Below are 47,736 nucleotides of genomic sequence, written 5' to 3' on the forward strand. Positions count from 1 at the left end.
TCCCGCTACACGTCGGACGTGTAGCGGGAATCAACGCATCATGCGAGAGCGGGGCCCGGGGCCCTAGAAGCCAGCGACGGTGGCGATCCGGTCGGCGCCCAAGGTTGGGGTCAGCGAGCCCGTGAGAACCGCTGACTCGACCTCCTTGCGCACCGCGCGAACCTCGGGGTCCTCTTCGAGGCGGTTCAGCATGGCCTCGCGAACCATCGCCCACATCCAGTCCACCTGTTGCTGCGCGCGACGAGACTCGAACAAGCCGGCTGCGGTCAAGGTTTCGCGATGTTTCAGAATCGCTTCCCAGTACTCGTCAACGCCGGTGTTCTCGATGGCGCTCATGGTGAGGACAGGTGGGTGCCAGAGGGCGTCGTGCGGGTAAATCAAACCGAGCGCATTGCGCAGTTCGCGAGCGGCACCGCGAGCCTCGTTGATGTGCTTGCCGTCGGCCTTGTTGACGACGACGATCTCGGCGAGTTCCAGCACGCCCTTCTTGATGCCCTGCAACGAGTCGCCCGTGCGGGCCAGCGTCAGGAAGGTGAAGACGTCGACCATCCCGGCGACGCTCACCTCCGACTGCCCCACGCCCACCGTCTCGACGAGCACCACGTCGTAGCCAGCAGCTTCAACGAGGACGATGGTCTCGCGGGTGGCCTTCGTGACGCCGCCGAGCGTGCCTGAACTCGGCGACGGACGGACGTACGCATCCGCGGCGGCCGAGAGCTGCCCCATCCGCGTCTTATCGCCGAGAATGGAACCGCGAGTCCTCGTCGACGAGGGGTCCACCGCAAGCACTGCAACCCGATGACCGCGATCAATCAGGTGCATGCCGAGCGTCTCGATGGTCGTCGACTTGCCGACGCCCGGAACACCGGTAATCCCCACCCGGAACGACTTCCCGGCGTGCGGCGTCAAGTTCAGCAGCAACTGCTGGGCGGCCGCCCGATGGTCGGGTCGAACCGATTCCACCAGGGTGATGGCCCGAGCCAACTGCGACCGATTGCCGGACAGCACACCTTCGGTGAGCGCATCGACATCAATCGCGCGTCGACCCGGGCGATCCACGGAGGTCATTCCGCTGCGGGCGCCAGATCCAGGCCCAGTTGGTCGGCGAGCTTGCCGATCAGGTCGACTGCGCTGTCAGCGATGACGGTACCGGGCGGGAAGATCGCCGCAGCACCAGCCGCATACAGGTCGTCGAAGTCACCGGGCGGAATCACGCCGCCGACGACGATCATGATGTCTTCGCGTCCCACATCCGCCAGTGCCTGCTTGAGAGCGGGCACCAGGGTGAGGTGACCGGCTGCCAGCGACGAGACACCGACGACGTGCACGTCGTTGTCTGCCGCCTGAGCTGCCACCTCTTCGGGGGTCGCGAACAGCGGGCCCACGTCGACGTCGAATCCGAGATCGGCAAATGCTGTGGCGATCACCTTCTGGCCGCGGTCGTGCCCGTCCTGGCCCATCTTGGCAACCAGCACGCGAGGACGACGACCCTCAGCGTCAGCGAAGGCATCCACGACAGCCATGGCTTCGTCGATATTGCTCACGGAATCACCTGCTTCGTTGCGGTATACGCCGCTGATGGTGCGGATCTCCGCCTGATGACGGCCGTAGACCTTCTCCATGGCGTCGGAGATTTCGCCGCCGGTGGCACCGTGGCGTGCGGCCTCGATGGCCAGGGCCATCAGGTTGTTGTCGAGGTTCGACCCACCGGCCTCGCCCGCGGCGCGCGTTAGGTTGGCCAGTGCGGCATCGACCGCATCCTGGTCGCGTTCGGCGCGGAGCTTCTCGAGCTTGGCGAGCTGCTCGGCGCGGACCTTCGAGTTGTCGACCTTGAGGACTTCGATTTCCTCATCTTCGTCGACCCGGTACTTGTTGACACCGATCAACGGCTGAGTGCCCGAGTCGATACGAGCCTGGGTACGGGCCGCAGCCTCTTCGATACGGAGCTTTGGCAGACCTTCGTCGATGGCCTGGGTCATACCGCCAGCCTCTTCGACCTCCGCGATGTGCGCGCGAGCCTTGTTGGCGAGCTCATTGGTGAGCCATTCGACGTAGTTGGAGCCAGCCCACGGATCGATCGGCCGCGTGGTGCCCGACTCCTGCTGAAGCAGAAGCTGGGTGTTGCGGGCAATGCGCGCGGAGAAGTCTGTCGGGAGGGCGATCGCTTCGTCGAGGGCGTTGGTGTGCAGCGACTGGGTGTGGCCTTGCGTTGCCGCCATGGCCTCCACGCAGGTGCGAGCAACGTTGTTAAACACGTCCTGCGCGGTCAACGACCAACCTGAAGTCTGCGAGTGGGTACGCAGCGACAGACTCTTGGGGTTCTTTGGCTCAAACTTCGCGACGAGCTCACTCCACAGCAGGCGTGCGGCGCGGAGCTTGGCAACCTCCATGAAGAAGTTCATGCCGATACCCCAGAAGAACGACAGTCGCGGTGCGAACTGGTCGATATCGAGGCCTGCTTCCAACCCGGCGCGAATGTATTCGACGCCGTCGGCCAGGGTGTATGCGAGCTCCAGGTCGGCTGTCGCTCCGGCTTCCTGAATGTGGTAGCCGGAGATGGAGATGGAGTTGAACTTGGGCATCTTGGCGCTTGTGTAGGCGAAGATGTCCGAGATGATCCGCATGGACGGGGCCGGCGGATAGATGTAGGTGTTGCGGACCATGAACTCTTTGAGAATGTCGTTCTGAATGGTTCCAGCCAACTTCTCCGGGGGCACGCCCTGTTCTTCGGCGGCCACGACGTAGAGCGCCAGGATCGGCAGCACGGCACCGTTCATCGTCATCGACACGGACACGTTGCCGAGGTCAATGCCGTCGAACAGTTGGCGCATGTCGAGGATTGAATCGATCGCCACGCCAGCCATACCGACGTCGCCTGCGACGCGCGGGTGGTCGGAGTCGTAGCCGCGGTGGGTAGCGAGGTCGAAGGCGACCGACAGACCCTTCTGACCCGAGGCCAGGTTACGGCGGTAAAAGGCGTTCGACTCGGCGGCTGTCGAGAAACCTGCGTACTGGCGAATCGTCCACGGCTGGTTGACGTACATCGTCGGGTACGGGCCCCGGATGAACGGTGCGGTACCGGGGATGGAGTCGATCGGGTAGTCGCTGTCGGCCGCGGCTTCGTCGCGGTCGGCACGGGTGAAGACCGGCGGCACGTCGATCTGCTCGGGGGTCTTCCAGGTGACCTGCTCGACGGAGTAGCCATTGGCTGCCGCCAACTCTTCGGCCTGGGTGGCACCGGGTGCGGCAGGTTCGGGCTGCCTGTCCCCAGTCAGGGCGACGTCGGCGAAGCTTGGCACCGCGTCTGTTGAATTGCGCTCACTCATGCGGATGCACTCCCGCCTTCGGTCAGGTGATCGAGAAGTTCGGTCAGGGTCGCGATGGCATCGATTCCGACGCGGAGCGAACCGTCGACGCCGTCGGCGTCTGCGGGCCATTCGCGGTCGGGCCCGGCGAGCAGCACTCGGCTGATGCCTGCACTGCGTGCTGCGGCCAACGCGGCTGGGCCGCTTTCGGCGTACCGCTTGGCGGTGCCGCACAGTACGGCGACGCTGGTCGGATTGTCTGCGACCACTCCGGCGATCGATTCGGCATCGACGGTGCCGGGATTAATCGCCGCGATACCGCCGGCGGCCAGCAGGTTCGCGACGAAGGTGGTGCGGCCATTGTGTTCGGCGACGCTGCCGAGCGGCAGCATCAACACACTGGGACGACTGCCAGCCGCAGCGGCGGCGTCGGCGGCATCGCGCAAGGCCTCGAACTGGCGGCCAACGCGAGCCAACTTGGGGGTGGCGGTAGCGATGTCGACGGTGTTCGCGGTCCCGGCCGGGCGAGCCGTCTCGTCGAGATTCGGGAACTCGCTGACACCGGTCAGCGGTGCCTTGCGGTGTGCAACCTGGACGTCACGAGCCGCGAGGGACTCGGCGATCTGGCTGGCGATCCATCCTTCGGCGAGGGCCGGACGGTAACCGCCGCGAGCCTCGACCTCGGTGAAGACCTCCCAGGCTGCCGAAGCGAGGTCGGCAGTGAGAGATTCGACGAACCATGAACCACCGGCCGGGTCGAGCACGCGCCCCAGGTTGGATTCCTCAAGGAGGATCAGCTGGGTGTTGCGAGCCATGCGACGGGAGAACGACGTGCTCGACGACCGCTGGTCAGCGGGCAGTGCGGCGTCGTATCCGAGGACGGTGACCTGGTCGGCACCGCCGAGACCGGCACCGAATGCGGCGACGGTGGAGCGGAGCATGTTGACCCATGGATCGCGCTGAGTCAGCATCGCCAGGTCGGTCACCGCGTGGGTGATCGCCGCACCGGCTTCGGGCTCACCGAGAACATCGGCCACCCGCGACCAGACAGCGCGGAGGGCGCGAAGCTTGGCGATGCCGGCGAACTGGTCGTCGTCAACCGAGATGGCGAAGGTGATCTGGCCGAGGGCGTCGGCGCGGCTCATGCCGGCACCCACCAGGTCGCGCACGTGTGTAACGGCAGCAGCGACGGCGTAGCCGAGTTCTTGCGGATTGTTGGCGCCAGCCTGACTGAAGTCGGTGCCATCGACGCGGAATGTCCGCACGCCCGCGGGAGCTTCGGTGGCCACCGCGTTAGCTTCCTCAACTTCGACGGTTGCCCGTCCGGAGAAGGCAGCCGTATACGGCGACAGTCCGAGGCTTTGCACGTTGGCGGCTGTTGCGGGGGCAGCTTGCGGAGCTTCCGGTGCGGCGGCCCGAGCGGCGAGGTAGGCGCGGGCGGCGGCGATGCCATCGGCACCGGCGTCGAGCGTGACAGGCACCAGATCGAGGTAGACACCAGCCAGAACGGCCGCGACATCGTCGGCAGCAATGCTGCCACCGACGTTCAGCCACAATCCGCTGGTGCCATTGCCTGCGGCGTCCAAGATCTGCTCGTTGACCACCTCTGCGGACAGGCCGTCTTCGTCGCCGAAGCGTTCGGTGACTCGCCAACCGACGTTGACGTCGCGGACCGGGTCGGCACCGCGCACAAACGGGAACTGACCGGGCGCGCCCTGTTCGGCCGCCTCGTCTTTCCGCGTGTACAGCGGACGCACTACGGTGCCGTCACCGGTATGTGTCGACAGCAGAGCCTCGGGACTCTCAGGCAGTTCGTCGGCCGTCACTTTGCGCGAACGCGCCAAAACGGCGGCGGCCGCGGCGGACCAATCGTCGTACGCTGCCTGCAGGCCCTGCGCGCTGAGCGGACCGGCATTACTGGGCGGCTGTACGGGGTGCTCACTTGCCGTCATCGGCTCGCTTACCTCCATAGCTGGGCGAAGAATTTTCGTTAATTGAACGATAACCGATCAAACGCTCGGGCCGTCATGCGGGATGTGATCGAGCCCGTAATATTGGTACTCGTGCGTAACAATTCACCGCGATCGGCACCGTTGGCCGAAGAGCCGGTGGCCCTAGACGGAAGCACCTCGCAGCAACCCCTCTCCGACAAGGCCGCAGCAGGCAGTCGGAGCGTCACGAAGGCCGCGGTCATTCGCGGCATCGCCGTGATGGCCATCGTGGTGACCGTCCTGGTCGGCGCGTATTTTGTGCCACTCCCCTCTATCGCCACCGCACGCACCTGGTCGGATTCCCTTGGCCCGTGGTTCATTTGGTTGTTTTTTCTGGCCTACGCGATCGTCCCGGCGGCCCCGGTTCCGCGCACCGCGTTCACCTTGACCGCAGGAGTCCTCTTCCCGCCCGCCATTGCATTCGTCGGGGCGACGATCTCGTCCACGATCGCCGCGGTAATCGGTTTTCTGGTGGCCCGCAAGCTCGGCAGGCAACGAATTACCCGCTTCTTGAAGCACCCCTCGGTGGCGGCCTTGGATCATCGCTTGGCGCAGCGCGGGTGGCTGGCAGTCGGTTCGGTGCGCCTGATCGCCGTGTTCCCGTTCTCGATCGTCAACTACTTGGCGGGACTGTCGAGTATCCGTCTGATCCCCTTCATCGCAGCAACCATTATCGGTATGACGCCGGGCAATGCAGCCGTCATCTTCTTGGGTGACGCACTGACTGGGTCGGGCAGTCCGATCAGTTTGTTCTTCTCCGCGGCGCTATTCGCGGTAGGGGTCATCGGGCTGATCGTGGATACGCGCATGCCGATCAACCAACCATCAAGTAAATATACTTGATTTGAGCAATATCAAGTATCTAAACTTGAGGCAGTGGCTAGAGTTGTCGAAGGGTCCGACACGAGATGCGATGGACAGGAGACGGCAATGGACGGAAAACTGCGATGTATGTCCTGACTGCGGACCAACGCGGCAGCCGTACCGGACGGGACCTGGTGCCCGACATACTGGCCGACGGTAGCCCCTCCGGACTGCTTCGCCCGTTCGAGCGGACGGCAGGTGATGAAGTCCAAGCGGTCTTCGATTCGCCCACAGGGCTCGCTCTCGTCGCAATCGACCTTGCGTCATCGGGTGACTGGAGCGTCGGGATCGGCATCGGCGACATCGAAACACCGTTGCCCCCATCGACCCGGGCGGGGCGCGGAGCGGCATTCATCGACGCTCGCACTGCCGTCGAAGATGCCAAAAGAAACCGCTGGCACCTGTGCATCGTCGGAGAGTCCTCCTGGTGCGCCAGCGCGCAGACCGCCGCGCGACTGCTCCTCGACGTTCTCGCCGACCGCACCGACGCCGGCCACGAAGCCGTTTCGCTTGTCGCGCAAGGGCTTACCCAGTCAGCAGCGGCCACTAGACTCGGTATCAGCCCGCAGGCGATGTCGCTTCGGCTGCAGCACGCGCGCTGGGACATTGAGCCGAGTGCGCGTGAGTTGTTCACTGACTTGCTTACCGCCGCCAACATCGGAGTAGATGCATGACCGTCGTGGTTCTTTTTGCTCTGGCCATCGTGGTGGCGGCCGGTGCTGCTTTGGTTCGACGACACCTCGCTGCCGATTCCGCCAAGTCCGATGGCGCGGTGCTTGCCACCGACGTGATCGCGACGGTCGTGACGTTGGCCCTGTTGGTGCTGGCACTGATCCCGGTTACCCGCGACGGGCACTGGGACGGCGGGTGGCTCGTCGCCATCCAGGTTTTGGCGGTCATCGCTGCCGCAGTCACCGGCGCAAGCGCTGTCCGCCTCGTACTGGCTGCTGGCGGGATCCCCACCCGCGGTGACAATCACGACGACGAACCCGACGCTCCCCTGCGCGGCGGTCGGATCATCGGCATGCTGGAGCGCACGGCGGTCGTCGTGTCGTTGCTGCTGGCCTGGCCAGCGGGAATCGGTGTCGCGCTGGCGGTGAAGAGCCTCGCCCGATTCTCCGAGCTGCGCGCCCCACGGGCCAGCGAACAGTTCATCCTCGGGACCTTCGCGTCGGTGCTGTGGGCCGCCGCGTTCGCGGGTGTCGCGTATCTGGCAAGGATATAGCGACGAGCGCAAGAGATCTGAGCGGACTACCCAGTGGCCGCGCGACGGTACTCGGCGATCAGCGTATTCACCGCCGCTTGCCGGGCTCGGCGCGCCAGGTCCGACAGCCGCATCAGATTCGTATCGGCGGTGGCCAGTTGGGAACCGGAGTCGCCGAGCGTGCCACTGCCTGCAAGCGTGATGATCGCATCGATCTGCGCGGCGGCAGCAAGGACGCGGTCGACCCGCGGATTGTCGTGTGCGGGCAAGTCGATTCGATTGAACTCGGTGCGGGCGGCCAAGGCATCGCGCAGATCTGCGGGTGAACGGCGTCGTGCGCCGCTGAGGTCAGCGATCACGGTCGCCGCCTCGGCGACGGCAGCCTTGAGGTCGTATTCCACCTCACCGAGCGGTGCGTCGGATAGCAGTTGGTCGACGGCGATCTCCGCGTCGTAGCGCATGGCCTGCCAACGACACCGTTCCCTGGTTCCCATTGGAATCAAGGCGATCGGATGAGTTGGGCCCGCAGCACCGAGGTCCCGGTCGTCAACCAGAATCACTTCACCGACACTCATCGCGGCCTTGGTTACTTCGCTCGGAGGCAGTCCGGCCGCGTCGCCCGGAGCGGGCAGTCGTACCGCCATGTGTGCGGCGCCCGACACCGTCGCCAGCAGGTCCAAAATTCCCCCGCCAGGATCGAGTTCATGCACTTGGGCGTAGTCGTGCAGGGTGTGTAGCACGTCGTCGGCAGAGCATCGGCCCGCGTCGCGTGCCGCAGCCCACACGGCGAGAGCGCTCGCGGGCCACGAGCGCATCAGGGCTAGAGAAGAACTGGTCATCGCAAAGCACGATACCCGCGGTTTGCGCTCCACCGGAGCGTCGCAACCGGACCCACCGCCATCACTCGCTTAGGGTTGGCAACTGTGTCCGATGATCGCTATGGCCGCGACGTACTGTCCTCGCCCCGCAAAACCAAGCCCAAGGCCCCCGAGGTCGCCGCTGAACGCGACCTGGTGGTCGAAGACGCCGCGACGGGATTCTGCGGTGCCGTCGTGGGCCTCGAAAAGAGTTATGCGGGCGACCTGGTTCGCCTCGAGGATCGTCGCGGGCAAACACGCGTCTTCCTGATGTACCCGGCGGCCTTTTTGATTGACGGGAAGCCGGTCACTCTGACTCGCCCGCGCGGTCGCGGTGCGGTCGCGCAGGCGGAGGCCAAAACCGCCTCCGGCTCGCGGGCCGCACCGAAGCAGCGGGCACGCACCGCCCGCGCCAGCCGCATCTTTGTGGAGGGCGTGCACGACGCCACCCTCGTCGAACGTGTCTGGGGCGACGACCTCCGCGCCGAGGGCGTTGTGGTGATCAGCCTCGATGGCCTCGACAACTTGGACGAGGCACTCGCCGAGTTCGGCCCGGCACCGCATCGCCGCGCTGGCGTCCTGGTCGACCACCTGGTGTCTGGATCCAAAGAGGAAAAGCTCACCGCCGAAGTTGGTCCCAATGTCCTGGTAACCGGCCACCCCTACGTGGACGTGTGGCAGGCGGTGAAACCGGCTTCGGTCGGCATCGACGCGTGGCCGGTGATCCCGATGGGCACCGACTGGAAGACCGGCATCTGCGACGCCCTCGGCTGGGGTACCCCGCGTGACGGCTGGCGCCGGGTTCTCGCTGGCGTGTCGAACTTCCGCGACCTTGAGGTTCCGCTGCTCCGCAGCGTCGAGGAGCTGATCGACTTTGTCACCGTTGAGCCGCAGGGCTGACGGTGACCTAACCTCGCTGTGGCCGCCGAACGGGCAGGCAACAGTCCGGTCGGCACAGCGCACCGTTGTCGCCGCAGCCCATCGCAGTGATGTCGCCTGCACCGTCGACATAGCGTTCGACGAGGTCGGCGATCAGCGAGATAAAGACGGGGTCGGTCCCGACCGTGGGGACGCGCACGTAGTCCATGCCGAGTTCAGCGGCCACGTCGCGCGCCTCGGAATCGAGGTCCCAGACCACTTCCAGGTGGTCGGAGATGAAGCCGATCGGCACCACCGCCACCCGCGAAATTCCCTGCGCGGAGATTTCTCGGAGGTGATCGCAGATGTCCGGTTCAAGCCAAGGCACCTGCGGCGGTCCCGACCGTGATTGCCACACGACGTCGAACTCGTCGATCCCGAGCGATGATGCGACTGCTGCGGCAGCAGCACGTACCTGACTGGAATACAGATGGCCGCCGTCCGCGGCTGGCCCGGCATTCTTGTCCGCGGACTCCGGAATCGAATGTGCGGTGAAGACGACCCGCGGCGGTGGTCCCGATGCGAATTCATCCAATGCACGACGCAGCGCATTGCTGGCCGCCTCAATAAACTTCGGTTCACTCGCGAACTGCGGCAGTTTGCGGACCACCACATCGTCGACGTCGTTGACCGCCCCGGCGATGTCCTCGTGATACTGACGGCACCCGGAATATCCGCCCCAGGCAGACGTGGCGAACGCGAGTACCCGCCGGTGGCCATCGGCCCGAATTGACGCCACCGCATCGGCGATCAACGGATCCCAATTCCGGTTACCGAAATAGATCGGTAGGTCGCGACCGCGACCGTCAAGTTCCGCGCGCAACGCCGCAATCATCTCGAGGTTGAGCCCATTGATCGGTGAGACTCCCCCGAAATGCAAATAGTGTTCGACAACCTCGTCGAGTCGCTCCGGGGGCACCCCGCGGCCACGCGTCACATTCTCAAGGAATGGGCGCACATCCGCAGGCTTGTCGGGGCCGCCGAAAGAAAGAAACAGCAGTGCCTCGAAGGCACCGCTGTTTCCACCTGTGTCAGTCACGATCAGTTCAGGAAGTTCTCGGGGAACCAGGTGTTATGGCTGGCACCACCGTCAACGTAGATGATCGAGCCGGTCGTGCCGGGTAGGAAGTCCGACAGCACGGCGCAAACACTGGTGCCGACGACGCCCGGATCGTCGACGTTCCAGCCGATGGGCGACGCACCGTCCCAGTACTCGTTGAGCATGGTCAGTTTGCGGGCATCGTCGGTCGCGGTGCCCGAGATTGCCTTGGCCGCCAGCGTCTTGATCGGGCCGGCCGCGACGAGGTTGGAGCGAATCCGCTTGGCCTCGCCAACTTCGCGCGCCACATAGCGGTTCACCGATTCGAGGGCCGCCTTCGCGACGCCCATCCAGTTGTAGTCGGGCAGCGCGGTTCGCGGATCGAAGTCCATACCGACGATCGAGCCGCCTTCGTTCATGACCGGCAGTGCGGCACGAGCGAGCGAGGCGTAACTCCATGCGGAGATCTCGAACGACTTCGCGACGTCGGGTCCCGGACCCTCAAGGAACGGCACGGCGTCCGGACCCATCAGGGTCTTGGGTGCGAAAGCAATCGAGTGGACGAGGCCGTCGACGCCCTCGGGTGCCAACTCGCGAACCTTATCGGCGAGGGCCCCGAGGCTCTCCTCGTCGGTGACGTCGAGCGGAATCGCCGGCGGCACTTCCTGCGGCAGGCGACGCGCGATGCGGTCGATCAGTCGCAGACGCTCCGGGATGCCGGTGATGATGACCTTGGCACCCTGTTCCTGTGCCACCCGAGCGGTGTGGAATGCAATGGAGGCATCGGTGATGATGCCGGTTACGAGGATGGTCTTGCCTGCAAGAATTCCGCTCACAAAATACTCCTAATGCGGTGGGAGAAAGAAGAAAAAGAAGAACTAGTGGCCCATGCCCATGCCGCCGTCGACCGGGAGCACGGCGCCGGTGATGTAGCCGCCCTGGTCGGAGGCGAGGAAGCTGATGGCCGCGGCCACGTCTTCGGGCTGCCCTGTGCGGCCCAGTGGGATAGCCTGCTTGGCCATCTCGATGTAGCGGTCTTCCATCGCAGCGGTCATATCGGTTTCGATGAAACCGGGAGCGACGACGTTGGCGGTGATGTTGCGCGATCCGACCTCGCGGGCGATCGAACGAGCCAGACCGATGAGGCCAGCCTTCGATGCCGCGTAGTTGGCCTGGCCGGGGATACCCGACATGGCGACAACCGAGCCGAGGAAGATCATGCGGCCAAAACGGCCACGCTGCATGCCCTTGGTCGCAACCTTGGCGCAGCGGAAAGCACCGGTGAGGTTGGCGTCGATGACTTTCTCGAAGCTTTCTTCACTCAAGCGCATCAGCAGCATGTTGTCGGTGACGCCAGCGTTGGCGACGAGGACCTCGACGGGGCCCTGGTGTTCGGCAACCTCGGCGAAGGCGCGTTCAACCGAAGCATTGTCGGTCACGTCGCACTCCACGCCGAAGAGGCCTTCGGGAGCACCGGAACCGCGGTGGGTCACTGCAACCTTGTGTCCGTCAGCGGCGAGTCGCTGTGCGACGGCCAAGCCAATGCCGCGGTTGCCGCCGGTCACGAGGACCGAACGCGGGGTCTGGGCGGGAATCGGGGAATACTCTGCCATGGCGATCAACCTATCTCAGGGGAGGCGTCGGTTAAGGAACAGGGCGGCGAATGCGCCCAAGACAGCAAGAAGTGTGCCAGCAATGAGCCACGGACGAGAATTGTCGCCACGCTGACGCTCATAACCGATCTGTTTCTGCAGCGTCGAATACACCTTGTTGAGTTCGTCGAGACTCGATGCGGTGAAGAAGTCGCCGCCGGACAGATTGGCGATCTTCCGCAGTGACTCGTCGTCGACGGGCACTGGCACGGTTTCGACACCGCCACTGGGGGTTTCGAGTTGGACGGTGCCGTTCAGGGTGCCGAACGAGATCGTCGAGACCGGGATGCCGCGATCTTTGGCTTTGCGTGCGGCGGTGAAACCGCCACGGGGATCGTCGGGACTCTCCGGGACGGTCTGTTTACCGTCCGAAAGCAACACGATTCGTGCTGGCGGGGCACCTTCGGGACCACCGAGGACCGCGTTCAGCGTCTGAATCTGTTCGAGCGCCGCGAAGATGCCTTCGCCGGTCGCCGTCTTGTCGGCCAACTTCAGTCGATCAAGTGCATTCTTGGTCGCGCCGTGATCAGGGGTCGGCGACACGAGCGTCGACGGGGTGCCCGCGAACGAGATCAGACCCAGGTTGATCCCGTCGGTCAGATCATCGGCAAACCGCTTACCCGCCGCCTGTGCCGCCTTCAACCGGGACGGGGCGACATCGGTTGATTTCATCGAGTTCGACACGTCGACGACAAGCATCACCGTCGCACGGTTACGCGGCACGTTGCGGTCGGCCATGGGGCCAGCCATCGCAATGGTGAGCAAGGTCAACCCGGTCAGCAGAATCGCGACCGGCACATGCTTAAACCGGTCCTGGTTCTTCGGTGTCACCGACTTCAGCAAGTCGAGATTCGCGAACTCCAGCGACCTGGTGCGACGTTTGCGCATCACGTAGATGTAGGCGGCGATCAGCGCCACGACAAGCAGCGTCGACAGTAGCCACCATGGGTGGGCAAAAATATCGGTCATCAACGCGCTCCCGCGGCCATGCTGCGGCGTCGAGTGCCAATAAACCGCACGGTATCGGCGATCCAGTCGCGGTCGCTGCGCAGCGAGAGCACCGGCCCGCCCGCCGTGCGGAAGGTGCGCAGAACTTCGGTGCGGTGGGCCGCCGCAGCCTTGGCGTAGTCGGCCCGAACTTGCGCCGTGACGTCGATATCGACAATCTCGCCAGACTCAGCATCACGCAGGGTGACTGGTCCGACCAGCGGCAATTCGATATCCCGGGGATCCAAAACTTCCACACCCAAGAGCTCGTGATGCGCCCCGATCGCCCGCAATGATCGAGCCCAGTCGATTTCGCCGAGGAAGTCACCAATAACGACGGCTAGGCCTCGACGGCGTTGTGGTCGGCGCAATGCCTCCAAGCCGGCGTTGAGGTCACCGCGGACGCCGGGGGCGCTTCGCTTGGTGGTGGCTATAGCCTTCAGCAGAGCTTGATCGTGGGCTCTCCCGGCGCGAGCTGGAATCCGGACGACATCGTCGCCGGTCACGATGATCGCTCCGTGACGGTTGCCGCCGCCGGCCGTCAGATGCACAATTGCGGCGGCCGCCGCGACCGCGACATCACGTTTGGAGCGGCCGACCGTCCCGAAATCCAGACTTGCCGAGGCGTCGACGACGAACCACGTTTCCAATTCGCGGTCAGCAACCATCTGCCGCACGTGCGGAGTGCCCGTCCGTGCGGTGACCGACCACTCCATCCGACGGATGTCGTCGCCAGGCTGGTACTCCCGCGCCTCCCCCGGTTCCGAGCCCGGACCGGGGATGAGACCGAGGTGCTCACCCTGGAGGACGCCGTCTAGCTTGCGTCGGACCGTCAGTTCCAGCGACTTGAGCGCTGCGGTCAATTCGGGATCGTTGAGATTTCCCGCCGCAAACGACGGCAGGTCCCTATTGTCCGCCATTGCCCTGCGCGGCGTTGGGGGGTTGCTGCGTCGGTGCCTGCTGCACCGTGGCTGGCGGGAGCGGTGCCTGCTGGATCGTCGCCTGCGGAAGCGGTGCCTGCTGACCCGGCGCAACCGAGTTCGAGGCCGGTGCGTTCGGGGCTGGCATCTGCGGTGCCTGCGCGGCGGGCTGAACCTGAGCCTGGGTCGCGGACACCTGCGGCAAACCGATGGTCTGCAGGATTCGGGTGATGATGTGATCGGGCGTCACTTCGTCAGCGAGGGCGTCGTACGACAGCACGAGGCGGTGGCGGAGCACGTCCGGGATAACTTCCACGATGTCCTGGGGAATCACGTAGTCGCGACCGTGAATGAGCGCCAGTGCGCGGGCCGAGGCCACGATGCCGAGCGTGGCTCGCGGCGAAGCCCCGTACGACAGCCACTGGCCAACTTCGGTGAGTCCCACTTCGGCCGGTCGACGTGTCGCATTGATGACGCGGACGACGTAATCAACGAGCGCGTGGTGCACGAACACGTTCGCGGCCAGGTTCTGCAGGCGGATCGTCGCGGCGGGGTCCAGTACCGGTGACGCTTTCGGCGGCACATTACCCATCCGGTAGACGATCTCACGCTCTTCTTCCACCGACGGGTAGTCGACCAGCACCTTGAACAGGAAGCGGTCACGCTGCGCCTCGGGAAGCGGGTACACACCTTCGTTCTCAATCGGGTTCTGCGTCGCCATCACGAGGAACGGGTCGGGCATGTCGTAGGTGGTGCCACCGATCGACACGTGTCGCTCGGCCATAACTTCGAGGAGCGCCGATTGCACCTTGGCTGGCGCGCGGTTGATCTCGTCGGCGAGGACGAAGTTCGCGACCACCGGGCCCAGTTCGGTATCGAACTCTTCGCGCCCCTGGCGATAGATGCGGGTACCGATGAGGTCGGTCGGCACCAGGTCGGGGGTGAACTGGACGCGAGAGAAACTGCCACCAACGACGGTTGCAAAGGTCTCGACGGCCAGCGTTTTCGCCACACCTGGGACGCCTTCGAGCAAGATGTGTCCGCGCGCCAGCAGGCCGGTCAAGATCCGCTCTACTAGCTTGTCTTGTCCGACAATGACCCGCTTGACTTCGAACATTGCGCGCTCGATAAGTTTCGCGTCTTCCGGTGTGAAGGTCAGATTCTCGGTGTCGGTTTCCGTCGACGCCGCGCCGCTGCGGACCTGTCCGCTGCTGCTTGTGGAAGTCAAGCCGTTGCTCCTACCAATGTGAGGCGTGGTTTGTACCTTCCCCACACTAGCGGGGTGAGGTTGAACTCAGAGGAGCCGCACGACGTTCGGCATGGCACCGTCGGTACGAACCGGCGAAATCTTGACCACATCGCCGGACTGTGGCGCTTCGATCATGGTGCCGTCACCGAGGATCAATGCGACGTGGGCGCTGGCGTTGGGACCGAAGAAGATCATGTCGCCACGCTTCATTTCCGACAGCGGGAACTGGGGCCCCGAGGTGTACTGGTATCCGGTGTAGTGCGGCAGGTCAATGCCGACACCCGCGAAACCGTAGATCATCAGTCCGGAGCAGTCGAAGCCAACCTTTTGGTAGTCACCGTAGCTGTCGGCGACACCGCCGTCGCGGATACCGAGGGTGGGCCCGTTGGCATCGCCGCCTCCCCAGGCGTACGTGACGCCGAGTTCTGACTTCATGCGATTGATCACGAGTTCGATGGCTTCGGGTCCGCGGAGTCCTGGTCGTTGGACTCCCCCGTACGTTCCGCCGTTGCCGGAGAAAAGGTTGCCGAGCGAGCCGTTGCCGATGATGGCTCCGGGGTTCGTTGGATCGGCTCCGCCAATTCCGAGTTCGTCGAGCAACTTGGAGTGTGGGATCTGCTGCTGGCCGATCAGGCTGGCGAGCAGCGCCTGGCCGGTATCCGCGGCGAGCTTTGCCGCCGCTGCTGCCGCCTGCGCCAGCAGGTCATCGCCGGCGACCGGGTTGGTCGGGATTTGGTCGAGGACCTTGCCCGCGACGTCGGCGGGACTGCCCGGTGCCGGAGTATTCGGTGCCGGGGCTTGCGCGTCGACACCCTTCTTGCCGCGGAGCGCGTTCAACTTGGTCGCTAGCGAGTTTCGCTGGGTTATTAGGCTGTTGCGCTTGCCCTGTTGCGACCGGACGGCTTCTTGGGCTTCCTGGACTGCAGCGATGGCGTCGTTCCGACGGATCGTTGCATCCTGTGCGGCCACGGCCGTTTGCTGTCGGGTGGCTTCGGTAGCTGCAACCCTGTTGGCCTGCTGATTTCGCGCGACCTGAAGCTTACGGATCGTCGTCTGCTGCTGGCGGGTGATGCGGTCGATCGACGACATCTGAGCCAGAACCTTATCCGGATCGTCGGAGGCGACGTAACGAGTCATGGCACCGCGGTTGTTGCCCTCGCGGTACACCGTCCGCACAAAGGCGTCGAACTCTTTTTGCGCGGCCTCGACCTTGGTGCTGACTTCGTTCAGCGATCCCTTGGCGCTCTTACTGGCCGCGGCAGCGACCTGCTGGGCAGCCATCGCGTTCTGGAAGTCGACAAGCGTGCGGTTGACGTTCTCCCGCTTAGCAGCGACAGCGTTGCCGAGGTCGGTCAGGCTCTGGTCGACGTCAGCGATCTGGTTGATGAGCGACGCCACCGGGTTTGCCTTGTTTGGCTCGGCGAGTGCCGGGCCTGCACCGAGGACGCTGACGAGCATGACAGCACCCATGGTGGTACCTCGCGTCGTCCATCGCGCACCGTTAATAGCTGGCTTCAACTCTAGTACTCCCTCAACACTTCAAACCCCCGAGCACCGCTACGTGTCTTCTGCACCGTACGTCACAAGATTCACACATGCGACCTCATGGCCTGAATTACAAACGAGTGATTACCAGCGGAAATGCGCGTCAACAGCAAGAAGAGTGGAATCTAAGAATCCCGTTACAGTTGCGTAACACCCACAGGCGAAAGCAGACGGACCACTACCCGCGAGTAGTGGTCCGTTTGCATTATCTGAACGATTCAGCCGTCAGGCTCGAAGTATTAGCGCATTCCCGCGGTTAGCTCTGATCCCCGGAAACAGGTGCCGATTCCGCGTCATCGGTCGTGGCTGCCGCCTCAGCCGCGACGTCCCCGTCAACCGCGTTCGCGTCTTGCTTGCGTTTAGCATTCCAGCGGGCGATCACCGCGCCAATGATGACGACCAGAATCAGTCCAATCGTGACGCCAGTCCAGTTAACGTTCGGATCGATCGCCTGGTGATACATCTGGGTCGCCGCCTGTGTCGCCGTCGACCCATGGGTGACTTCGCTGGAGGCATCCTCCAGTTGGACTCGACTGAACTCACTGGAAGCGGTACCACTCCCCGACGGGCCAAAGACGAAAACGGTGCCACCGACCGACGACTGCAGTTCGGTCGCGATGTCCCGGTAAGCGGTGAATTTTGGATACGACTGGTCGAGCACCACGATGTGAAGGTCGTGACCGTCGGCGTCGGCTTGTTTCACCAACGCCTCGAGGCCAGCCTGCTGATCGGCCGGCGCCCAGGCGCCAGTCGCGTAGAGGGAACCCTCAATCGCTGACATGTCGAGGTTCGACCAGACGTCGGCGGGTACTTGCGTCACCGGTGCGGCTAGAACGAACTCTGCTGGGCCCGGACTCATCAGATAAGGCTCCTGAAACGGATCGGTGGGGCTGAGCAGTCGGGTGGACTGAACAGATCGGGGCAAGGATACGACAGTTTACGAGGAGTACCTGCGCCCAACCCGTGTCGAACGGTTCCGAGGATGCGACAATTCACCCCGCGAACTGCTCAATCGGCGGGCCGAAGGCATCTTTCACGTGAATTCGACACGACTCGGCGACCGTAACCAACAACCAGTACGCCCGTACTGCTATGATGGTTCTGTGGCATTGCGGCCCAAGCCCGTTGCACTGCCGCGACGCTTATGACGGACTCCCGTCGACGCAGCCCGTCGGCGGAAATTGCACGAAACGAGTGGAGCACACGTGAGCATCAATTCCTTTGATTCCCGCGGCACGCTTGAGGTCGGTGAGAACTCGTACGAGATCTACCGCCTCAATGCAGTACCCGGTACCGAAAAACTGCCGTACGCCCTGAAGGTTCTTGCCGAGAACCTCCTGCGCACCGAAGACGGCGCCAATATCACCTCTGATCACATCAATGCGCTGGCCACCTGGGATCCCGCGGCCGAACCGAGCATCGAAATCCAGTTCACCCCGGCCCGCGTCCTCATGCAGGACTTCACCGGTGTGCCTTGCATCGTCGACCTCGCCACCATGCGTGAGGCCATCACGGCCCTCGGCGGCGACCCCAACAAGGTCAACCCGCTATCGCCCGCCGAGATGGTCATCGACCACTCGGTGATCCTGGACGTCTTCGGCCGCGCCGACGCCTTCGAGCGCAACGTGGAACTCGAGTACCAGCGCAATGGCGAGCGTTACCAGTTCCTCCGTTGGGGCCAGGGCGCCTTCGACGACTTCAAGGTCGTCCCGCCGGGCACCGGCATTGTCCACCAGGTCAACATCGAGTACCTGGCCCGCACGGTCATGGTGCGCGATGGCAAGGCCTACCCCGACACCTGTGTCGGCACCGACTCGCACACCACCATGCAGAACGGCCTCGGAGTCCTGGGCTGGGGTGTCGGCGGCATTGAGGCCGAAGCAGCCATGCTCGGCCAGCCGGTCTCCATGCTGATCCCGCGCGTCGTCGGCTTCAAGCTGACCGGTGAGATCAAGCCCGGCGTCACCGCAACCGACGTCGTGCTGACCGTCACCGACATGCTCCGCCAGCACGGCGTTGTCGGCAAGTTCGTCGAGTTCTACGGCAAGGGCGTCGCCGAGGTTCCGCTCGCAAACCGCGCCACCCTGGGCAACATGAGCCCCGAATTCGGTTCTACCTGTGCGATCTTCCCGATCGACGAAGAGACGATCAACTACCTGCGCCTGACCGGCCGCGACGACGATCAGCTTGCGCTCGTCGAGGCTTACGCCAAGGAACAGGGCATGTGGCACAACCCGGACCACGAGCCTGCCTACTCCGAATACCTGGAGCTGGACCTGGGCACCGTGCTTCCGTCGATCGCCGGCCCGAAGCGTCCGCAGGACCGCATCTTGCTGTCGGAGTCGAAGGTGGCCTTCCGCAAGGACATCCACAACTACGTCGAAGAAGGCCTCACCACGGCGCACTCGCAGCTCGACGAAGCCGTTGAAGAGTCCTTCCCGGCCTCGGATCCGGCCGCACTCTCGTTCGCCGATGACGGTGCTGTGAATGTGCAGTCTGCCGCCAATGGGGCCGAAGGCCGTCCTACCAAGCCGATCAAGGTCAGCACCCCCGAGCAGGGCGAGTTCGTCCTGGATCACGGTGCCGTGGCAGTCGCTGGCATCACCTCGTGCACCAACACCTCGAACCCGTCGGTCATGATCGGCGCAGGCCTGCTAGCCCGCAACGCCGTGGAGAAGGGCCTGGCTTCCAAGCCTTGGGTCAAGACCAACATGGCACCCGGCTCGCAGGTCGTCACCGACTACTACGAGAAGGCAGGCCTGTGGCCGTACCTGGAGAAGCTCGGCTTCTACCTCGGTGGCTACGGCTGCACCACGTGCATCGGTAACACCGGCCCGCTGCCGGAGGAGATCAGCAAGGCCGTCAACGACAACGACCTGTCGGTCACCGCCGTCCTTTCGGGCAACCGCAACTTCGAGGGACGCATCTCCCCCGACGTGAAGATGAACTACCTGGCTTCGCCGCCGCTGGTCATCGCGTACGCTCTCGCAGGCACCATGGACTTCGACTTCGAGACCGAGGCCCTGGGACGGGACACCGATGGCAACGACGTGTTCCTGAAGGACATCTGGCCTTCCGCACAGGAAATTGACGACACCATCAAGTCGGCTATCAGCCAGGACATGTTCCGCGATTCGTACGCCGACGTGTTCAGCGGCGACGACCGGTGGAAGGCACTGCAGACGCCGGAGGGTGACACCTTCGAGTGGGCAGAGGACTCCACCTACGTCCGCAAGGCACCGTACTTCGACGGTATGACCCTCGAACCGCAGCCGGTGGAAGACATCAAGGGTGCACGCGTCCTGGCGCTGTTGGGCGATTCGGTCACGACCGACCACATCAGCCCGGCGGGCCCGATTAAGCCCGGCACCCCCGCCGCGCAGTACCTCGACGCCAACGGTGTGGCCCGCAAGGACTACAACTCGCTGGGCAGCCGTCGCGGTAACCACGAGGTCATGATTCGCGGCACCTTCGCGAACATCCGCCTGCAGAACCAGTTGCTCGACGGTGTTTCGGGTGGCTACACCCGCGACTTCACGCAGGAGGGCGGCCCGCAGTCGTTCATCTACGATGCGTCGATCAACTACAAGGAAGCTGGCATTCCGCTCGTCGTCATCGGCGGCAAGGAATACGGCTCCGGTTCATCGCGCGACTGGGCAGCCAAGGGCACCGTCCTGCTCGGCGTGAAGGCCGTCATCACCGAGTCGTTCGAGCGTATCCACCGCTCCAACCTCATCGGTATGGGCGTTGTTCCGCTGCAGTTCCCGGAGGGTGAGTCGGCCAAGACTCTCGGCCTGGACGGTACCGAGACCTTCGATATCGAAGGCATCACGGAGCTGAACAAGGGCATCACCCCGAGCACCATGAAGGTCACCGCCACCAAGGAGAACGGCAACAAGGTCTCCTTCGACGCCGTGGTCCGCATCGATACCCCCGGTGAGGCCGATTACTATCGCAACGGTGGCATTCTGCAGTACGTGCTGCGGAACATGATCAAGAGCTAGCCCGAGGCACAGGGAATAGATGCCACGGGTCAGCGATGACCGCCTTGCCGCGCGTCGTCGAGAAATCCTCGACGGCGCGCGGCATTGCTTCGCCGCCTACGGGTACGACGGCGCGACGGTCAGACGCCTCGAAGAAGCCACAGGACTGTCGCGGGGCGCGATCTTCCATCACTTCAAAGACAAAGAAGCCTTGTTTTTGGCGTTAGCCAGGGAAGACGCGGAGCGCATGGCCGACGTCGCTTCGCAAGAAGGCCTCGTCCAGGTGATGCGGGACATTTTGGCGCGCCCGAAAGATTTCGACTGGTTGAGTACTCGGTTGGAAATCGTCCGCAAGATCCGGACCGATCCCGGATTCCGCGAAGCGTGGGAGTCTCAATCCGCCGACCGCGAAGCGGCCACGTTGGCCCGCCTGGAACGAAAGCGCCGGGCGGGTAGCCTCCGCAAGGATGTACCACCGGAAGTTCTCGTAACCTATCTGGACGTTATCTTGGACGGCATCGTCACGCGGTTGGCCTCGGGCCAGTCGACTGACGATTTGCATGCCGTTCTCGATCTTGTGGAAGCCTCGGTCCGGATCCCCGCCGCGCCCGAATAAGACGTTCTGCACGATTCCTATACCGCAGTTTGCGCCCCAACAGGGCGCAAACTGCGGCATAACTTTTGTTATCCCGTAGATCCGTTTGAACGACACGGAATGCACTGCCTCACAAGCACACCCAAAGCATGACGGTCATCGCCAGCGCGCTATCCTATCGGGCAATTACTCCCCTCCCGAACGAAACGAGCAGTCAGCCATGGGCCAACACCGAACAACCGCGCGGCCCGAGTCCGGACCGGCAGCAGGCAGCGGCAGACTGTTCGCCAGCACCAAATTCCGGGTGGGTCTCTCACTGGTGCTCGCCGCCGTTTTGGTTGGTGGTATCTGGGTGGCCTGGGACAGCGGCCGCGAAGACTGCACCGAGATCCGAAAAGTGTCGGTCGTCGTCGATTGGGGTGCCAGCGATTACGTCAAGGCCCTGGCACAGCAGACACAAACCCACAGTTGTTTTACCTACGCCGTCGAAGCGGTCGCGCCGAGCCACACAGACGAGCGCCTCTCTCGGAAGAACAAACCGCAGATCTGGGTCGCCGAATCGCAGGCACGCGTACGTCAGGTCGGCGACACGCTTCAGCAGACATGGTCGGACATGGGGCCGTCACTTGGGACCACTCCGGTAATCGTGGCAACAAAGAACACCCCACCCCCGACCACTTGGACCAGTGTCCTCACGATGCCGACAATCCACGTCGATGCGCCAGCGCGCAGTGACGTCAGCAACGCGGCGGTTGTGGGTGCGCTCGCCGAAGTATCGTCCGGCGCGTTGACCCACCGCGACCTTGTCGAACACCTCACGAAACGGGCCCTGCTCATGAACGATGAGGACGGCACTGCAGACCTGGCGCAGGTAGCCGCCAGCAAAACCCCGTCGGGCATCGTTACCACCGAGAGCGACTTCACGCGGTTTGCTCGCAAAAACCCAGAGTCCGGAATCAACATTTCCGTCCCGGACACCGGCACCGTCAGCGTCGACTACCGCGTGGCCAACGTCGCTCAGCCCAACGATGAACGTTGGACCAACGACGCCATCGGCGCCCTGGTAGAAACCCTGCAAACCGACGAAGGCCGTGAAATTCGGGAACGCTTTGCGCTCCGAAATGTGGACCTCGAACCCCTCGCTGGTGAGGAAGGCGCTGGTGCGATTACGGTCGTCAAGCCTCCGGCCCGCGAACTCGTCGACAACATCCTGCGCAAGTGGACCGCCCTCACGCAACCGATCCGCGCGTTGGTCGTGCAGGACGTTTCCGGTTCCATGTCGAGGAAGGTTGGCAGCCGTTCCCGAGCAGACCTGCTGCGTGATGCATCGCTGTTCGGCCTCAAGCAGTTTCCGCGCAACACCGCTCTCGGCTATTGGGAATTCAGCATCGATCGCGGCGGCAAGGGCACCGACTACCGGGAGGTGATGCCAATCGCACCGATCTCGGACATTGTCGATGGCAAGCCAGTCCGGGATCAGTTGGCGGTGGCGATCCGAAACACGCTCGCCAACACTCATGGCGGAACCGGTCTGTACGACACGACGCTCGCCGCATACAAGGCCGTGTACGACTCGTATGATCCCGCGTACTCGAACAGTGTGATCATCATGACCGATGGCCGAAACGAAGACCGCGATTCCATTACGCTGCAGAATCTGGTGTCGGAGTTGAACATCATGAAGAACCCGGGTCGACGTATTCCGATCATCGCCGTCGGCATCTCCGAGGACGCCGACGCAGCGGCCCTGAAGAAGATCGCGGAGGCCACCGGCGGCAGTTCCTTCATCGCCTTGGACCCTCAGGACGTTGGGGCAATGCTGTGGAAAGCAGTTTCGTACCGCGTTGAGGCAGCTTAAGCGAAACCCCTGTCTAAGCGAGCGTTCACTAAGTAGGTTCGTGGGTGAGACGACCATCACCCCACGTTCTTCTTAGAAATAATGGAGCCGCACGTGTACCCAGGAACTTTCGTAGCGACCACGCCCGATAAGGCAGCCCTCATTCGGCCGTCAACCGGCGAACAAGTCACCTACCGGGAACTCTTCGACAACTCGACCCGAATCGCCAACTACCTGCGCGACCTCGGGATGGGTGAGGGCGATACGGTCGCGATCGTCTCCGACAACAATCTGCACATTTTCGATGTCTACTGGGCCGCGGTGCGTAGCGGAATGTACGTGACTGCGGTGAATAACCACCTGACCGCGCCGGAGGTCAACTACATCCTGAACGACTGCGGGGCCCAGGCGGTTTTCGTCTCAGCCAACGTTGCCCCGGCCGTCGAGCAGGCGAAGGAAATAGCGGCGCTCGCCGATCCGGCGCGGCGCGTGGTGTGGGACGGCGACCTCGCCGACTACCTCAGTTACGACACCGTTCTGGCTAACGCGTCCGACGCTCCGCTGGCCTCCCAGCCGCGCGGCGGCGACATGCTGTACTCGTCGGGTACCACCGGCCGCCCCAAGGGGATTCGTCCGCCGCTCTCCGGCACGCAGGTCGACGAAGACCCCGGGATGATGGTCCAGGTGTTCGGCAAGCTGTACAACTTCACCGAGAACACCGTTTACCTGTCGCCGGCGCCCCTCTACCACGCCGCTCCCCTGCGCTACTGTGCGATGACCACGGCACTCGGCGGCACCGTCATCGTCATGGATCACTTCGATCCGGAGGAATCACTCAAGCTGATCGAGCAATACTCGGCGACCCACAGCCAATGGGTGCCGACCATGTTTGTCCGGATGCTGAAACTTCCCGAAGAAGTCCGCGCCAAGTACGACGTCTCGAGCATGCAGGTCGCGGTGCACGCCGCCGCACCGTGCCCCGCAGAGGTCAAGCGCAAGATGATCGAGTGGTGGGGTCCGGTCATCACCGAGTACTACGCCGCCACCGAAGCTGCGGGCGTGACGCTGATCGGCTCCGAAGATTCACTGACCCACCCGGGCTCAGTGGGTCGAGCCGTGTTGGGCATCTTGCGGATCTGCGGCCCCGACGGCTCGGTGCTGCCAACGGGAGAAGTGGGCACCGTCTACTTCGAGCGCGACGAGGTGGCGTTCGTCTATCACAATGATCCCGTGAAGACCGCAGAGTCCCAGCACCCCGAGCACGAGACTTGGGGAACCACCGGAGACCTTGGCTATGTGGACGAGGAAGGTTTCCTGTATCTGACCGACCGCAAGGCGTTCATGATTATTTCCGGCGGCGTCAACATCTACCCCCAAGAATCAGAGAACATCTTGATCAACCATCCAGCGGTGTACGACGTCGGTGTCATTGGCCTGCCCGACGATGATCTCGGCGAGCGCCCCGTCGGTTTTGTGCAGTTGGTCGATGACGTTGAGCCCTCCGATGACCTGGCTGCGGAACTGATCGAGTTCGCGAAGTCCGAGTTGGCGTCGTTCAAGGTGCCCAAAGAGGTGCGTTTTGTCGATGACCTGCCCCGCACGCCAACCGGAAAGCTCGTCAAGGGCGAACTCCGCAAGCAAGTCCTGGGCGTCTAACGACCACTCCGTCCGCACCCGGTACAGATTCAGCCCGGATTCCCACGGTTAGGGGAATTCGGGCGGGGTTAGCGGCGGGTGAGGGCTGGGAGGACGTAGGCGGCGATGTGGCCTTCGAGGGCGTCGACGTCGTCGGGGTCGACGGTCTCGCTGTACATGGTGCCGAGGCTGATGACGTTTCGTGCCACCCACTCGCTGGCTTCCGCCATATCCAATTTGTCGGAAATCTCGCCGGAGGCGGCAGCTTCATCGAGGTACTGTCGCCAAAAGTGCGCCAGGTCGGGCACTACATTTTGCATGCCGGCACCGACCGATGCCGCATACTCTGCAGGCTCCTGGGTGCGCAGTCGCATCAGGGTGGCACCGGGATCGTCGTATGTGCGACGACCAATCTGCACGCCGACGGCCAGTCGCCTCGCCAGTGTCGGAATCGCGGCGAGTTCACTGTGCGCCTGGCTCCACGACTCTTCGACGAGTCGCATCACCACGGCACCGACGAGAGCCGACTTGTCCGGGTACAGACGGTACAACCAAGCACGTGAGACGCCCGCGCGGGTCGCCACCGCTCGCATCGTTGTGGCGCGGATACCGGACTCCGTCAGCAGGCCTGTCGCGGCGTCGAGAATCCTTGTGCCGGAGGCATTCTCATCGTCGATGTCGTCTTGCGCGGAGATGTCGACGGTTTCTGGTCGCACATTGGTCATGACACAAAACTACCAATCGGACCGATACCGGTAGACACATTTCCCAAAGTGTGTACCCTTCAATGTATGGCATATCCCACAACAGCCGTCATCGGCGCAGGCATCAGTGGCCTGACATCGTCAAAGATGTTGACCGACTACGGGGTCCCGCATACGGTTTTCGAATCCTCCGACCGCATCGGCGGCAACTGGGCGTTCGGCAATCCCAACGGGCACTCGAGCGCCTATCGCTCCCTCCACATCGACACTTCAAAGCACCGCTTGTCGTTCCGCGACTTCCCGATGCCCATGGACTACCCCGACTTCCCGCACCACACTCAGGTCAAGCAGTACCTCGACGACTACGTCGCCGCGTTCGGGCTCGACCAGAACATCGAATTCACCAACGGTATCGAGCACGCCGAGCGACTGCCCGACGGTGGTTGGGAACTGACAACACAGCGCGGTGAGACCCGGCATTTCGACCTCCTGGTGGTCGCGAACGGCCACCATTGGGATCCGCGATGGCCGAACTTCCCGGGCAAGTTTGACGGCATCGAAATGCACGCCCACCACTACATCGACCCGCAGACGCCGCATTCGTTCACCGGTAAGAAGATCGTCGTCGTCGGCCTCGGCAACAGTGCGGCCGATATCGCCGTCGAACTCTCCTCGAAGGCGCTCGACAACGAGCTGTACCTGTCGACGCGTTCGGGCGCCTGGATTGTGCCCAAGTACCTGGCTGGGCAGCCAGCCGACAAGTACTTCAAGACCAACCCGCATATCCCGGCGTCCTGGCAGCGCAAAGTGGCTCAGTTGGCCCAGCCGGTGATGTCCGGTCGTCCGGAGAACCTCGGACTACCGACGCCGAACCACAAGTTTTTTGAGGCTCATCCGACCCAGTCGGTGGAGTTGCCCTTGCGCTTGGGTTCCGGTGACGTCCTACCGAAGCCGAACATCCGCGAACTTGACGGTCACACAGTTCATTTCGATGACGGCACCAGCATCGACGACGTCGCCATCCTGATCTACGCGACGGGCTACAACATCACGTTCCCGTTCTTCGATCCCGATTTCATCAGTGCCCCCGACAACCACATTGATCTGTACAAGCGGATGCTGTACCCGGGCATCGACGATGTGGTCTTCGCTGGCTTTGCGCAGGCCACCCCCACGCTCTTCCCCTTTGTGGAGAGTCAAGCCCGATTGGTCGGCGCTTATGCCGCAGGCATGTATCGGCCGCCGAACCAGGAAGAGATGAGGCGGGTGATCGCCGAGGACACACATAAGTACACCGGGCACATGCTCAACCGTCCGCGCCACACCCAGCAACTCGACTACTTCCTGTACGAGCACGACATGCGGACCAAGGAATTGCCAGAAGGCGCCAAGCGCGCCCGCCGCGAAGGCGGCGTCACATGGGCTCAAGTGAGCGGAGCAGCATCATGACCAGAACCGATCTGATCTTCACCAGCGGTGGCACCCCCATGTCTGGCTGGTTCTACCCGGCAGCTTCCGCCGCGGATGCCCTTGCGCCGGTCGTCGTGATGGCACACGGGCTGGGCGGAACCAAGGATTCCGGGCTGGAACCGTTCGCCGAACGGTTCGCCGCAGCCGGCTTGAACGTCCTCCTCTTCGACTACCGCGGTTTTGGCGCTTCCGAGGGTGTGCCGCGCCAGCGGGTGTCACTCGACGGTCAGGTTGAGGACTACCGCGCCGCGTGTGTGGCCGCAACCGCCCAGCCAGGCGTAGATCCCAATCGCATTGTGCTGTGGGGCGTTTCGCAGTCCGGCGGACACGTCATCAAGGTTGCCGCCGATCGTGACGATGTAGCGGCAGTGATCGCCGTGGTTCCGATGGTTAACGGAATGGCTGCAGCGCGTCACGCCTTGCCACTGCATAAGCCGAGTGCCCTGCTGCGGTCGACGGCCACCGGTCTGCTCAGTTCGGTACGACAGTTGGCTGGCGGTGCCCCTTCAATGATTCCGCTGGTCGGGCAGCCCGGCGAGTTGGCCGCCTTGAGCGCCGACGGCTACGAGGAAGCCTACCGGGCAGTTGCCGGCCCCACTTGGCGCAACGAAGTCGATGCTTCAATCGGCAGTGAGCTCGGGCGCTATCGCGCCGATAAAGTCGCCTCGCGGATCAAGGCGCCGGCCCTGTTCCAGATTGCCGACTTTGACCAGGCCGCTCCCCCGCACGCTGCAGCGAAGGCAGCGTTCGACGCCCGCGCCGAAGTGCGCCACTACCCGTGCGATCACTTCGACATCTTTGAAGGCCGCGATTGGTTCGAGGCGGCCGTCGACCACCAGTTGTTCTTCCTGAAGAATCATGGCCTGCTCGGCCGGGTCATTCAGTCGAACGACGTACCAGCGACTTCCTAGTAACACCGGGCGGCCCCGACCGATTTACCCCATAGCAAGTCAATTGCTATCGGGTAGACGGTCGGGGTCGCCTTGTTGCAAGGAGTCGACAATGAAACAGGCACCATCGGTCCGCAGGACTGCGATCACCATCCTCACGACGATCGCCGCCGTTCTCACGCTGGTTATGGTCAGCGGATGCCAGTCCGGTTCGAGTTCGCCGCCCGACCGCTCCGATGCGCAGGCCAGCATGCCCGCACCGGTAGCGGCGCGTTCGGATGAACCCTCAACGCCGACGACGCTCCGCATCGGTGACAGTTCGGCACCCACCGATCCGGTAGCCACCGACGCGGCCGGCGTGCTGTTGCCCCCGCAGAACATTGCTCGTCTCGGCTGGTGGGCCGACTCGGCCCTCCCCGGATCCGGCGCAGGCACCGTGGTGGTGACCGGGCACGTGGACGATGTGAGCCAGGGTCGCGGCTATGCCGCCAAATTTGCCTCCCTCAAGGTTGGGGACGCGATTGTGCTGACCACCGTCGATGGTCAGCAGCACACCTATCGCGTCACCAAAAATAACCTGACGCTCAAAGGCGACGACGGTCAGCCGGGAGCTCTTCCCGTCGAGGAACTCAATCGACTCACCGGCCCGGAGACCCTCGCACTGGTCACCTGCGGTGGCCCGTTTGTGGGCCCGCCCCTCGGCTACCGTGACAACGTGGTGGTGTTTGCCGTGCCAGCCTAGAACAACGTGTGCGACCCCATTTCTTCTTTCTTTCCGAGCTGGGCCCGGAGCGTCATCGCTCACCGTCGGGGCGGCCACCGAATCACCGGAGGTCCCAATCATGATCACCACTCTTCGCCGCGCACTGTTGCTGTTCGCCAGCATCATCGGCGTCCTCATATTGACCGGTTCCCTCGTTTTGGCACCCTCAGCGGCTCAGACGCCCGCGCCCAATGCACCCGCGACGACAACACCGGCCGACTCCACGCCATCCGATTCGACGCCTGCCGATACCACGGCACCACCGCCAAACACCCCATCACAGCCACCAACGGCACCCCCGCCGGGTTCGGCACCACCCAGCAGCAGCACTCCCGGCGGCAGTGCCCCGGCCACTACTTCTCCGGTACCTTCCGTGCCGTCGGTGAAGACCACTTTGACGGTCACTGCGACCGATATTGAGAACGGTCAATCCATTGCCGGCCTCGTCGTTGGAGTCGCGCCGCAAGGCACGGATGTTCCCGACGGCATCGAATACGGCAATATCACGACCCCTGGAACAACGCCGGTGGCGGCTGGCGGCTACCTACTGACTGTGATTTCGGTCCCGGACGCCTACCGACTGGCGCAGTCCGGCGCACAGTCCGGTACCGCGATTGCCGGGGAAGACAACACGGTGAACATCTCGCTCGTACGCCGCACTTCCCCCAATATCGGCATCACCATCTACAACCTGGACCGCCTTACCAACAGTCCGCTGGTGGGAGCCCAATTCACCGTGCACACCTGCGAGGGTGGCACCCTCGTCGGAACAGTCACCACAACCGCAAATGACGGCAGCGGCGACATCGGGTTGGTGCGCGGCTGCTACACGATTATTCAGACTAAAGCTGCTGCGGGATACCTCGTCGATCCGGTTTCCCAACACGTTGAGGTCCGCGAAAAGACCGGGTACTCCCCAGTCGTTTTCACGAACCTGCCCGCCGACTACGTGATGCCGCGCAACCCCGAAGGTCGTGTCCCGATCAAGTCGATTCCGTCCGGCCGCATCTACTAGGCCGGTTTCAACGGTGACAGCAGGTCAGGCGAGTTCGATAATCTCCTGATACTCGTCCGACCAGTGATCCTCCGTGCCGTCCGGCAGGAGGATCACGCGCTGCGGATCCAACGCCGCGGCGGCACCGGGGTCGTGGGTCACCAAGACTACGGCCCCGGTATAGCTGCGCAATGCTTCCAGCACCTGTTCGCGCGAGATCGGGTCAAGGTTGTTGGTCGGTTCGTCGAGCAGGAGCACGTTCGCCGCCGAAGACACCAGCCCGGCCAACGCCAAACGGGTCTTCTCACCACCCGATAACGTGCCCGCGGGCTGCTCCAGTTGCGGACCCGTGAACATGAACGCTCCGAGCAGGCCCCGAAGGTCCTGTTCGCCAGCATCTGGGGCGGCGTGCCGAATGTTCTCCCACACGGACGCATTGTCATCGAGCGTGTCGTGTTCCTGGGCAAAGTAGCCGAGCTTGAGTCCATAACCGGGGATCACTTCACCCAGGTCCGGCTTCTCCGTCCCCGCCAGCAGCCGCAGGAGGGTCGTCTTGCCTGCACCGTTGAGGCCCAGAACAACCACCCGCGAACCCTTGTCGATTGCCAGGTCGACGCCGGTGAAAATTTCGAGCGAACCGTAGACCTTCGTCAGGTCCTTCGCGGTCAGCGGCGTGCGGCCGCATGCTGCTGGCTCGGGGAATCGGATGTGCGCAGTCTTGTCGGAGACTCGCTCGTCGTCGAGGTTTTCGATCATTCGCTCGGCACGCTTGAGCATCTGCTGCGCGGCCGTCGCCTTGGTGGCCTTGGCGCCGAGCTTGGCGGCCTGGACGCGCAGGGCGCCTGCCTTCTTTTCGGCGTTGGCGCGCTCGCGCTTGCGCCGCTGTTCATCGGTGGCGCGCGCATCAAGGTAGCGCTTCCAGCCCATGTTGTAGATGTCGGCTTCGCCGCGGACAGCGTCAAGGAACCACACCCGGTTCACGACGTCGGCGAGCAGTTCCACGTCGTGGCTGATCACGATGACGCCGCCCTCGTGGTTCTGCAGAAAGCTCCGCAGCCAGGTGATCGAGTCAGCGTCGAGGTGGTTGGTTGGCTCGTCGAGCAGCAACGTGGTGTCCGACTTTCCGGAACCGTCCGACGCTCCGAAAAGAATGCGCGCCAACTCAATGCGACGGCGCTGGCCACCGGAGAGGGTCTTCATGGGCTGCGCGAGCACCCGATCGGGAAGGCCGAGGCTGTTACAGATGCGAGCGGCGTCGGCTTCCGCGACATAACCGCCAAGGGTGCCGAATCGCTCTTCCAGGCGTGCGTATTTGTTGATAGCGCGGTCGCGGAACTTGTCGTCCGTGGCCTTCTCCATCAAATCCTGTTGCTTGGCCATAGCGGCAAGGATCTCGTCCAAGCCTCGCGCCGACAGCACGCGGTCCTTCGCCAGGACCTCCAGGTCACCCTCCTTGGGATCCTGCGGCAGGTAGCCGATTGGGCCCGAGGTACGAATCGACCCCGCATACGGCTGGGTCTCGCCAGCCAGGATTCGCAAGGTGGTCGTTTTGCCCGCACCATTGCGGCCAACCAGCCCAATGCGGTCGCCGGGCGCCACGCGCAATGCGTCGCCGGGCGCCAAAAGGAGAGTCCTCGCGCCCGCTCGTACTTCCAGGTCGGTCGCGGTAATCACGGCGTTACTCTACCGATTCTCCCGCGACGAACCCGAATCCTTTGCCGCGAGAGCGTGCGGGGTCACACTTACTGCTCGCTGCTCGCCGATATCGCCGGCGGGATACGTTGGATGCATGACTGATTCGACGCCGAAGAACTTGTCCGGCCGCAGCGCTCTCGTAACCGGTGGCAGCCGCGGAATTGGCTTTGCGATCGCGAAGGAACTCGCCAGTCGCGGGGCCTCCGTTGTGATCACCGGCCGCAAACCCGAGCCCCTCGCGGAGGCCGCAAGCGCCCTACGTGCCGAAGTCCCCGGTGCCGTCATCACCCCTGTCGCGGGGAACACCGGCGACGAGGCCCACCGCGCCGAAGCGGTCGCGGCAGCCGTTGCCAACGGCGGCATCGACATTCTCATCAACAACACCGGGATCAACCCGACGGCCGGACCGCTCATGGATGCCGACCTGGGCGCCATCCGCAAGACATTCGACACCAATGTCGTCGCCGCCATCGGTTACGTCCAGGAGGCCTACCGAGCCGGTATGAAGGATTCGGGTGGTGCCGTCGTCAACATCGCCTCAATCGCCGGCCTGCGGCCCACCGGACTAATCGCCGCCTACGGTGCGTCCAAGGCCGCCCTCATTCATCTGACACAGGAACTTGCGTGGCAACTTGGTCCCAATATTCGCGTCAACGCCATTGCTCCCGGCATTGTGAAGACCAAGTTCGCGGATGTGCTGCTCGCGTCCGGCGAAGACACGGTCGGCAACAGTTACCCGCTCAAGCGGGTTGGCGTGCCCGAAGACATCGCGGCCGCCGTCGCGTACCTGGTGGGCGACGAGTCATCGTGGGTGACCGGCGAAACGCTGCGCGTGGACGGCGGTAAGCTCGCCACCGGCAGCATGTAGCTGGAGGACTCGGGACTTCATGGTGAAGCGAGCCGTGAGCGATCTGACGGTGGTCGGGGCGGGACCAGCAGGCCGTGCCGTGGCCCATCGGGCAGCGGCCGCGGGCCTGTCGGTGACGCTGGTCGATCCAGATCCCTCGCGCCCGTGGCAGGCCACGTACGGCATGTACAGCGACGACGCGCCCACCTGGCTTGATGAGTCAGCTGTCGCATTTCGGAGCGGTTCTTTCACCGTCTTCACGCCGGGACGTCGGGTGATCAATCGCGGATACCTGGTGCTGGACCCGGTGAAGTTTCAGCAGTCGCTCACTCTGCACGGTGTGGACGTGGTGACCGAACGCGTTAGGTCGCTGACCGCAAACTCGGTGATCCTGCCGAACGGTACTGAACTCACCTCGCGTCACGTGATCGATGCACGTGGAACGGTCGGGACCAATCCCAACCGGCCACGACAGACAGCCTTCGGGGTCTTCCTCGACCCGCCCCACAACACCGACTGTGAGCGCGGCGACCCGGAGACAGTGCTGATGGATTGGCGTCCGGCAGAAGCCGGACTCGAGTCGATGACTCCCCCGTCGTTCAGCTATCGAATTCAAACCGCGAATGGTCGACTAGAGCAGGAGACGTGCCTCGCCGGACGGCCCGCGATTGGCATTGACGAATTGGAACGGCGGGCCCGTCTCCGCAATCCAGCAGCTTCCGAAGACGCTGTCGTTGAGGTCGTCGACTTCCCTCTCTACGGCGACCCGCGACCCTGGAAGCGAGTAAGTACCGGTCCGGTCCGGTTCGGCGCTACCGGTGGACTAATGAATCCGGCGACCGGATACAGCGTCGCACAATCGCTGGGTGCCGCCGACCTGATAGTGAAAGCACTACTGGCACAAGAAGATCCCTCCGGCCACCTGTGGAACCGCCAGGCCCGACTCACCTATCGACTACGGCTGATCGGGTTGATGGTCTTGCTGACCCTCAGGCCCGACGACCTCGTGACATTTTTTGACGCCTTCTTCACGCTCTCGGCGCAGACCCAACGCGCCTACCTCAGCGCGCACGACGACGTCGGCGGGGTTCTCCGAGCGATGGCAGGCGTCTTCTGGCGCTGCCCGACTAAGCTCAAAGCGACGATCACAATCGCGTCGGCGCGGGCCACAATCAGAGCTTCTTGACCAGGACGTACTCGGCAGCGGTCTTCTGCTGTACCTCGAGCAGTTTGTCGCCGGTCACCTGAACCACGTACTTTCCAATGGCAATCACGCACGTCGCGGACCCACCTCCGGATTTACTGGTGATGCATTTCGCGGTGGACAGGTCGCGGGGACTCGGTGCTTTGCGCGCGGTTGAATCGTCGGAAGCCTCGGCTATGTCGGCAGCCAGGTCGGCGGCCTGTTTGTCGCTGCCCGTGGCGAACAGTAGTGCCCCGCCAACGGCAACTTCGGTGACGCCCGCCTTTTGGAAAGTTGCGTAGGCCTTCGCCGAGTTTCCGGAGAACTGCGAGATCGTTCGAGGCCCAACTACCTGACCGGAGATCCTCACCGCCGAGTCACTGGACGCCGGGATAACCGCGCGAAGGAGTCCGTGTGGATCGATCTGTTTGTCGTCGCTGATCGGCGGCATGGCTGCCAGCAGCGCCTTCTGCTTCTCGTAGGACACACGGACAGCGGTTCGGGTCCATTCCGCGTTTGGCGCGTCGGCCCAGGTGTAGATCACGGTGCCACCCACGGGGGTCAACGTGAGAGTGGCAGTGGTCTTGTTGCCCGCTGTCATTTGCGTGAGAGCGACCGTCTCCGCGGGCATCCCCGCGACGGTCGTACTTTTTGCGGGAGTGCCGATCTTGGGTTTGCGGAGAAGTCCCGACAGTTCACTGACGGCGGCATTGGCAGTCGCGGCGTCGGGGTAGACGAACACGCCGTGGTTGTAGCCCTTGCTGTCGGGCTGGTCGGTATCCGCCGAACCCGCCGTACTGAATCCGTAGAGAAGTTTCGAGGTGGTAGGTAGGTCCTTCGCATCGGAGAAGACGCCCCGCAAGCCGTCCGACGTCGACAGCGGATAGGTCGGCATCCCGAAGGTAGTGAGTGCGGGATCAACCTCGTCGCGGAAGACAATTTGTTCCCCCAGTCGGATCGCTTTGAGCAAGCTGACTTGGTTTTCAGTGTCGGCACTGCCTGCTGGCGCGTTGAGTTCTGTCGAAAATCGACCGGTATCAAGGTCGATCGGCCCGCGAATGGCGGTTCCGTCGACAGTGCATGCGGCCAGAACCGTCACGGTCAGGAAAGCTCCAGCGGTGGCAGCAGCGCGCTTGAAATTCATGTGCCGATCCTAGGACGACGGCCAAGCGCATGACGAACTCAGAGTCATTTAGTTGATTGGTCTTGCTAGTCAATTGACCCGGCAAGCTGATTTGACCCCATTCATCGTCGGGTCGCGAATGTGCCTATGACATCGGAATGACAACGACCTCGACATTGGCTACGCCGCCATCACCCAAGAGTTTGCGTGCGGCGTCGCCAGCCCGCTGCTCGGCGAAAACCATACGGACGGGCTTGTCACCGGCGGCTTTGCGCGCATTGCGACCCAATTCAAGGATCTCGTTGGTCCCGGGCCATGCGGGGTCGAAGACGCCGTTCGGGAGCACATGTGCGTCGTATCCGGGCGACATCACCAGCAGGAGCGTGCCGTCAACTTCGCGTGCGTCGAATAGCATGTCCCCAACCTTGACCGCATAGCTTGAGGACGTCCCGGCAATTGCGCGGTTGTAATTGCGTGCAGAAGCCAGTTGTTTCGGCGCCACCGGTACCCATTCGGAGACCAAGACCGACCGCTCCCGGCCCGTCGTGACCATCTGCTGCACGTGCGCGACATCGAGGCGGCCGCGCGTCGTCAACGCAAACTTGCTCGTCGAATTGAAGTTGATGTCGATATTCGACGGCGCATTGATCCGAATCGAACACACAATCCGGGTACCACCGTTGATCGGCATTGTCGCCTGGGACGTGCACTTGCCGGCAGCGCTACCGTTCATCTTCAACTCGGCGTCCTGTTTAATCGTGACTTCACCACCGGTGAGCCCGCTTGCCGAGTTTCGGAAATTGTAAGTGAGCGTGCAATTGGCCAGGGTGCAGTCGAGACCGCCAGTCGGGTCCGGGATAGCAATGCTCGGAACCTGCACCTCGGTGAACTCGCCCGTCGAGGACGAGATCGACTCGTAGAAGCTGGTCGTCTCCTGGACCGACTTGCTGGCGATCTTGAGATTGGCCCGCAGGTTCGCCTGATCGCCGAAGAACCCACTGCCCATCGGACCAGCGAAACCGACGAGGGCGCCGTCATCGTTCAACGTGCTTGTTACATCACCGGCCCGTATCTGGCGGGTGCCATTGAATTCTTCCGCCGTCACCGGGTCATCGAGTTCGCGAACATCGACCGGATCGATCCCCGTGTTCACGCGACGGTCAGGGGTCTGCGCGATCGTCGGAGATGCGTCTGCACCCGTGATGTCGCTGCCGCCGATTCGCTTGTCCGACTGCGACAGTGAGGTGGCCAGGCGGTTCGGGCGGAGCGCGGCACGCAGATCGACACCGAGAATATTCGGATCGGCAACCGCCCACTTACCGTTGGGATCGTCAGCGAGGGTGACCCCGGGAGGTAGCGTCCGATGACGATCGCGCCAGAATTCGGCATCCCCCTTCACCAACACCACATCGCCAACCATCAGAACTTCGGCATTGCCGCCGCCGGACGAGACCTTTCCCCGGAGATCACCGGCCGCCGTCACCGTGACATTGTCGAGCTGCAGACTCAACGCGTCATCACCGTTCAAGGTGCCGGTGTACGTGGCCGCTGGCGCTGAGGCAACGCCCGTCAACGCCGCACTGAGATCGTTTGCCGCTCGTGTCACCGCGTTAGGTTGGGCAATGCCAGCCGTCGTCGGCGTTAAAATCCCGGCCATCGCCGCGATCCCGAGGCCGATAATGGCCACGATCACGCCGAATAGAAAAATCCAGGATTTGCGCACGAATTTGGTCCCCTCAGTTTCAGGTCTGCGTCGAGTATCGGCGCCGACCATTCGTCTCCGTTAAATCTAAGGGAGGCACTCTGAAGGCAAGAAACCGCCACCCGGTGTGTCGGTCACATGACACACACGGGCGGCGGTAAACGTTCCGCTAGGGTGCGGAGGCCTTAGGCTTGTCCGCTCTCTTTCAATGCCTTTTCGACATCGAGTTCCTTGAGCTGGTCGATCAGGCTGTCGAGAGCCTGTGGCGGCAGGGCACCAGCCTCGTTAAACACCAGGCGCCCCTGTTTGAACGCCATGATGGTCGGGATCGACTGGATGCTCGCTGCGGCGGCAAGTTCCTGCTCGGCCTCGGTATCGACCTTCGCGAACACCACATCGGGATGCTTTTCGGACGCCGCCTTAAACGTCGGAGCGAACTGCCGGCACGGGCCACACCAACTGGCCCAGAAATCCACGAGGACAATCTCGTTGTCGACGATGGTCGGTTCGAATTCGGTACCCGTCAAATCAATTGTTGCCATACTTGTATTAAACCGGAGAAGGGCCCGAGGTATTCCGACCTCGAGCCCTTGCCTGGTAAACCAGGCTTCGCGCCTGGTAAATGATGTCTACCGCTGTCGCGGCGTCTGTCGCTAGACGGTGAATCCGAGCGCGCGCAACTGCTCGCGGCCATCGTCGGTGATCTTGTCCGGACCCCATGCGGGAATCCAAGTCCAATTGATCTCCAGGTCCGTGCAGAGGCCGCTCGTGACGAGCACACTGCGGGTCTGGTCTTCGATCACGTCTTGCAGCGGGCAGGCGGGCGATGTCAACGTCATATCGAGCTTGATCGAGGCGTCATCGGCGATGTCCATGCCGTACACCAGGCCGAGGTCAACGACGTTGATGCCCAACTCGGGGTCAACAACGTCACGCATGGCCTCTTCGACATCGTCGACGGACGGCAGCGAGGTGTTCGGGGTCTCGGTGGTCATGGGAGTGCTCCTGTTGGGATCTGTCCTGAACCAGTCAGGCCTGTTGTGGGGGCTGCGGTGGAGTCGGTGGCCGTACCAGCGTCGGTGCGGCCTGCATCTGCTGCGGTGACGCTCTGCAGCAAGGCGTCCTTGAACGCCATCCAGCCGAGTAATGCACATTTCACGCGGGCCGGATACTTGCTGACACCGGCGAACGCGATGCCGTCGCCAATGACTTCTTCATCGCCGGTGTTGGTGCCGCGGGAGGTCATCATCGTGGCGAACTCGCCGACCGTGCTCATCGCATCGTCAATACTGAGTCCGACGACTTGATCGAAGAGCACCGACGTCGATGCCTGCGAGATGGAACAACCTTGGGCGTCGTAAGAGATATCGGCTATTTTTTCGTCGGCCACCGATACGCGGAGGGTCACCTCATCGCCACAGGAAGTGTTGACGTGATGGACTTCGGCGTCGAACCCCTCGCGCAGTCCCCGACCATGCGGATGCTTGTAGTGGTCCAGGATCACTTCCTGGTACATCTGTTCCATTCTCATGCCTGTCCTCCTCTCAAGTCAGGTCCTGCTACCGAAGAACCGTTGCGCCACACCGATCGCATCGGCGAGGGCATCGACTTCGTCGAGCGTGTTGTACACCGCGAACGATGCCCGTGCGCTGGCCTGGACGCCGAAGGTTCGGTGCAGTGGCCAGGCGCAATGGTGGCCGACGCGGATGGCGACGCCTTCATCGTCGAGCACTTGACCGAGGTCGTGGGCATGAATGCCAGCGACGTCGAAGGCGATCGCGCCACCGCGCATGTCGCTGTCCGCGGGGCCAACAATGCGCAGTCCATCGATGGCACCGAGTCGCTCGAGCGCCCGAACCACGAGTTCATGCTCGTGGGCGGCAACCGCGTCCATCCCGATCTTCTCGAGATAGTTCACAGCAGCACCGAGGCCGACCACCTGTGAGGTCATCGGGACACCGGCTTCAAACCGCTGCGGCGGAAGCGCGTACGTCGACGACTCCATGGTGACCGTCTCGATCATCGAACCGCCGGTGAGGAACGGTGGTAGTGCGGTCAACAGTTCAGCACGCCCGTACAGCACGCCAACGCCGGACGGTCCAAGCATCTTGTGCCCGGAGAACGCCGCAAAGTCGACGCCAAGTGCTGCGAAGTCGACCGGCATATGCGGTACTGACTGGCACGCGTCCAGAACGACAAAAGCGCCGACTGCCTTGGCTCGCCGCACCATTTCCGGCACGTCGGCGACGGCGCCGGTCACATTCGACTGATGGGTGAACGCGACAATCTTGACAGTGTCGTCGAGTTCGAGCGAGTCCATGTCGATACGACCGTCGGCGGTCACGCCGTACCAACGCAGCGTCGCGCCGGTGCGACGGCACAGTTCTTGCCACGGCACCAAGTTGGCGTGATGCTCCAGTTCGGTCACGACGACGGTGTCGCCGGGGCCCAGTGCCTTACCGCCGAACAGTCCCGCAGCACGGTCGTCGCCCAGTGTGTACGCGACAACGTTCAGCGACTCGGTGGCGTTCTTGGTGAACACCACCTCATCGACGGCGGCACCGACGAAGCCAGCAATCGCGGCCCGCGCATATTCGTACGCGTCGGTCGCTTCTTCGGCTAACTGGTGCGCACCGCGGTGCACGGCAGCGTTGTGGTTCAGCAGGAAGTCACGCTCGGCGTCGAGTACCTGCAGCGGTCGCTGCGAGGTGGCACCCGAGTCGAGGTAGACCAGCGGCTTGTCGTCGCGGACCGTGCGGGAAAGGATCGGAAAATCCGCCCGCAGGGCCGTGACATCGAGAGCGGCTGCGGTGGTCATTGCACTACTCCTTCGTCACGAACGGTCAAACGGTGGCTGCAGCCAGTGTTGCTACTTGGCGGCAGCGGCAGTGAACCGCTCGTAGCCGTTCTCTTCGAGTTCGTCGGCCAGTTCCGGGCCTGCCGATTCGACGATCCGGCCGTCAACGAAGACGTGAACAAAGTCCGGCTTGATGTATCGCAGGATGCGCGTGTAGTGCGTGATCAGCAACAGGCCGCCGTTTTCGCGCTCCTTGTAGGTGTTGACACCCTCGGAGACGATGCGCAAGGCATCCACGTCAAGGCCGGAGTCAGTCTCGTCAAGGATCGCAACCTTGGGCTTGAGCAGGCCGAGCTGCAGGATCTCGTGACGCTTCTTCTCGCCGCCCGAGAAACCTTCGTTGACGCTGCGCTCGCCGAACGCGGGGTCGATTTCCAGTTCTGCCATCGCCTGCTTGGTCTCCTTGACCCAGTGGCGAAGCTTGGGTGCCTCGCCGCGGACCGCGGTGGCCGCGCTGCGCAGGAAGTTCGACATCGAGACGCCGGGCACCTCGACCGGATACTGCATGGCCAGGAACAGGCCGGCGCGGGCGCGCTCGTCGACGCTCATCGCGAGGACGTCTTCGCCATCGAGGGTGATGGTGCCCGAGACGATCTCGTACTTCGGGTGGCCTGCGATGGCGTACGACAGGGTCGACTTACCGGAGCCGTTAGGGCCCATGATCGCGTGGGTCTCGCCCGAACGGACCGTGAGGTCCACACCCTTGAGGATGTGAATCGGTTCAGCGTCCGGATCGGACTGTGCGACGTCTACGTGCAGGTCGCGGATTTCCAAGGTGGTCATCAGAGAAAGTTCCTTTAGGTAAGTGGTAGGCGGCTCAGGCGCCTGCGATAGCGAGTTCGGCTTCGATAGCGGCTTCGAGGCGCTCACGGAGTTCAGGCACGGCGATCTTCGCCAAGACTTCGTGGAAGAATCCGCGAACAACCAGGCGGCGCGCCTGATCCTCCGGAATACCGCGCGCCTGCAGGTAAAACAGCTGCTCGTCGTCGAAGCGGCCGGTGGCACTCGCGTGTCCGGCGCCAATGATCTCGCCGGTCTCGATCTCCAAGTTCGGCACCGAGTCGGCGCGCGCATTGTCGGTCAGGACCAAGTTGCGGTTCAACTCGTAGGTGTCGGTGTTGTCGGCCGCCGGGCGGATCAGCACGTCGCCGATCCATACGGTGTGCGCTTCCTTGCGCTTGTCGCCATCCAGTCCGCCCTGCAGGGCCCCCTTGTAGACGACGTACGACCGGCAATTGGGCTGCGAGTGATCAATGAGAAGTCGCTGTTCCAGATGCTGTCCGCCGTCCGCGAAATACAGTCCCCACAGTTCGGCGTCGCCGCCGGGAGCGGTGTACTGCACGTGCGGCGAGATGCGAACCGTGTGACCGCCCAAGCTGATCGAGAAGTGCTTGACGACGCTGTGCCGTCCCACCGAAACGTGGTGGGTGGCCAGGTGGGTGGCGTCGTCTTCCCAATCCTGCACGTTGACCACGGTGATGTGGGCTTCATCGCCAGCGATCACCTCGACGTTTTCGCCAATGACACCGCTACCGCGTTGGTCGATGACGACCGTAGCCTTGGAGAAGGCTTCCGCGCGGATCTGAAGGTGCGAATACGCGACGGCGTCGACCCCGGGTCCGGTCACGGTGATCGTTACCGGATCAGCAACCTGAGCCTCCTTGGCAATGGTCACCACGGTTGCCGACTCGAACGACGAGTACGCCTGCGCCGACACCCGGTCGAACGGGACACCGCCTTCGCCGAGACGCTTGTCGTCGCGGCCGACAGTCTCAACCGAGACACCCTCGCCAGCACCGGTGACCTCGACGGTCGTGCTGCCGGACGCGGGTGCGGTGCCGTCGTGCAGACCATGCAGGCGACGGAACGGGGTAAAGCGCCACGACTCTTCGCGCTGCGCCGGGACCTCGAAGGCCTCGACGTCGTACGAGGTGAAAAGCTCACCCTTGTTGACCACCACCGGTGAATTGGTGGTGGGAGCGGAGTCCGCCATCAGCCGACCGATCCTTCCATCTGCAGTTCAATGAGCCGGTTCAGCTCGAGTGCGTACTCCATGGGGAGTTCCTTGGCGATCGGTTCCACGAAGCCACGGACCACCATGGCCATTGCTTCCTCTTCGGTGAGGCCACGGCTGCGCAAGTAGAACAACTGATCGTCGTTGACCTTCGACACTGTGGCCTCATGGCCCATCGTGACGTCGTCCTCGCGGATATCGACGTACGGGTAGGTATCGCTGCGGCTGATCTTGTCGACCAGCAGGGCGTCACACTGCACGGTGGAACGACTGCCGTGCGCGCCCGGGTTGATCTTGATGAGGCCGCGGTACGACGACCGTCCGCCACCGCGCGCCACCGACTTGGAGACGATATTGCTCGACGTGTTCGGTGCCAGATGGACCATCTTGGATCCGGTGTCCTGGTGCTGTCCCTCGCCCGCGAAAGCGACCGAGAGGACCTCGCCCTTGGCGTACTCGCCGGTGAGCCAGACAGCCGGGTACTTCATGGTGACCTTGGAGCCGATGTTGCCGTCGACCCACTCCATGGTGGCGCCGGCTTCCGCCTTGGCGCGCTTGGTCACCAGGTTGTAGACGTTGTTCGACCAGTTCTGGATGGTCGTGTAGCGGCAGCGGCCACCCTTCTTGACGACGATCTCCACGACCGCCGAGTGAAGCGAATCCGACTTGTAGATCGGTGCCGTGCAGCCTTCGACGTAGTGCACGTACGCACCTTCGTCGACGATGATCAGCGTGCGCTCGAACTGACCCATGTTCTCCGTGTTGATACGGAAGTAGGCCTGCAGCGGGATGTCGACGTGAACACCCTTGGGCACGTAGATAAACGAGCCGCCCGACCAGACTGCGGTGTTCAGCGCGGAGAACTTGTTGTCGCCCGCGGGAATCACACTGCCGAAGTACTCCTCGAACAGTTCCGGGTAGTCGCGCAGACCCGAGTCGGTGTCGACAAAAATGACACCCTTCTCTTCCAAGTCCTCGCGAATCTGGTGGTAGACCACCTCAGACTCGTACTGCGCGGCCACGCCGCCGACCAGTCGCTGCTTCTCCGCTTCCGGGATGCCGAGTCGGTCGTAGGTGTTGCGGATGTCGTCGGGGAGGTCTTCCCACGACTGCGCCTGCTTCTCCGTCGACCGGACGAAGTACTTGATGTTGTCGAAGTCGATTCCGTCGAGGTCGCCGCCCCAGCTGGGCATGGGCTTGCGGTCGAAGATCCGGAGTGCCTTCAGTCGCGCCTCGAGCATCCACTCGGGTTCGCTCTTCTTGTCGGAGATGTCGCGGACGACGGCCTCGGACAAGCCGCGTTTTGCGGACTCACCTGCGGCGTCGCTGTCGGACCAGCCGTAACCGTAGCGATCGAAGGAAGCAATTGTTTCTTCCTGCGTCATTGGGGTGGCCGGATCGGTGACCGTCATCGGAGAACCTTTCCATCGGAGGTTTCGGAAGCTGCGGGCTGCGCGGCTTCCTTCGGCATGACATGCACGGGAACGTGCGTCGTACACACGCAGTCGCCGTTGGCGATAGTCGCCAACCGCTGAACGTGTGTACCGAGGAGCTCGGTGAACATGGCCGTTTCGGCCTCACAGAGTTCCGGGAACTCGGACGCCACGTGGGCGACCGGGCAATGATGCTGACAGATTTGCACTCCGGCACCCACCTCACGGGTGTTCGCCGAGTATCCGCCTGCAGTGAGAGCGTCAGTAATTTGATCGACCGTGGCGATCACTGAACCAGATTCGCTGACGGGTTGCACGTCAGCGACGAGGCCAGCGATGCGCTCCTTCGCGAACTCGTCGACGGCCTGCTGACCGGCGACATCGCGAAGTTTGCGCATCACCGCGCCTGCGAGATCGTCGTAGGCGTGGCGAAGTTTTCCGCGTCCGGCGGGAGTCAGCTGGAACCATTTAGCCGGGCGACCCCGACTACCTGCGCCGGGTGCGGACTTACGAAAACCGGACGGTGCTACTTCGATGTCACCGTCGGTGGTCAAGATTTCCAGGTGTCGCCGGACCCCGGCGGGTGAAATGCCGAGTTGTTGGGCAATGTCACCAGCGGTCATCGGACCTACGTCGACCAGCAGCGAAACGACGGCAGCGCGGGTCTGGCCGTCAGGGCCGGTCCCGTCTGCATGCTGCCGTAAGGGCAGCTGATCGTTAGCGCTCATGCTTTCCACAACAATATTGTTACCTAAATACTTCCCCCGAACCAGCAAGGGTCGCCTAAATCATGGTTTTCGCCCGGAAATACTGGTTTCGGGACTGATTTGCTGGTTTTCCGGTCGGGAACGAGCCGCGGGGCGGCGGAAACACGACACGCACCGGCCACCGGTTAGAGTTCTCGTTGTGCCAGCACTCCCCGCCCTGCGAAGGACACTCGACTACATCGGGCTCAGCAAGCCCGCCGTCGACCACGACGTCGACCGTATCGGCGACTTTGGCACCACCGTGGCTCGGATGCACGACGACGAACAGGAAGTCGGGCCACTCAATCGCCTAGAAACCCTCCGGATGCGGCGCATCCGGTTGTTCGGCACCACCGGTTCAATGCTGATCCTCATTGGATCACTCGGAACCGGCATGCTTCCCGTCCTGCAGAACCCCATTGTCGGCATGCGCATTCTTTCGCTGCCTTCGCGGATGTATTCAACTGCGCTGACCATTTCTATCGGCGGCTTCATCATGCTGGTCGTCGCCTGGGTGATGCTCGGCAGATACGCCATCGGCCGCTATCGCGTCGAAGTCGCCGAAGGCCGCAGTCCCGCCCGCCGGATGACCCGCGGCCAAACCGACCGCACCCTTCTGATGTGGGTCGCTCCCCTCATCGTGGCCCCGCCACTGCTCAGCAAAGACGTCTACTCCTATCTGGCGCAGAGTGCGATCGCCTACCGGGGGATGGACCCGTACACCTACAGTCCGATGCGCGGACTTGGCGTTGACCACGCGCTAACCCTCTCGGTACCGAACCTGTGGAAGGACACACCCGCTCCTTACGGGCCGCTCTTCCTCTGGATCGGCGAACGGATCACCGCCGTCACCGGGGAAAACATCACCGCAGCGGTACTCCTCCACCGTTTAGTCGCGATCTGCGGCGTCCTCATGATTGTGTGGGCGCTCCCCCGCCTGGCACGGCGCTGTGGAGTCTCTTCCGTCGCTGCGCTCTGGCTGGGCGCCCTGAACCCGCTCGTGATCCTGCACCTGGTCGGCGGCATCCACAACGAGGCGCTCATGATCGGCATGATGCTCGTGGGCCTCGAATGGTGCTTCCAAGCAATTTACGGCGACGACCGGCTGCGAATAGCGGATAAACCCTGGCTGTCGAAGGCCGGTTGGCTGCTCGTTGCCGGTGTCGCGGTCATCGCGGCGTCGTCGATGATCAAGGTGACCTCGATGCTGGCGCTGGGCTTCGTCGGCATCGTGCTGGCACGACGCTGGGGCGCGACGTTGCCCGCGCTGAGACATGCGCCGGTCCGACAATGGTGGGATCGATCCAAAAAGTCCATTGGGGCCCTCACCGCCAGCGCTAGCGCGATGGTCGTGATTGCTGGCCTCGTGATCGTCGGGATCTGCCTCGGCACGGGCCTCGGATTCGGCTGGACCGGCACCCTGAGTACCGGCGGTATTGTCCGGTCGTGGATGTCAATGCCGACACTGCTGTCCGTGGTTTCCGGTCGCGTTGGCCTCTGGCTGGGCCTTGGCGAACAAACCCAAGCCATCCTTGACGTCGCGCGCCCCATCGGCCAACTCCTGGCTGCCGTCCTTGTCGTTCGGTGGCTCCTGGCGTGCTTGGCCGGACGAATTCACCCACTCGGGGGCCTCGGCATCGCCATGGCCAGCGTGGTGATCTTCTTCCCGTTCGTCCAAGCCTGGTACCTGCTGTGGGCCATCATTCCGCTGGCCGCATGGGCCACCACCCGCTGGTTCCGCGTGGGCACGGTCATCATCTCCAGCATCATCGCCATCGTGGTGATGCCAACCAGCTCCGACACCAGCCCCCTGGTGGTGGCCCAAGGTTTGGCGACCGGCCTGCTCATGGTGGCCATCGCGGGCATGGCCTTCTTCATCGATAGTCCGATCCGAAACTGGATCCGCGCTCGCCGCGACCAAAAGGCCCGGTAAGGGTGCGATTCCGGCACAACCGGCCAGACAGCGTTAGTCTCACCACCCGCAGGCCGGTGACCTGCATCTCTAGCCTAGGCTGGTAGTCGTGCCTCAACCTTTTTTGCCCGGCAGCGAGCCGTCGCCCCAACCGGGCTCCGACAACGCCGCACTGCAGGTCAGCGGGCTCGTCAAAAAGTTCGGCGACAAGACGGCCGTAAACAATCTGGACCTCCTGCTGCCGCGCGGTGAACTACTCGCCCTGCTCGGCCCCAACGGCGCAGGTAAAACGACCACCGTCGAGATCTGCGAAGGCTTCACCAAGCCCGACGCCGGAACTGTCCGAGTCCTGGGCCTCGACCCCATCAACGACAACGACGCGCTCCGAGCCCGCATCGGTGTCATGCTGCAGGGTGGTGGCGCCTACCCCGGTGCCAAAGCCGCCGAAATGCTCCGCCTGTGCGCTTCCTACAGTGCTAATCCGCTCGATCCCGAGTGGCTCCTGACCGTACTGGGTCTCAACGACGTCGCAAGCACCAGCTTCCGTCGCCTGTCCGGCGGCCAGCAACAGCGACTGTCGTTGGCGTGCGCGCTGGTCGGCCGTCCAGAGCTCGTCTTCCTGGACGAGCCAACCGCCGGCCTGGATGCGCACGCGCGGATAATGGTGTGGGAGTTGATTTCTCGTCTCCGCGCCGACGGTGTGTCGATTCTGCTGACCACACACCTGCTCGACGAAGCCGAGGAGCTTGCCGACCAGATCGTCATCATCGACTCCGGTCGGGTGGTTGCTGCGGGGACGCCAGCCGAACTCGTTCGCCATGACGCCGAAGGCCAACTGCGGTTCACCGTCGGGGGAACCGGTGCCGCCGACATCACCACGTCTGCGCTGCAGGAAGTGCTGCCCGCGGGTTGCCACGCCACGATCAGTCCGACTGGCGAGCACCTTGTCGGCGGCGACATCACGCCCGAGACGATCGAGCAGATCGCGCGACTGTGCACTGCTCGCGGCGCCCTCATCGAATCGCTTAACGTCGCCAGCAACAGCCTGCAAGATGTCTTCCTCAATCTCACCGGACGGGAGGTGCGGGCGTGAGTACCGATTCAAACGCCACCGTCGTACCCGAAACGAACCGGTTCCCCAGCGGAACTTTTACCCCCAACCCGCAACCCGCACCGCTCCTTCGGATGTTGGCCGCGCAGACACGCCTCGAGCTGCTACTGCTGCTCCGCAATGGCGAACAACTGCTGCTCACCATGTTCATTCCGGTCACGATGTTGATCGGCTTGAGCCTGCTGCCGCTAACGACCAGCGCTGGCGACACGCCAGCCGCCCGGGCCAGCACCTTCGTGCCCGCGGTCCTCGCGGTCGCGATCATGTCAACGGCGTTTACCGGCCAGGCCATCGCTGTCGGCTTCGACCGCCGCTACGGAGCCCTCAAACGTCTAGGGGCAACACCCATCCCGCGGTGGGGCATCATTGCCGGGAAATCCCTTGCCGTGCTGATCGTCGTCGCCCTTCAGTCGGCCATCATCGGCGGCATCGGCTTGGCCTTTGGTTGGCGCCCCTCCATCGCGGGCTTGGCCCTCGGTGCGATTGCAATCGTTGTCGGCACTGTCGCGTTCGCCGCACTCGGCCTGCTCCTCGGTGGAACGCTTAAAGCCGAAGTGGTGTTGGCGCTCGGCAACCTGATTTGGTTTGTCCTTTTGGCCCTGGCCGGTCTCGTTGTGCTCGACGAGCACGTCCCCGGCCTGGTCCATACGATCGCCCGACTCTCCCCGTCGGGTGCACTCACCGAGGCGCTCACGCAAGCCTTAGCCTCGTCGTTCGATGTATTCGGTTTCTGCGTCCTGATTGCCTGGGCTGCAATCGGCAGCGCCCTGGCAGTTAGGTGGTTCCGCTTCCAATGATCGATTCCTGGTTCGGCTTTAAGCGGCCCACGGCCAAGTTCCTCTACTACTGGGCCATCGCCAACCTCGCCGCCAACGTGATGCTGGTAGTCACCGGCGGTGCGGTACGCGTGACCGACTCAGGCCTCGGCTGCCCCACGTGGCCGCAATGCACCGCGGGATCGGTGACTCCGCATGCCGCGATGGGCATTCACGGCATCATTGAGTTCGGCAATCGCATGCTGACCTGGGTACTCGTGATCATCGCGGTGGCGACCTGGGTCGCCGCGATGCGCCGCGTCCCGGTGGACCGACTGTCGCGCAGGCTCGCGACTGGCGTTGCGATGGGTGTGCCGTTGCAGGCGGTCATCGGTGGCATCACGGTGCTGACGAACCTCAACCCGTGGATTGTCTCGCTGCATTTCCTCGCAACGATGGTGATCATTTCACTTGCCACCTGGATGGTGGTGCACACCAAGCCAAATCGGGAACAGACCCTCGACGACGCGGGCCAACCGAAGGTCCTGATTCGCTTTGCCGTCTTGCTCGCCTGGGCCATCTACATTCTCACCTGGGTGACCATTTATCTGGGGACGGTCGTCACCGGATCCGGTCCTCACGCTGGCGACATCAAAGCGCATCGCAATGGGTTGGAACCAACACAGGCAACGCAGTTGCACGTGGACGCCGTATGGACGCTGGTTGGTTTGACGATCGGGTTGATTCTGCTGACTGTCGCGGCCGTCTCATCGTTGCGACGGGCCGCCGCCTGGTTCGGCGCGGTGATTGTCGTACAGGGCGTCATCGGCTATGTCCAGTACGCCGCTGGGCTCCCCGAAGTCCTCGTCGTCCTCCACATGTTCGGCAGCACGCTCCTGATGATCGGTGCCACCCAACTGATTTTGGCGACCAAGGGCCGCTAAACCACCCCGCCC

At 63.3% G+C, this 47,736-nt stretch carries 43 protein-coding genes; 18 read left to right on the forward strand and 25 right to left on the reverse strand.

Features of this window, described 5'->3' with window-relative positions; translation table 11 throughout:
• Positions 1 to 63 precede the first annotated feature (63 nt).
• The 3 genes from meaB to WBA38_RS17080 are packed head-to-tail and all read right to left on the reverse strand — an operon-like array spanning position 64 to position 5,257.
• On the reverse strand, positions 64 to 1,068 hold the full coding sequence (gene meaB / locus WBA38_RS17070) for a methylmalonyl Co-A mutase-associated GTPase MeaB (protein ID WP_424295585.1): 1,005 nt from the start codon (positions 1,066 to 1,068) through the stop codon (positions 64 to 66).
• Positions 1,065 to 3,326 (reverse strand): methylmalonyl-CoA mutase, encoded by a 2,262-nt coding sequence (scpA, locus tag WBA38_RS17075; RefSeq protein ID WP_424295587.1) that lies wholly within the window; start codon positions 3,324 to 3,326, stop codon positions 1,065 to 1,067. Before scpA ends, meaB begins: the two co-directional genes overlap by 4 nt.
• Positions 3,323 to 5,257 carry a methylmalonyl-CoA mutase family protein gene (locus tag WBA38_RS17080; protein WP_424323170.1) on the reverse strand — a complete coding sequence of 645 codons (1,935 nt, stop codon included), beginning with the start codon at positions 5,255 to 5,257 and terminating at the stop codon, positions 3,323 to 3,325. Before WBA38_RS17080 ends, scpA begins: the two co-directional genes overlap by 4 nt.
• 111 nt (positions 5,258 to 5,368) lie before the next feature.
• Between WBA38_RS17080 and WBA38_RS17085 the strand changes: the two genes are divergently transcribed.
• The 3 genes from WBA38_RS17085 (at position 5,369) to WBA38_RS17095 (ending at position 7,385) form a co-directional block, all read left to right on the forward strand.
• Complete coding sequence (locus WBA38_RS17085) at positions 5,369 to 6,139, forward strand: TVP38/TMEM64 family protein (RefSeq protein ID WP_424295589.1); 771 nt, start codon at positions 5,369 to 5,371, stop codon at positions 6,137 to 6,139.
• 104 nt (positions 6,140 to 6,243) lie between these two features.
• A complete protein-coding gene (locus WBA38_RS17090) occupies positions 6,244 to 6,834 on the forward strand; it encodes a hypothetical protein (protein ID WP_424323184.1) in 591 nt (196 codons plus the stop codon).
• Positions 6,831 to 7,385 carry a hypothetical protein gene (locus WBA38_RS17095; protein WP_424323171.1) on the forward strand — a complete coding sequence of 185 codons (555 nt, stop codon included), beginning with the start codon at positions 6,831 to 6,833 and terminating at the stop codon, positions 7,383 to 7,385. Before WBA38_RS17090 ends, WBA38_RS17095 begins: the two co-directional genes overlap by 4 nt.
• A gap of 26 nt (positions 7,386 to 7,411) precedes the next feature.
• Here WBA38_RS17095 and WBA38_RS17100 read toward each other — a convergent pair whose 3' ends face one another.
• Positions 7,412 to 8,203, reverse strand: coding sequence for a serine/threonine protein kinase (locus WBA38_RS17100; protein WP_424295592.1), 792 nt, complete (start codon positions 8,201 to 8,203; stop codon positions 7,412 to 7,414).
• A gap of 84 nt (positions 8,204 to 8,287) precedes the next feature.
• On the opposite strand from WBA38_RS17100, the gene WBA38_RS17105 reads away from it, so the two are divergent.
• Positions 8,288 to 9,121: a DUF3097 domain-containing protein gene (locus WBA38_RS17105; RefSeq protein ID WP_424323172.1), complete on the forward strand. Its 834-nt coding sequence runs from the start codon at positions 8,288 to 8,290 to the stop codon at positions 9,119 to 9,121.
• Between the two features lie 7 nt (positions 9,122 to 9,128).
• Here WBA38_RS17105 and WBA38_RS17110 read toward each other — a convergent pair whose 3' ends face one another.
• The 8 genes from WBA38_RS17110 to WBA38_RS17145 all read right to left on the reverse strand — a co-directional run bounded on the left by WBA38_RS17110 (position 9,129) and on the right by WBA38_RS17145 (position 17,390).
• Positions 9,129 to 10,178 carry a ferrochelatase gene (locus WBA38_RS17110; protein WP_424297458.1) on the reverse strand — a complete coding sequence of 350 codons (1,050 nt, stop codon included), beginning with the start codon at positions 10,176 to 10,178 and terminating at the stop codon, positions 9,129 to 9,131.
• Positions 10,179 to 10,180: 2 nt separating this feature from the next.
• A complete protein-coding gene (inhA, locus tag WBA38_RS17115) occupies positions 10,181 to 11,014 on the reverse strand; it encodes an NADH-dependent enoyl-ACP reductase InhA (protein ID WP_424297460.1) in 834 nt (277 codons plus the stop codon).
• Between the two features lie 42 nt (positions 11,015 to 11,056).
• The gene (gene fabG1, locus WBA38_RS17120; RefSeq protein ID WP_424297462.1) at positions 11,057 to 11,791 is read right to left on the reverse strand and encodes a 3-oxoacyl-ACP reductase FabG1; all 735 of its coding nucleotides are present in this window, start codon (positions 11,789 to 11,791) and stop codon (positions 11,057 to 11,059) included.
• Between the two features lie 15 nt (positions 11,792 to 11,806).
• Positions 11,807 to 12,799 carry a VWA domain-containing protein gene (locus WBA38_RS17125; protein WP_424297464.1) on the reverse strand — a complete coding sequence of 331 codons (993 nt, stop codon included), beginning with the start codon at positions 12,797 to 12,799 and terminating at the stop codon, positions 11,807 to 11,809.
• Positions 12,799 to 13,737 (reverse strand): DUF58 domain-containing protein, encoded by a 939-nt coding sequence (locus WBA38_RS17130; RefSeq protein WP_424323173.1) that lies wholly within the window; start codon positions 13,735 to 13,737, stop codon positions 12,799 to 12,801. Before WBA38_RS17130 ends, WBA38_RS17125 begins: the two co-directional genes overlap by 1 nt.
• Positions 13,724 to 14,965, reverse strand: coding sequence for an AAA family ATPase (locus WBA38_RS17135; RefSeq protein ID WP_424293018.1), 1,242 nt, complete (start codon positions 14,963 to 14,965; stop codon positions 13,724 to 13,726). The genes WBA38_RS17130 and WBA38_RS17135 overlap by 14 nt, the downstream gene beginning before the upstream one ends.
• 66 nt (positions 14,966 to 15,031) lie before the next feature.
• Positions 15,032 to 16,456 carry an NlpC/P60 family protein gene (locus WBA38_RS17140; protein ID WP_424323174.1) on the reverse strand — a complete coding sequence of 475 codons (1,425 nt, stop codon included), beginning with the start codon at positions 16,454 to 16,456 and terminating at the stop codon, positions 15,032 to 15,034.
• 331 nt (positions 16,457 to 16,787) lie between these two features.
• Positions 16,788 to 17,390 (reverse strand): DUF6676 family protein, encoded by a 603-nt coding sequence (locus tag WBA38_RS17145; protein ID WP_424323175.1) that lies wholly within the window; start codon positions 17,388 to 17,390, stop codon positions 16,788 to 16,790.
• Positions 17,391 to 17,736: 346 nt separating this feature from the next.
• On the opposite strand from WBA38_RS17145, the gene acnA reads away from it, so the two are divergent.
• From acnA to WBA38_RS17165, 4 genes are all read left to right on the forward strand, one after another.
• Complete coding sequence (acnA, locus tag WBA38_RS17150; RefSeq protein ID WP_424323176.1) at positions 17,737 to 20,535, forward strand: aconitate hydratase AcnA; 2,799 nt, start codon at positions 17,737 to 17,739, stop codon at positions 20,533 to 20,535.
• Between the two features lie 19 nt (positions 20,536 to 20,554).
• Positions 20,555 to 21,130, forward strand: a complete 576-nt coding sequence (locus WBA38_RS17155; protein WP_424323177.1) for a TetR/AcrR family transcriptional regulator — start codon at positions 20,555 to 20,557, stop codon at positions 21,128 to 21,130.
• A gap of 199 nt (positions 21,131 to 21,329) precedes the next feature.
• Complete coding sequence (locus WBA38_RS17160) at positions 21,330 to 22,967, forward strand: VWA domain-containing protein (RefSeq protein ID WP_424323178.1); 1,638 nt, start codon at positions 21,330 to 21,332, stop codon at positions 22,965 to 22,967.
• 93 nt (positions 22,968 to 23,060) lie between these two features.
• Positions 23,061 to 24,602: an acyl-CoA synthetase gene (locus WBA38_RS17165; protein WP_424323179.1), complete on the forward strand. Its 1,542-nt coding sequence runs from the start codon at positions 23,061 to 23,063 to the stop codon at positions 24,600 to 24,602.
• A 68-nt stretch (positions 24,603 to 24,670) separates the two neighbouring features.
• Here the strand turns inward: WBA38_RS17165 and WBA38_RS17170 are convergent, their stop codons facing one another.
• Positions 24,671 to 25,306: a TetR/AcrR family transcriptional regulator gene (locus WBA38_RS17170; protein WP_424297176.1), complete on the reverse strand. Its 636-nt coding sequence runs from the start codon at positions 25,304 to 25,306 to the stop codon at positions 24,671 to 24,673.
• A gap of 66 nt (positions 25,307 to 25,372) precedes the next feature.
• On the opposite strand from WBA38_RS17170, the gene WBA38_RS17175 reads away from it, so the two are divergent.
• The 3 genes from WBA38_RS17175 to WBA38_RS17185 all read left to right on the forward strand — a co-directional run bounded on the left by WBA38_RS17175 (position 25,373) and on the right by WBA38_RS17185 (position 28,387).
• The gene (locus tag WBA38_RS17175; protein ID WP_424297175.1) at positions 25,373 to 26,734 is read left to right on the forward strand and encodes a flavin-containing monooxygenase; all 1,362 of its coding nucleotides are present in this window, start codon (positions 25,373 to 25,375) and stop codon (positions 26,732 to 26,734) included.
• The gene (locus WBA38_RS17180) at positions 26,731 to 27,666 is read left to right on the forward strand and encodes an alpha/beta hydrolase (RefSeq protein ID WP_424323180.1); all 936 of its coding nucleotides are present in this window, start codon (positions 26,731 to 26,733) and stop codon (positions 27,664 to 27,666) included. The genes WBA38_RS17175 and WBA38_RS17180 overlap by 4 nt, the downstream gene beginning before the upstream one ends.
• Before the next feature lie 91 nt (positions 27,667 to 27,757).
• Positions 27,758 to 28,387, forward strand: a complete 630-nt coding sequence (locus tag WBA38_RS17185) for a class F sortase (RefSeq protein WP_424323181.1) — start codon at positions 27,758 to 27,760, stop codon at positions 28,385 to 28,387.
• Positions 28,388 to 28,582: 195 nt separating this feature from the next.
• Here WBA38_RS17185 and WBA38_RS17190 read toward each other — a convergent pair whose 3' ends face one another.
• Positions 28,583 to 28,813, reverse strand: coding sequence for a hypothetical protein (locus WBA38_RS17190; RefSeq protein WP_424297170.1), 231 nt, complete (start codon positions 28,811 to 28,813; stop codon positions 28,583 to 28,585).
• Here WBA38_RS17190 and WBA38_RS17195 point away from each other — a divergent pair.
• A complete protein-coding gene (locus tag WBA38_RS17195) occupies positions 28,791 to 29,423 on the forward strand; it encodes a prealbumin-like fold domain-containing protein (protein ID WP_424297168.1) in 633 nt (210 codons plus the stop codon). The two genes, WBA38_RS17190 and WBA38_RS17195, sit on opposite strands and share 23 nt — an antisense overlap.
• A gap of 24 nt (positions 29,424 to 29,447) precedes the next feature.
• Here the strand turns inward: WBA38_RS17195 and WBA38_RS17200 are convergent, their stop codons facing one another.
• Positions 29,448 to 31,076: an ABC-F family ATP-binding cassette domain-containing protein gene (locus tag WBA38_RS17200; RefSeq protein ID WP_424323182.1), complete on the reverse strand. Its 1,629-nt coding sequence runs from the start codon at positions 31,074 to 31,076 to the stop codon at positions 29,448 to 29,450.
• A 115-nt stretch (positions 31,077 to 31,191) separates the two neighbouring features.
• Between WBA38_RS17200 and WBA38_RS17205 the strand changes: the two genes are divergently transcribed.
• Both WBA38_RS17205 and WBA38_RS17210 read left to right on the forward strand, forming a co-directional pair.
• A complete protein-coding gene (locus tag WBA38_RS17205) occupies positions 31,192 to 31,965 on the forward strand; it encodes an SDR family oxidoreductase (RefSeq protein WP_424297531.1) in 774 nt (257 codons plus the stop codon).
• Between the two features lie 19 nt (positions 31,966 to 31,984).
• Positions 31,985 to 33,130, forward strand: a complete 1,146-nt coding sequence (locus WBA38_RS17210; protein ID WP_424297529.1) for a lycopene cyclase family protein — start codon at positions 31,985 to 31,987, stop codon at positions 33,128 to 33,130.
• Here WBA38_RS17210 and WBA38_RS17215 read toward each other — a convergent pair.
• The 10 genes from WBA38_RS17215 to WBA38_RS17260 form a co-directional block, all read right to left on the reverse strand.
• Positions 33,117 to 34,271, reverse strand: coding sequence for a DUF7373 family lipoprotein (locus WBA38_RS17215; RefSeq protein ID WP_424297528.1), 1,155 nt, complete (start codon positions 34,269 to 34,271; stop codon positions 33,117 to 33,119). The two genes, WBA38_RS17210 and WBA38_RS17215, sit on opposite strands and share 14 nt — an antisense overlap.
• Before the next feature lie 124 nt (positions 34,272 to 34,395).
• The gene (locus WBA38_RS17220) at positions 34,396 to 35,943 is read right to left on the reverse strand and encodes a hypothetical protein (protein WP_424297527.1); all 1,548 of its coding nucleotides are present in this window, start codon (positions 35,941 to 35,943) and stop codon (positions 34,396 to 34,398) included.
• A gap of 194 nt (positions 35,944 to 36,137) precedes the next feature.
• The gene (trxA, locus tag WBA38_RS17225; protein WP_424297525.1) at positions 36,138 to 36,494 is read right to left on the reverse strand and encodes a thioredoxin; all 357 of its coding nucleotides are present in this window, start codon (positions 36,492 to 36,494) and stop codon (positions 36,138 to 36,140) included.
• A 111-nt stretch (positions 36,495 to 36,605) separates the two neighbouring features.
• On the reverse strand, positions 36,606 to 36,947 hold the full coding sequence (locus WBA38_RS17230; protein WP_424297524.1) for a metal-sulfur cluster assembly factor: 342 nt from the start codon (positions 36,945 to 36,947) through the stop codon (positions 36,606 to 36,608).
• The gene (gene sufU, locus WBA38_RS17235) at positions 36,944 to 37,483 is read right to left on the reverse strand and encodes a Fe-S cluster assembly sulfur transfer protein SufU (RefSeq protein WP_424297522.1); all 540 of its coding nucleotides are present in this window, start codon (positions 37,481 to 37,483) and stop codon (positions 36,944 to 36,946) included. Before sufU ends, WBA38_RS17230 begins: the two co-directional genes overlap by 4 nt.
• A gap of 18 nt (positions 37,484 to 37,501) precedes the next feature.
• Entirely contained in the window at positions 37,502 to 38,770 is a 1,269-nt protein-coding gene (locus WBA38_RS17240; protein ID WP_424297521.1) for a cysteine desulfurase, read from the reverse strand.
• A 51-nt stretch (positions 38,771 to 38,821) separates the two neighbouring features.
• The gene (gene sufC, locus WBA38_RS17245; RefSeq protein ID WP_424297519.1) at positions 38,822 to 39,592 is read right to left on the reverse strand and encodes a Fe-S cluster assembly ATPase SufC; all 771 of its coding nucleotides are present in this window, start codon (positions 39,590 to 39,592) and stop codon (positions 38,822 to 38,824) included.
• Between the two features lie 34 nt (positions 39,593 to 39,626).
• A complete protein-coding gene (gene sufD, locus WBA38_RS17250; RefSeq protein WP_424297517.1) occupies positions 39,627 to 40,802 on the reverse strand; it encodes a Fe-S cluster assembly protein SufD in 1,176 nt (391 codons plus the stop codon).
• Positions 40,802 to 42,208 (reverse strand): Fe-S cluster assembly protein SufB, encoded by a 1,407-nt coding sequence (gene sufB, locus WBA38_RS17255; protein ID WP_424323185.1) that lies wholly within the window; start codon positions 42,206 to 42,208, stop codon positions 40,802 to 40,804. Before sufB ends, sufD begins: the two co-directional genes overlap by 1 nt.
• 23 nt (positions 42,209 to 42,231) lie before the next feature.
• Positions 42,232 to 42,984, reverse strand: coding sequence for a helix-turn-helix transcriptional regulator (locus tag WBA38_RS17260; RefSeq protein ID WP_424297090.1), 753 nt, complete (start codon positions 42,982 to 42,984; stop codon positions 42,232 to 42,234).
• A gap of 178 nt (positions 42,985 to 43,162) precedes the next feature.
• On the opposite strand from WBA38_RS17260, the gene mptB reads away from it, so the two are divergent.
• The 4 genes from mptB to WBA38_RS17280 all read left to right on the forward strand — a co-directional run bounded on the left by mptB (position 43,163) and on the right by WBA38_RS17280 (position 47,724).
• Positions 43,163 to 44,935 carry a polyprenol phosphomannose-dependent alpha 1,6 mannosyltransferase MptB gene (gene mptB / locus WBA38_RS17265; protein WP_424297088.1) on the forward strand — a complete coding sequence of 591 codons (1,773 nt, stop codon included), beginning with the start codon at positions 43,163 to 43,165 and terminating at the stop codon, positions 44,933 to 44,935.
• An 88-nt stretch (positions 44,936 to 45,023) separates the two neighbouring features.
• Complete coding sequence (locus WBA38_RS17270; RefSeq protein WP_424323183.1) at positions 45,024 to 46,007, forward strand: ABC transporter ATP-binding protein; 984 nt, start codon at positions 45,024 to 45,026, stop codon at positions 46,005 to 46,007.
• Positions 46,004 to 46,822: an ABC transporter permease gene (locus WBA38_RS17275; protein WP_424297084.1), complete on the forward strand. Its 819-nt coding sequence runs from the start codon at positions 46,004 to 46,006 to the stop codon at positions 46,820 to 46,822. Before WBA38_RS17270 ends, WBA38_RS17275 begins: the two co-directional genes overlap by 4 nt.
• Complete coding sequence (locus tag WBA38_RS17280) at positions 46,819 to 47,724, forward strand: COX15/CtaA family protein (protein WP_424297082.1); 906 nt, start codon at positions 46,819 to 46,821, stop codon at positions 47,722 to 47,724. Before WBA38_RS17275 ends, WBA38_RS17280 begins: the two co-directional genes overlap by 4 nt.
• The last annotated feature ends 12 nt before the right edge of the window (positions 47,725 to 47,736 follow it).

The sequence above is a fragment of the Gordonia sp. (in: high G+C Gram-positive bacteria) genome, from assembly GCF_049647785.1.
Taxonomy (GTDB): domain Bacteria; phylum Actinomycetota; class Actinomycetes; order Mycobacteriales; family Mycobacteriaceae; genus Gordonia.

Excerpts from the sequence above, each read along its gene's own strand:
- meaB (WP_424295585.1), bottom strand. The coding sequence starts at position 1,068 with ATGACCTCCGTGGATCGCCCGGGTCGACGCGCGATTGATGTCGATGCG.
- scpA (WP_424295587.1), bottom strand. The coding sequence starts at position 3,326 with ATGAGTGAGCGCAATTCAACAGACGCGGTGCCAAGCTTCGCCGACGTC.
- WBA38_RS17080 (WP_424323170.1), bottom strand. The coding sequence starts at position 5,257 with ATGACGGCAAGTGAGCACCCCGTACAGCCGCCCAGTAATGCCGGTCCG.
- WBA38_RS17090 (WP_424323184.1), top strand. The coding sequence starts at position 6,244 with ATGTATGTCCTGACTGCGGACCAACGCGGCAGCCGTACCGGACGGGAC.
- WBA38_RS17095 (WP_424323171.1), top strand. The coding sequence starts at position 6,831 with ATGACCGTCGTGGTTCTTTTTGCTCTGGCCATCGTGGTGGCGGCCGGT.
- WBA38_RS17100 (WP_424295592.1), bottom strand. The coding sequence starts at position 8,203 with ATGACCAGTTCTTCTCTAGCCCTGATGCGCTCGTGGCCCGCGAGCGCT.
- fabG1 (WP_424297462.1), bottom strand. The coding sequence starts at position 11,791 with ATGGCAGAGTATTCCCCGATTCCCGCCCAGACCCCGCGTTCGGTCCTC.
- WBA38_RS17125 (WP_424297464.1), bottom strand. The coding sequence starts at position 12,799 with ATGACCGATATTTTTGCCCACCCATGGTGGCTACTGTCGACGCTGCTT.
- WBA38_RS17130 (WP_424323173.1), bottom strand. The coding sequence starts at position 13,737 with ATGGCGGACAATAGGGACCTGCCGTCGTTTGCGGCGGGAAATCTCAAC.
- WBA38_RS17140 (WP_424323174.1), bottom strand. The coding sequence starts at position 16,456 with ATGGGTGCTGTCATGCTCGTCAGCGTCCTCGGTGCAGGCCCGGCACTC.
- WBA38_RS17145 (WP_424323175.1), bottom strand. The coding sequence starts at position 17,390 with ATGAGTCCGGGCCCAGCAGAGTTCGTTCTAGCCGCACCGGTGACGCAA.
- WBA38_RS17155 (WP_424323177.1), top strand. The coding sequence starts at position 20,555 with ATGCCACGGGTCAGCGATGACCGCCTTGCCGCGCGTCGTCGAGAAATC.
- WBA38_RS17160 (WP_424323178.1), top strand. The coding sequence starts at position 21,330 with ATGGGCCAACACCGAACAACCGCGCGGCCCGAGTCCGGACCGGCAGCA.
- WBA38_RS17170 (WP_424297176.1), bottom strand. The coding sequence starts at position 25,306 with ATGACCAATGTGCGACCAGAAACCGTCGACATCTCCGCGCAAGACGAC.
- WBA38_RS17175 (WP_424297175.1), top strand. The coding sequence starts at position 25,373 with ATGGCATATCCCACAACAGCCGTCATCGGCGCAGGCATCAGTGGCCTG.
- WBA38_RS17180 (WP_424323180.1), top strand. The coding sequence starts at position 26,731 with ATGACCAGAACCGATCTGATCTTCACCAGCGGTGGCACCCCCATGTCT.
- WBA38_RS17185 (WP_424323181.1), top strand. The coding sequence starts at position 27,758 with ATGAAACAGGCACCATCGGTCCGCAGGACTGCGATCACCATCCTCACG.
- WBA38_RS17205 (WP_424297531.1), top strand. The coding sequence starts at position 31,192 with ATGACTGATTCGACGCCGAAGAACTTGTCCGGCCGCAGCGCTCTCGTA.
- WBA38_RS17210 (WP_424297529.1), top strand. The coding sequence starts at position 31,985 with ATGGTGAAGCGAGCCGTGAGCGATCTGACGGTGGTCGGGGCGGGACCA.
- WBA38_RS17215 (WP_424297528.1), bottom strand. The coding sequence starts at position 34,271 with ATGAATTTCAAGCGCGCTGCTGCCACCGCTGGAGCTTTCCTGACCGTG.
- trxA (WP_424297525.1), bottom strand. The coding sequence starts at position 36,494 with ATGGCAACAATTGATTTGACGGGTACCGAATTCGAACCGACCATCGTC.
- WBA38_RS17230 (WP_424297524.1), bottom strand. The coding sequence starts at position 36,947 with ATGACCACCGAGACCCCGAACACCTCGCTGCCGTCCGTCGACGATGTC.
- sufU (WP_424297522.1), bottom strand. The coding sequence starts at position 37,483 with ATGAGAATGGAACAGATGTACCAGGAAGTGATCCTGGACCACTACAAG.
- WBA38_RS17240 (WP_424297521.1), bottom strand. The coding sequence starts at position 38,770 with ATGACCACCGCAGCCGCTCTCGATGTCACGGCCCTGCGGGCGGATTTT.
- sufC (WP_424297519.1), bottom strand. The coding sequence starts at position 39,592 with ATGACCACCTTGGAAATCCGCGACCTGCACGTAGACGTCGCACAGTCC.
- sufD (WP_424297517.1), bottom strand. The coding sequence starts at position 40,802 with ATGGCGGACTCCGCTCCCACCACCAATTCACCGGTGGTGGTCAACAAG.
- sufB (WP_424323185.1), bottom strand. The coding sequence starts at position 42,208 with ATGACGCAGGAAGAAACAATTGCTTCCTTCGATCGCTACGGTTACGGC.
- WBA38_RS17260 (WP_424297090.1), bottom strand. The coding sequence starts at position 42,984 with ATGAGCGCTAACGATCAGCTGCCCTTACGGCAGCATGCAGACGGGACC.
- WBA38_RS17280 (WP_424297082.1), top strand. The coding sequence starts at position 46,819 with ATGATCGATTCCTGGTTCGGCTTTAAGCGGCCCACGGCCAAGTTCCTC.